Consider the following 55,894-nt stretch of genomic DNA (forward strand, 5'->3'; position numbering starts at 1 on the left):
GCCGCAAAAAAGATCGCAGCCTGCGGCATCTCCTACAGGTGTACACATGACCTTGTAGGAGCTGCCGCAGGCTGCGATCTTTTTTCTGAACGCCAGTTACTGTGGCGAGGGAGCTTGCTCCCGCTCGGCTGCGCAGCAGTCGCACAACCGTTAACCGCGCATTGCCGCAGACACGAGTCAGCAGGGTTTGGGGCCGCTTCGCACCCCAGCGGGAGCAAGCTCCCTCGCCACAAAAGCCCATTCAACTCACTTTGTCGCCTTCAACGCCTCAAGCTTGGCCATCACCCCCGCCGCCGTCTGCTCGCCCATCAACTGCTCACGCACCTTGCCCTTGTTGTCGATGATGTAAGTCACCGGCAAGGCCTCACTGCGCGGCAGGTCGAACAGATCCGCCGGATCCTGCGCCAGCACGGTGAACTTGATGCCCAGCTTCTCGCTGGCGCTCTTCAGGTCTTCACCCTGGACGTTGTCGAAGTTGACCCCGAACACGCCGATGTTCTTGCTCTTGAGTTCGTCAGCCAAATGATTGAGCTCAGGAATTTCCGTGCGGCACGGGCCACACCATTCGGCCCAGTAATTGATGACTACCCATTGTTTGTCCAGACGCTCGGACGCGACCTTCTGACCATTCTGGTCAATGCCGTAGTCGTTGCCGCAGCCCCCCAGCATCAACGCCCCGATTATCGTCAATGCCGCTGCCAATCGCCGTGTCATGTCATGTTCCCTGGTCAAAAATTGAAGGCGCCTGCGACCCATCGCCTCTGAAGGTTCTGGATTGCGCGCTGCACAGTTAGAATAGCCGCCACTTTACGCCAGAAGCGACCCGCCATGACCGATCTGACGCTTTATCACAATCCGCGCTGCTCGAAATCCCGCGGCGCGCTGGAACTTCTTGAGGCCCGCGGCCTGACCCCGAACGTGGTGCGTTACCTCGAAACGCCGCTGAATGCGGTACAAATCAAGGCACTGCTCGGCAAGCTCGGCATCACTCCACGGCAACTGCTGCGTACCGGAGAAGATGAATACAAAATGCTTCAGCTGGCTGACGAAAGCCTCAGCGACGCGCAATTGATCGACGCCATCGCCCAGCATCCAAAACTGATGGAACGGCCAATTCTTGAAGTCGGCGACAAAGCCGTTATCGGCCGCCCGCCGGAGCAGATTCTGGAGTTGCTGCCGTGAGCGCGCCGTACATTCTGGTTCTGTATTACAGCCGCAATGGTTCGACCAACGAGATGGCCCGGCAGATTGCCCGCGGCGTCGAACAGGCCGGCCTCGAAGCGCGCCTGCGTACCGTGCCGGCAATCTCCACCGAGTGTGAAGCAGTGGCCCCGGACATCCCGGAAGAAGGCGCGCTCTACGCTACCCTCGATGACCTGAAGAACTGCGCCGGCCTCGCCCTTGGCAGCCCGACGCGTTTCGGCAACATGGCCGCGCCGCTCAAGTATTTCCTAGACGGCACCAGCAACCTGTGGCTGACCGGCGCGCTGGTCGGCAAACCGGCCGGCGTGTTCACCTCCACTGCCAGCCTGCACGGCGGTCAGGAAACCACCCTGCTGTCGATGATGCTGCCGCTGTTGCACCACGGCATGCTGATCACCGGCCTGCCGTACAGCGAGTCGGCACTGCTGGAAACCCAGGGCGGCGGCACGCCGTATGGCGCCAGTCATCACGCCGGGGCCGATGGCAAGAAAGGTCTCGATCAGCACGAGATGGCACTGTGTCGCGCACTCGGCGCACGCCTGGCCATGACTGCGCAAAAACTGGAGGGCTGAGGGTGGCGAAGAAGCCGAAAGTCCTGCCCTCCGTCGAGTGGCTCGAACCCCGCGTCAAGGCGATGCGGGTCATCAGCCTGTTGTGCTTCTTCGGCCTCGCCGGGCTGCTCGCCGCTTACTACCTGCTGTTCGCCGACCTGCACGGCGCCCGACCGTGGGTGATCCTGCTGGTCGAGCTGATCCCGTGGCTGATCCTCGCGCCGGGGATGCTGATGGGCAACGCGCGTGCGCACTCGTGGATGTGCTTTGTGGTGAATCTGTATTTCATCAAGGGCGCACTGGCAGCGTATGACCCGAACCGGCAACTGTTTGGCGTGCTGGAGATGGCCGCGAGCCTGGCGCTGTTCTGCTCGGCGCTGCTGTATGTGCGGTGGCGGTATCAGTTGAATCGTAAGCTGGCGGGCGAAGGCGAGATTTCCGTCGCCTGAGCTGACGCCTTCGCGAGCAAGCTCGCTCCCACAGTTTTTGTGTCGATCACAGAATTGTGTTTCAACAAGAATCCTGTGGGAGCGGGCTTGCTCGCGAATGGAGCGCTGCGGTCTTAATGATTGACGGTGTACGCCAGCATCATCGAAATCTGGCTCATCGGCCGCCCGCCACTTTGCTCATGCCACTGGTTGAACGCATTCTGCACAATCGCCAGATCGCGCAGACTGGTCGGCACCTTGTCGACGATCTTCTGCGCATTCAGCGCGGCGACCACGTCATAGCTCGGCACGAAGGTGTCCTTGCCGACCATGCGCAGGAAGCGCGGCGCCGACAGCCCGCCCAACTGACTCCCATGCTTTTTCAGGTAGGTCCACAGACCGACGATATCGGTCACTGGCCAGTCGGCGATCAGCGCGCCGAAACTGCCCTTGTCCTTTTCCACATCGAGGATGAACTGCGCATTGCGCGGCACGCTCTTGAGCTTGCCCAGGTGGCGGATGATCCGCGCGTCCTGCATCAGGCGTTCGAGGTGTTCGGCGCTCATCAGCACGACTTTTTCCGGGTCGAACTTGAAGAACACTTCTTCGAAGGCCGGCCACTTGGCGTCCACCAGGCTGTGCTTGAGACCAGCGCGAAACACGCGCAGGGCCATGGTCGAGAGGTAACGATCGTCGCTGATCTTGCGCAGTTGTGCGGGAGTCTTAGGAACGGGCAGATGGGCTTCCAGTTCAGCCGCCGAACCGAAGCGGTTCAGACAGTATTCGTGCAGCCACTTGTAATCGCGCATGCCCTCTCCTATTGAATGAAACGAAAAACCAATGTGGGAGCGGGCTTGCTCGCGAAGACTGAGTGTCAGTCGATTCATGTATCGACTGATACACCGCCTTCGCGAGCAAGCCCGCTCCCACAGGGACAGTGTTTACAGATTGACGACGTTAACGAAGCGCGAAGCCGCGGTCTCGTCGATCTTCAGGCTGGTGAAGTCGAACAGGTTGCGGTCGGCCAGTTGCGACGGCACCACGTTCTGCAGACTGCGGAAGATGCTTTCAGTTCGACCTGGAGTCTTGCGCTCCCAGTCCTGAAGCATTTCCTTGACCACCTGACGCTGCAGGTTTTCCTGCGAACCGCAGAGGTTGCACGGGATGATCGGGAACTCCTTGAAGTCCGAGTAGGCCTGGATGTCTTTCTCGTTGCAGTAGGCCAGCGGACGGATCACCACGTTGCGCCCGTCGTCGGCGCGCAGCTTTGGCGGCATCGCCTTGAGGGTGCCGTTGAAGAACATGTTGAGGAAGAACGTCTCGACGATGTCGTCACGGTGGTGACCGAGAGCCATTTTGGTCGCGCCGATTTCGTCGGCAAAGGTGTACAGCGTGCCGCGACGCAGGCGTGAGCACAGCGAGCAAGTGGTCTTGCCTTCCGGCACCAGCTCCTTGACCACCGAATAGGTGTCCTTCTCGACGATGTGGTACTCGACGCCCAGTTCTTTCAGGTAGGCCGGCAATACGTGCTCGGGGAAGCCCGGCTGCTTCTGATCCATGTTCACCGCGACGATCTCGAACTTGATCGGTGCAACCTTCTGCAGGTGCAGCAGCACGTCGAGCATGGTGTAGCTGTCCTTGCCCCCGGACAGGCAGACCATGACCTTGTCGCCGTCTTCGATCATGTTGAAATCGGCGACCGCTTCGCCGGCCAGGCGGCGCAGGCGCTTTTGCAGTTTGTTCTGGTTGACCGTAAGAGTGCCCATGACGCGAAATCCGTGAGGTGTGACGAAAGGCGGGCATTTTACGCAAAAACCCGGGGAGCGCGAAGGGCCGTGGGTCTGTCCCTTTCAACCGATCCACTGTGGCGAGGGAGCTTGCTCCCGCTGGGGTGTGAAGCGCCCCCAAACCTGCAGCCGCTATTTTCCTGACGCACCGAACCGCAGGGATTGGCGACTGCTGCGCAGCCGAGCGGGAGCAAGCTCCCTCGCCACAGAGATGATCCGGCCTCAAATGCGCAAGACCCTGCCGCGATTACGCCCCGTGTTTACAGCGCAATTTGCTCTAAGCCCCCAGTCCCTGTGCGGTTAAGTCCTTTCTATACTGCGACATAAGGTCGCACACATCTGAAGACCTGAATTTGCTCGGCCACCTTGGCCCGTAGGCGCTCCGCTGGGGGGCGATGGCAATAACAAGAGGAGTGACTGGCATGATCCATCACGTAGTGGGACTTTTTACCCACCCCGATCAGGAATGGAAGGAAATCCGTGGCGACCAAGAGGAAAGCATCAGCCACATGTACCTGACGCACACGCTGATTCTGGCGGCGATTCCGGCCGTTTCGGCGTTTATCGGCACCACGCAAGTCGGCTGGGTGATCGGCAACCGCGCACCGGTGATGCTGACCTTTGAAAGCGCACTGTGGATGACCATCATGTCGTACCTGGCGATGCTCGGCGGGGTCGCGGTGATGGGCGCCTTCGTGCACTGGATGGCCCGCACTTATGACGCCAACCCGAGTCTGGCCCGTTGTGTGGCATTCGCCACCTACACCGCGACACCGTTGTTCGTCGGCGGGCTGGCGGCGCTGTATCCGCACATGTGGCTGGGGATGATCGTCGGCACGGCGGCCATCTGTTACACGGTGTACCTGCTGTATGTCGGGCTGCCGACGTTCATGAACATTCCGTCGGACGAAGGCTTCCTGTTTTCCAGCTCGGTGCTGGCGGTGGGTCTGGTGGTGCTGGTGGCCATCATGGCGTTCACCGTGATTGTCTGGGGCCTCGGCGTGGGGCCGGTGTATACCAACTGACATGTTTCACCCCCGAGAAAAACAAGATCTGCCAATACAGGCCGCCGCAAGGCGGCCTTCTCGTTTGGCGGATGACCATTCGGCAGGTCAGCGATTCGCAAGTCAGGAACGTTGCGGCATACTCGACGCCTCTGGAGATCCATCAAGCATGCCCGAGCAACTCAATACCCGCGTCGAAGACTGTTACCAACTCGCTGAAGCCTTTTTCAAACGTCATTTCCAACGCCCGGTCGTCAGCCTCAAGCTGCGCGGGCAAAAAGCCGGTGTCGCGCATCTGCACGAGAACCTGCTGCGCTTCAACCCGCAGCTGTACCGGGAAAACACCGAACACTTCCTCAAGCAGACCGTGGCCCACGAAGTCGCGCACCTGATCGCCCATCAACTGTTCGGCGACCGCATCCAGCCGCATGGCGAGGAGTGGCAACTGATCATGCGCGGGGTTTACGAGCTGCCGCCGGATCGTTGCCACACCTATGCCGTCAAACGCCGCAGCGTGACCCGCTATATCTACAAATGCCCGTGCGCCGACAGTGATTTTCCGTTTTCGGCGCAGCGTCATAGCCTGGTGCGCCAAGGGCGACGGTACTTGTGCCGGCGCTGCCGCAATACTTTGGTGTTCAGTGGTGAGATGCGGGTGGAATAGCCGGTTTTTGTGTTGCCTCCACTGGCCCCATCGCGAGCAGGCTCACTCCTACAGGTGAAACGCATTTCAATTGTAGGAGTGAGCCTGCTCGCGAAGAGGCCGGTACAGGCACTAAAGAATCACCTTGGCCGCACGCAATTGAGCAATCCGCTCAGCATCAAACCCCAACTCCCCCAACACCTGCTCCGTATGCTGCCCCAACCCCGCCCCTACATGTCGCGGCGCCGGCAGCGCCTCGGAAAACTTCAGCGGACAGGCAATCTGCGCCTGACTGGAACCGTCGTCGCGCGGCACCTGGGTCACCAGCCCGCGCGCCTGCAACTGCGGATGCTGCACCGCCTCGCTCAGGTTCAAGACCGGTTCGACACAGGCATCGACCCCGGCGAACAGCTCGCACAGCTCGGTGAAATCATGCTTCTCGAACTCGATTTTCAGCGCTTCCTTCAAGGCGCGCTGCTGTTCAGGCCTGGGTGACAAGCCCTGCGCCGCCAACTCCGACCGGCCCAACACCTGACACAGTTGCTGCATGAACCCCGGCTCCAGACTGCCCACCGACAACCAGCGCCCGTCGCGCGAACGGTAGTAGTCATAAAAGCTGCCGCCATTGAGCATCTGCTCTTCCCAATGCGGTTCCTCGCCACAGGCCAGATACCCGGCGCCAGCCATGGCGTTCAGGCTGAAGGCGCAATCGGTCATGCTCACGTCCAGATGCGTGCCCTGCCCGGTCTGCTGCCGGGCGATGACCGCCGCCAGCAGGCCGATCACCCCGTGCAACGATCCGCCCGCCACATCCGCCACCTGCATGCCCAGCGGCAACGGCCCGCTGTCGGCGCGACCGGTATAGCTGGAGAGCCCGGCCAGTGCCAGATAGTTGATGTCATGCCCGGCGCGATCCTTGTAAGGCCCAGTCTGGCCGTAGCCGGTGATCGACACGTAAATCAGCTTCGGATTGATCGCCTTCAGCGCCTCGTACCCCAGGCCCAGACGCTCCATCACACCGGGGCGAAACTGTTCCAGAACGATGTCGTAGTCGCCCAGCAACTGCCTGACCACCTCCAGCGCTTCCGGCTGTTTGAGATCCAGTGCCAGACTGCGCTTGTTGCGATTGAGGTAAGCGTGGCTGGCCGACACACCTTGATCGTGCGGCGGCAACACCCGCAGCAGGTCCATGCGCGTTGGCGATTCGATACGTAGCACTTCGGCGCCCATGTCCGCCAGCAGCAGCGAGGCGAACGGCCCTGGCAACAAGGTAGAGAAATCGAGAATCTTCAGTGAGGCCAGCGGTGCGGACATGGGCGATCTCCTTGGGCGATGCACTCAGCCTAGGCAGCGATGCCGCGCACGGCAATCACCGGATACATCAGCGGCAGTGACCGTAAAGCTCAAATCGCCGGCAATAAAAAACCTGCCGAAGCAGGTTTTTCAGAGCACCTGTGGCGAGGGAGCTTGCTCCCGCTGGGTCGCGAAGCGGCCCCCTCTTCAAAGAAGGGCCTGCTGCGCAGTCCAGCGGGAGCAAGCTCCCTCGCCACAAGGTATTACCAAATTGCAGTTACTTCACATTGCTCGGGGTTGGGCCTTCAGCCACACCCAGGTCATCTTCTTCACGCTCATCGGAGATACCGCGACCGCCAGAAGCCAGCTCGGATTGCAGCACGTCGGTGTCCAGCTCTTTCACCCACTTGGCAACCACGATGGTCGCGACGGCGTTGCCGACCAGGTTGGTCAGGGCGCGGGCTTCGGACATGAAGCGATCGATACCGAGGATCAGCGCCAGACCGGCCACCGGCAGGTGACCTACGGCCGACAGGGTGGCCGCCAGCACGATGAAGCCCGAACCAGTGACGCCGGCCGCGCCCTTGGAGGACAGCAGCAGCACCAGCAGCAGCGTGATCTGGTGAGTGATGTCCATGTGGGTGTCGGTCGCCTGAGCGATAAACACAGCCGCCATGGTCAGGTAGATCGAAGTACCGTCAAGGTTGAACGAGTAACCGGTCGGGATCACCAGACCCACAACGGATTTCTTCGCGCCCAGACGCTCCATCTTGATCAGCATGCGTGGCAGTGCCGATTCCGACGAGGACGTGCCCAGTACGATCAACAGCTCTTCACGGATGTAACGCACCAGTTTAAACACGCTGAAACCGTGAGCACGGCAGATCGCACCCAGCACCACCACCACGAACAGCACGCAGGTGATGTAGAAGCAGATCATCAACTGGCCCAGTTGCACCAGCGAGCCAACGCCGTAGGCACCGATGGTGAAGGCCATCGCGCCGAAAGCACCCAGCGGCGCCAGTTTCATGATCATGTTGATGATGTTGAACATCACGTGGGCGAAGCGATCGATCATGTCCAGCAGCGGACGACCGTACGAACCCAGGCGATGCAGGGCGTAGCCGAAGATCACCGAGAACATCAGCACTTGCAGGATGTCACCGGTGGCGAACGCGCCGACGATGGTGTTCGGAATTACATTGAGAAGGAAACCGACAATGCTCTGGTCTTTACTGGCCGTCACATACGTGGCGATTTTCGAGGCGTCCAGGGTGGTGACGTCGATGTGCATGCCGGCGCCCGGTTGCACAACGTTGACCACGATCAGACCGATCAGCAGGGCAATGGTGGAAACGATTTCGAAGTACAGCAGCGCGTAGCCGCCAGTCTTGCCCACCGATTTCATGTTCTGCATGCCGGCGATACCGCTGACAACGGTACAGAAAATGATCGGGGCGATGACCATTTTGATCAGTTTGATGAACCCGTCACCCAGTGGCTTGAGGGCCACACCGGTCTGTGGGTAGAAGTGACCGAGCAGGATGCCGATGGCGATGGCAACGATCACCTGGAAGTACAGGGATTTGTAGAGTGGCTGACGAGTCGTCATTGCAAATTTCCTCAAGAGTCCCACGGGGCAACATCCATCTGTTGTCCGCAAAACCTTAAATTGCGAACCCTCCTGCACTGGAGGGATTTGTTGTTGGAACGGCGCTTTTCCTGGTGGATAAACGCACGCTTCTATCGCTCTTATCGCAAACGCCGTGCCACTTTGGTGCAAATGGCTGCAAGCCTTTTGATATCAGGGAATGCGCAGTATTTTTTGTCACTGCCCGGTGACGCCAGTGTGGCGGATTTCCGCCAACTCGGCGGATCTCGTCCTACAATTTGGCGGAAATCCGCCTTGTTGCCTTGCGCATGCCCCGGCTACCATCCGGCGCCTGAGGAAGGATCTGCCGCTTATGCGCGAACGTACCATCGCCAGTCATTTCGCCCGTGCCGCCCTCGGCGGCGCACGCCGTTCGGGGTTCGACTATGCGCCGCTGCTGCAGCAACTGGGAATCAGCCCGGAGTTGCTCGATGAGCCACGGGCGCGCATCGCCCCGGAGCAATTCACCCAACTGATCCAGAGTCTGTGGCTGGCGCTGGATGACGAATACCTGGGCTTTGGCAACGCGCCGAGCAAACCCGGCAGTTTCGCGATGATGTGCCACGCGCTGATCCACTGCCGCAATCTGGAGAAGGCGCTGCAACGCGGTTTATTGTTTTATAGCCTATTCCCCGAAGCCCCGCGCCTGAGCCTGAGTCGCGAAGATGAATGGGTGCGCCTGAGCCTTGATGACTCGCAGTTATGGGACCCGGATCACTTTCTCAGCGAGAGCTTGCTGGTGATCTGGCATCGTCTCGGCAGTTGGCTGATCGGCCAGCGGATTCGTCTGGAGCAGGCCACCTTCAGTTACTCGAAACCGGCGCACGGTGCCGAATACGACCTGCTGTTCCCCTGCCCGCTGGTGTTTTGCGCCGAGCAGAGCAGCCTGCTGTTTCACAGCCGCTATCTGTCGATGCCGCTGTTGCAGGACGAACGCACCCTCAAGCACTTTCTCGAACGCTCGCCCGCCGACCTGCTGTCACGGCCGGACGACGGCGACAGCCTCAGCAGCCGCCTGCGCCGCTTGCTCAGCCGCGACAGCGCGCACTGGCCGGACCTGGAAGCGGTGGCCGCGCACCTGCACATCAGCCCACAAACCCTGCGTCGGCATTTGCGCGAAGAAGGCACCAGTTTTCAGGAATTGAAGGATCAGTTGCGCCGCGACATCGCGATTTATCACCTGGGACGGGCGGATCTGTCGTTGCAGCAGATTGCCGAGCAACTGGGGTTTTCCGAACCGTCGGCGTTTCACCGGGCGTTCAAGAAATGGACCGGGCTGACACCGGGGGCGTATCGGGCGCAGGAGCAGTAAGACCTGCGGTGAACTGACTGGCGCCATCGCGAGCAGGCTCACTCCTACATTTGAAATGCATTCCCCTTGTAGGAGTGAGCCTGCTCGCGATGACGTCAGAACAGCCAACACCTAAACCGCAGGAAACTGAATCCTGAACGCCGCCCCGCCCATCGGCGAGTCCCCGAGCATCAGCTTGGCGTTGTAGCTCTCGATGATGTCCTTGACCACCGCCAGGCCGATACCCTGCCCCGGATGCTGACGATCCAGACGCTCACCGCGCTCGAGAATCCGCGCGCGCTGATTCGGTGGCACGCCCGGACCGTCGTCTTCGATGCACAGCTCGATACCCGCGAGGGTCTCGCGCACGCTGATGCGCACTTCGCCCAGGCACAGGCGATAGGCGTTTTCCAGCAGGTTGCCCATCATCTCCAGCAGCGCGCCCTGCTCGATCGGCACATAGCATTGTTCCGGCAGATCGAAGGCCACTCGAACGTGTTTGTCGCGGTAAACCTTGTCCAGCGTGTCGCACAGGCTCTGGAGCACCGGTTGCAGCCGCACCTGATGGCGCACCAGACCGCTTTTGCGCAGGCTGGCCCGTTGCAGTTGATAGCTGATCTGCTGACTCATGCGTTCGATCTGGGTTTGCAGCACCCAGGCCTGATCGCGATCTTCCGGGCGTTGCGCCATGTCCTCACTGACCCCTTGCAGTACCGCCAACGGGGTTTTCAGGCTGTGCGCCAGATCATCGAGAGAATCCCGGTAACGGCTGCGCTGCTGGCGTTCGCTGTGCAGCAAACGGTTGAGCGAGCCGGTCAGGCGCAGCAGTTCGCGCGGGTGCTGTTCGGTGAGACTTTCGCGGGTGCCGCTTTCGATTTCGTCGAGCTCCTGACTCAGCCGGCGCAGCGCCTTGAGACCCCAGGTCAAGCCGATCCACAACAGCGCCAGCAGCACCAGCAAAGCGGCGCCGAAGCCCAGATAAAGATTTTCGCGCAGGCCTTCGAGGGTATTTTCGTATTCGCGCACCGGTTGCAGGGCGACGATACTGAACGCGGCACTTTTACCGCCGAGCAGTTTGACTTCGACGTCGTAGACGAAGAACTCCTGGCCGCTGGCTTCACGGATCCGCGCGAACTCGTTGCCTAGGCCGTCGTAACGCGGTTTGTAATTGATCTGCTCTTCCTGAGTGGCTTTCGATCGCCAGACCAACTTGCCGTCGCGGTCGTAGATATAGCCGAGCAAGCGGAAGTCGGTGAGGTTGAAGCGCTCATCCGGCAACTGCGAGGGCATCACCAAATGACCATTCTCCACCCGTGCGGCGGAGATCAGTGTGGTGACATCCGAGGCCAGGCGTTGCTCGATCGAATCCTGCAACGCGAGGCTGAACGCACCCTGCATCGCCGGCAGCAAGGCGAGCATGAACAACACCGCCAACGTGGTGGCGGCAAGCATCAAACGAACGCGAAGGGAACGGATCAAGTGCAGCGCTCATTGAACAGATAACCGAGACCACGCACGGTGTCGATCGGTTTGAACCCGCCCGGGCCTTCGAGCTTGCGGCGCAGGCGGCCGACCAGCACTTCGATGACGTTCGGATCACGCTCGTCGTCATCCGGATAGAGTTGTTCCATCAGGCGATCCTTGGGCACCACTTGCTGGTGGTGGCGCATCAGGTATTCGAGGATGCGGTATTCATAGGCGGTCAGCGCCAGCGGCTGTTCATCCAAAGACGCCTGCTTGCGATTGAGGTCCAGCAACAGCGGCCCGGCGACGATGGTCGACTGGGTGAAGCCACTGGAGCGGCGCAGCAAGGCATTCAGGCGCGCGTCGAGTTCCTCGAACTGGAACGGCTTGACCACGTAGTCGTCGGCCCCTGCGGCCAGGCCTTCGACCTTGTCCTGCCAGTTGCCGCGCGCGGTGAGGATCAGGATCGGAAAGGTCTTGCCGCTCGAGCGCAACTGCCGGATCAGGTCCAGACCGCCCATGCCCGGCAGGCCGAGGTCGATCACCGCCAGATCGAAGTTGAACTGTCCGGTCTGGTACAGCGCCTCTTCGGCATTGGCCACGGACTCGACCACGTGACCGCTCTCCGTCAGGCGGGTTTGCAGGTGATGGCGCAACAGCGCTTCATCTTCGACGACCAACAGTTTCATAACGCTCTCCCGGGTAAATCAAAAACTCCAACAACGCAGCTGTGGGAGCGGGCTTGCTCGCGAAAGCGGTGGATCAGTCAACCCGGATGTCAACTGACACATCGCCTTCGCGAGCAAGCCCGCTCCCACTCTGGATCTGGCGGCAACGCTTTAGAAAGCGTAGTTCGCCGACAGATAAGTCTGGGCGCTGCTGGTCAAGTCCAGCGAGCCTTGTTTGCTGCCACCGCTCTCTTTCATTTCAGTGCTGGCGTTGCTCATCAGGTAACGGTAACCGAGTTCCACCGAAACATTCTGCGCCACCTGTTGCAGTACACCGAACTGGCCACCGACGGCGTAACCGATGTCGCTGTCACGGCTGTAGCCTGGCGAGTCCTGAGTCAGCTTGGTCAAACCGGCCGTTGCACCGCCGAACAGTTTGGTGCTGCCGCCCACTGGATAGAACAGATCGTAGCTGCCCAGCAGGTTTTCCTGGCGCAGTTTAATGCCATTGTGCGAACCGGACACGTTGTCGTAAGTCGCGTAGTAACGACCTTGCGAGTTTTGCTGGCCGAGGCGCACGCCGTAAGTGTTGTTGCCGTCGATTGCGCCGCTGGCGTCCGGGTGGCCAAGGTTGTCGTTCAGCGCGTGGGACTTTTTGACCTTGTCACTGCTCTGGCCGAACGTCAGGCCGGCAAAGTTGCTGGTGTCATCGGCGTGTGCCGCAATGCTTGAGCCCAACAAGGTAAAAGCCAGCAGCAGTTTGTTTAGATGATTCATCGCGTTTCCTCTTTCACATTGCTGTTTGGGTATGGCGCAAGGTTACTGACCGGCCCCTGTACCGCCCCTGAACACTCTCTGAACCTGCGCTGAATCAAATCGACTAGGCTGTCCTGACCACTTTCGATAAGGAGACCGACCATGCGCCTGTTCCTCGCCCTCGCCTTGCTCGCTGCCAGCAGCCTGGCCAACGCCGCGATCAAGACTCAGGAGATTCCCTACCAGAGCGCCGACGGCACCAGGCTGATCGGCTACTACGCCTACGACGACGCGATCAAGGGCAAACGCCCGGGCGTGGTGGTGGTGCACGAATGGTGGGGGCTGAACGATTACGCCAAGCGTCGCGCCCGCGATCTCGCCGAACTGGGCTACAGCGCGCTGGCGATCGACATGTATGGCGAAGGCAAGAACACCGAACATCCCAAGGATGCGATGGCGTTCATGCAAGCCGCGACCAAGGATGCCGCGGCCTCCAGCAAGCGCTTCGAGGCCGGGCTGAACCTGCTGAAAAAGCAGCCGCAGACCGACGTCAATAAAATCGCCGCCATCGGTTACTGCTTCGGCGGTGGCGTGGTGCTCAACGCCGCGCGTCAGGGTGAGCCACTGGCGGGCGTGGTGAGTTTCCACGGTGCACTGGCGACCACCACCCCGGCGACGCCCGGCAGTGTGAAGGCGAAAATTCTGGTCGAGCATGGCGCGCTGGACAGCATGGTCACCGCCGACAACGTCACCGCGTTCAAGAGTGAAATGGACAAGGCCGGTGCCGACTACACATTCGTCAGCCTCGATGGCGCCAGGCACGGCTTCACCAATCCGGATGCCGATCGTTTGAGCCATGGTGATCACGGCGGTCCGGATATCGGTTACAACAAGGCGGCCGATGAAAAATCCTGGGCGGACATGAAGGCGTTCTTCCAGAAAATCTTTGGCTGACGATTGCCCCTGTGGCGAGGGAGCTTGCTCCCGCTCGGCGGCGAAGCCGTCGCAAAAACCTGCCGACGCGGTTTACCTGACAGACCTCGTCCACAGATTTTGGGGGGGCTTTGCCCCCAGCGGGAGCAAGCTCCCTCGCCACAAAAGTGTGCAGCCTCTACCCAGTCGTGGCTTCAACCGGCAAAATGCCCGCCATGAATTCCAGCCTGCCCCTCCCCGCCTGCTGCACCCCGCTCGACGCCCATTGGCCGTTGCCAAACGTGTTGCCCGAGACCGTACTGCTCAGCACCCGTTTCGACCCGAAGCAACTGCTGGGCGATGACTTCCAGCGCAGCGCCATCGAGCCGCCGCCGAGCATTCAGCGTTCTGTTGCCAAGCGTCAGGCCGAGTTTCTCGCCGGGCGGATTTGCGCCCGGGCCGCGCTGCAGCAACTGGAAGGCTCAAGCGTGATTCCGCCGATTGGCGAAGACCGTGCGCCGGTGTGGCCGGCGCACATTTGCGGCTCGATCACCCACAGCACCGGGCGTGCAGCGGCGATTGTCGCCAATAAACAGCACTGGCGCGGCTTGGGCATGGATCTGGAAAACCTGCTCGACAGCGACCGCGCCGAACGCCTGGCCGGGGAGATCCTGACGCCGCCGGAGCTGCAGCGCATGGCCGCCGGCTCGCAGGAGCAACTGGGGTTGTGCGTGACCCTGACGTTTTCGGTGAAAGAGAGCCTGTTCAAGGCGCTGTACCCGATTGTGCAGAAGCGCTTTTATTTCGAGCACGCCGAGGTGCTGGAGTGGACGGAGCAGGGTCAGATTCGGTTGCGTCTGCTGACTGACTTGTCTGGCGAATGGCGTCATGGCACCGAGCTGGAGGCGCAATTTGGGGTGCAGGATGGGCAGTTGTTGAGTCTGGTCAGCATTCCGGCCTGAGGATTTTTTGGCGACTGTTGCGCCGCTTTCGCGAGCAAGCCCGCTCCCACAGGGGATTGCATTTCAAGGGTGGGAGCGGGCTTGCTCGCGAAGGCGCCATTTCTGCTAACGCAAAACTCAGCGGCGCTCCTGATTCCTCGGCCAGCTCAGACTGAAGCAAGCCCCACCCAGACTCTTGCTCTTGTTGATCAGCGCCCGACCGTCATGCCAGTGAATGATCCGCCGCACAATCGACAACCCTAAGCCATGCCCGCCCGACGCCCGGGTGCGGCTGTCATCCAGACGCAGGAACGGCGTGAAAATGCGCTCCCACGCCGACTCCGGCACACCCGGCCCGTCATCCTCAACGTCCACCCGGCAGCGCAACTGCCCGACCTGATAACTCACCGTGACTTTCGAGCGCGCATGGCGCATCGCGTTGCTCACCAGGTTCTGCAACGCCCGATGCAGGAAGCGCGGCTCGGCCTCGACCCAGGCGCCGTCGTTATCCGCTGCCGACAGGCACAACCCGCGCTGCACCGTGACCTCGGCACGCAACGGCGCCAGTTCTTCGATCACCTGATTGATCAGCGCATCGAGATCGATGCGTTGAAAGGTCAGCGCTGGTGAACCCTGTTCCAGACGCGCGTAAGTGAGCATTTCGTCGACCAGCTTATCGAGATCCTCGATGTCGTGGTCCATGCCCTCACGGTACTTTTCCAACGCCTGCGGGGTGGTGGCCGAGCCGATCATCTCCAAACCGAAACGCAGGCGCGCCACCGGCGTGCGCAGTTCGTGGGACACCGCACGCACCAGCTCGCGCTGGATCGCCAGCAACTGCTGCAAGTGCTCGGCCATGCCGTTGAACGCCGCCGCCAGCCGCCCCACCGAGTCAGCACCGCGGGCCGGCACGCGGGTTTCCAGGCTGCCCTTGGCGATGCGTGTGGCTGCGGCTTCGAGACCGCGCAGACGCCGCTCGAGCTGACGCACCAACAGGTAGACGATCAGCCCGATCAGGCTCAGGCCGAGGGCCGCAATCAGCACCAGCCATTGCGGCGGGTACGGATTCATCTGATACAGCGGTCCGATCTCCAGCACCCACGGCGTACCGACCATGCCGGCAAACACCCGGATCGAATCCCCGCCCTTGCCCAGCGCCATCACCGTATCGCCCTCGGACACGCGACGGCTCTGGTCTTCATCCATGTCGGCTTCGTTGACCGTGACCAGTCGCAGATCAAAACCGAAGCCCTTCTCTTCCTTTAACTGCGCCAGTCGCCTGGGCTGTTCGCTCACCGGGAAGCGCACTAGCTCATCGGCCAGCAGATAAATAGTCGCGCGCGCCAGTTGCTCGCTGATCTGCTGCACGTCGCCGGTGAGCACCAGTTGCTCTTTATCGCTGACCATTTTGTAGACCCGCGCCGCATGCGGGCCGGTCTGCTCCACCAACGCCTGGCCGCGCTGCACCCGAGTGCGCTGGGACAAGTCCAGACCAGTCTCGGAGAACGTCTTCAGTGCCAGCGGAATTCCCAGCAGACGCTCCCAGACCAACAACGCCCGGTGGCGCTCGGTCTCATTCATCGGTTGCAGGTTGTCGGCCATCAGCGAGAACGTGCCGTGGGCCAGGCGCTCGCGGTATTGCTCGCTGCGCACCTGATTGAGCAGGTGCAGCGCCAGCACCCCGAGCACCGCCACCAGAATCAGCGCCGCGCACATGCCGCCATAGATGCGCAGGAAGATCGAGTTCACAGGGCCAGATCCACACAGGCTTCAGGGACGAACAGATAGCCTTTGCTGCGGATGGTCTTGATCAGGCGCGGGTGGTCAGGGTCGTCGCCGATTTTCGGGCGGATGCGCGAGATGCGTACATCGATCGAGCGGTCCTGGCCGTCGTAGCCGATGCCGCGCAGCGCGGTGAAGATCTCTTCGCGGGAGAGGATCCGCCCGGCATTCGACACCAGCAGCCAGAGCAAGTCGAATTCGGCGCTGGTCAGTTCGATACCGCTGTCGCCGAGCCAGGCTTCGCGCAGTGCGTTGTCCACCACCAGCGGGCCGAATTGCAGGCGACGGCTTTTTTCCGCGACCGGCTCGGCTGTGTCGCTGCGGCGCAGCAAGGCCTGGATCCGCGCCAGCAACAGCCGTGGACGCACTGGTTTGCACACATAATCGTCGGCGCCGAGGTCGAGGCCCTGGATCTGGTCGGCATCGTCGGTGCGCGCGGTGAGCATCAGGATCGGCCCGTCGTAACGGTCGCGCACCTTGCGGCAAATGCTCAGGCCGTCTTCACCGGGCAGCATCAGGTCGAGGATCACCAGATCCGGCTGCTCCTTGATGATCCGCGCCGCCGCCAGCGCGCCGTTGCCTTCGATCTCCACGCGCAATCCATTGGCTTGCAGGTATTCGCGGGTGAGTTCGGCCAGACGCTGGTCGTCCTCGACTATCAATACCTGCCAGGCTTCTTGCTCCACCGGTGACCTCTGCTTGCTGTTTTTATTAATAAGGAAGAATGCTCGGCCTGACTCGATTCCCCTGTGGGAGCGGGCTTGCTCGCGAAGACGGCGGCATGGTCAACATGAACATTGCCTGACCCACCGCTTTCGCGAGCAAGCCCGCTCCCACATTTCTCCGGTCTTTTTGTCATCTTTCAGGAGGATAAGAATGGGTAAGCACCGCTCGATTGTATAAACGGCGTACAGCCAGAACACAAGTCGCCAAATGCGTTCGGACACGGCGGTTTTTTGTGGTAGGGTTCGCGCCCTTAAAATTCCGCTGAGGCGTTTTTCCCGGGTGAAAAACAGTGACAAACGGTCTAGCTCAGCAGGTTCGCGGCCTACACGGGAATTCCTGGTTTCTTACACAATTTACGCACAGGTTTATCCACAGCTAGTACGTTGCAAGCCCTCTCGAAACGCATTATCTTGTAGCACGGCGCGAGGAGAGACCCTACATATAGGGTTTTCCGCTCAGGCGACCAACCACATTTCGGACCTGAAACTCAAGCGCTTTATTGCCAGTTTCCGGTTGAACCAAGCAAGTTTTTCAAAGCCCAAACCGCACTTGCGGATGGCGCCGTTTTTCAGGTCGGAAACGACCGGAACGGTACGGGTGTTGCAGTCATTACTGTCACCCGGGAAGGAATCCGGCTCGAGCCCTGGCTCGCAGCCAAAAACTTCGGCAAGGATGCGGCGTCATTAGCCTTTTTCCTACTGATCCGAAGTTGTTATGCCCGACGCCCGTCGGTTGTAGTGCTTCGGACCAGAACGGTGAGCACCATGATGGTGCCCAAACAAACATAGAGAATGTGGAGATCACCCCCCATGCAAACCGACACAACTCGCGAGAACCCGCAGGGCACCTTGCCGCAGGCCGCCGATTCGAATTCGGATCTGGCCGCCACCGCGCCTGGTCAACTGCGCGTGATCAAGCGTAATGGCACTGTCGTTCCTTACACCGATGACAAGATCACCGTCGCTATCACCAAAGCGTTTCTCGCAGTTGAGGGCGGCACCGCTGCCGCTTCGTCGCGAATCCACGACACCGTTGCGCGCCTGACCGAACAGGTCACCGCGACCTTCAAGCGTCGCATGCCGTCGGGCGGCACCATCCACATCGAAGAAATCCAGGACCAGGTCGAACTGGCCCTGATGCGTGCCGGCGAGCAGAAAGTCGCTCGTGACTACGTGATCTACCGTGACGGCCGCTCGAAAGAACGCGCTGCCCACGCTCCGGTAGAAGCGGCTGTCAACGCACACCCGTCGATCCGCATCACCCGCGCCGACGGCAGCCTCGCGCCGCTGGACATGGGCCGCCTGAACACCATCGTCACCGAAGCCTGCGAAGGCCTGGCTGAAGTCGATGGCGATCTGATCCAGCGCGAAACCCTGAAAAACCTGTACGACGGCGTGGCCCTGAACGACGTCAACACCGCACTGGTGATGACCGCGCGTACCCTGGTTGAACGTGAGCCGAACTACTCGTTCGTCACCGCTCGCCTGCTGATGGACACCCTACGCGCCGAAGGTCTGGGCTTCCTGGGTGTGGCCGAAAGCGCCACTCACCACGAAATGGCCGATCTGTACGCCAAGGCGCTGCCGGCTTACATCGCCAAAGGTATCGAGTTCGAACTGCTGAACCCTGTGCTGGCCACCTTCGACCTGGAAAAACTGGGCAAGGCGATCAACCACGAGCGCGATCAGCAATTCACCTACCTGGGCCTGCAGACCCTGTACGACCGTTACTTCATCCACAAGGATGGCGTGCGTTTCGAACTGCCGCAGATCTTCTTCATGCGCGTGGCCATGGGCCTGGCGATCGAAGAGAAGCAGAAAGAAGACCGTGCGATCGAGTTCTACAACCTGCTGTCCTCATTCGACTACATGGCTTCGACCCCGACTCTGTTCAACGCCGGTACCCTGCGTCCACAGCTGTCGAGCTGCTACCTGACCACCGTTCCGGACGACCTGTCGGGCATCTACCACGCGATCCACGACAACGCCATGCTGTCGAAATTCGCTGGCGGCCTGGGCAACGACTGGACCCCTGTGCGTGCCCTGGGTTCGTACATCAAAGGCACCAACGGCAAGTCGCAAGGCGTGGTTCCGTTCCTGAAAGTAGTGAACGACACCGCCGTAGCCGTTAACCAGGGTGGCAAGCGCAAAGGCGCTGTGTGTGCCTACCTGGAAACCTGGCACATGGACATCGAAGAGTTCATCGAACTGCGCAAGAACACCGGTGATGATCGTCGTCGTACCCACGACATGAACACCGCCAACTGGATCCCTGACCTGTTCATGAAGCGCGTCTTCGATGACGGCAAGTGGACCCTGTTCTCGCCATCCGAAGTTCCTGACCTGCACGACCTGACCGGTAAAGCCTTCGAAGAGCGCTACGAGTACTACGAAGCCCTGACCGAGTACCCGGGCAAGGTCAAGCTGTTCAAGACCATCCAGGCCAAAGACCTGTGGCGCAAAATGCTCTCCATGCTGTTCGAAACCGGCCACCCATGGCTGACTTTCAAAGACCCGTGCAACCTGCGTAGCCCGCAGCAGCACGTCGGCGTGGTTCACAGCTCGAACCTGTGCACCGAGATCACCTTGAACACCAACAAGGATGAGATCGCCGTTTGCAATCTGGGCTCGATCAACCTGCCGAACCACATCGTCGACGGCAAGCTGGACACCGCCAAGCTGCAACGCACCGTGAACACCGCCGTGCGCATGCTCGACAACGTGATCGACATCAACTACTACTCGGTGCCGCAAGCGAAGAACTCCAACTTCCGCCACCGTCCGGTCGGTCTGGGCATCATGGGCTTCCAGGACGCGCTGTACCTGCAGCACATCCCTTACGGTTCCGACGCTGCCGTCGAGTTCGCCGACAAGTCGATGGAAGCGGTCAGCTACTACGCGATCCAGGCGTCCTGCGACCTGGCCGATGAGCGTGGCGCGTACGAGACCTTCAACGGTTCGCTGTGGTCCAAAGGCATCCTGCCACTGGATTCGCAACAGATCCTGATCGAACAACGCGGTCAGAAGTACATCGACGTTGACCTGAACGAAACCCTGGACTGGGCACCGGTTCGCGCCCGTGTACAGAAAGGCATTCGTAACTCCAACATCATGGCCATCGCACCGACCGCGACCATCGCCAACATCACCGGCGTATCGCAGTCGATCGAACCGACCTACCAGAACCTGTATGTGAAATCGAACCTGTCGGGCGAATTCACCGTGATCAACCCGTACCTGGTTCGCGACCTCAAGGCTCGCGGTCTGTGGGACTCGGTCATGATCAACGACCTGAAGTACTACGACGGTTCGGTGCAGCAGATCGAGCGCATCCCGCAAGAACTCAAAGAGCTCTACGCGACCGCGTTCGAAGTGGACACCAAGTGGATCGTTGACGCCGCCAGCCGTCGTCAGAAGTGGATCGACCAGGCCCAGTCGCTGAACCTGTACATCGCCGGCGCCTCGGGCAAGAAACTCGACGTGACCTACCGCATGGCCTGGTACCGTGGTCTGAAAACCACTTACTACCTCCGTGCCCTGGCTGCGACCAGCACCGAGAAGTCGACCATCAACACCGGCAAGCTGAACGCTGTTTCCAGCGGCGGCAACCACGGCGACGATTCGGTTCTGGCAGCTCCGGCAGGTCCAGCTCCAGTGCCAAAGGCTTGCGCGATCGACGAGCCGGATTGCGAAGCTTGCCAATAAGCTGAGCCGGGTCAGGCGTCGCGAGACGCCTGATGCTTCCAGGCAAAAGAAAACCCCCGACAGACCTCTGGTTTGTCGGGGGTTTTCTTTTGCCTGCCATTTACGTGCAGGAACTGTCGAGTGAAACGAGGCTGCTGTAGTGATTATGTGAATCTGACTGAGATTGGTCGGCTCACAGGCCGCTATCGCTGGCAAGCCAGCTCCCACAAGGATCGGGTACACCGGCAAGAGATTGGTCGGCTGTCAGACCGCCTTCGCGAGCAAGCCCGCTCCCACAGGGATTGAGTACACCGGCAAGAGACTGGTCGGCTGTCAGACCGCCTTCGCGAGCAAGCCAGCTCCCACAAGGATTGAGTACACCGGCAAGAGATTGGTCGGCTGTCAGACCGCCTTCGCGAGCAAGCCAGCTCCCACAAGGATTGAGTACACCGGCAAGAGATTGGTCGGCTGTCAGGCCGCCTTCGCGAGCAAGCCAGCTCCCACAAGGATTGAGTACACCGGCAAGAGATTGGTCGGCTGTCAGGCCGCCATCGCCAGCAGGCTGGCTCCTACAATTCAGAAAGCGTACAGCCCATGCGGCAAAGCCGCCCCACTCAACAGGATGAGCGCAAGCTCGGCTGCAGCTTTTGATCTTCACGGCCCCGTCGGCAGGCTGAGTGGAGGGATTGATCCGGCGGCGGGAGCGAAGGAACCCGAGCCTCGGCGAGGGCCGAACGTTGGGGCTGAAGCGTTTTGGTTACTTTTGGGCATCTGCAAAAGTGACTCGCCGTAAGGGCGAAACCCTAAGTAGCCGTTACCGCAGCAACGGATAAGCCCACAAAACAATAGCCCACAAAAAAGCCCCTCAAAAAGAGGGGCTCCCTTGTACAACCAGAAACCGCAATCAGGTCATCTGAATGATGGTCTGCATGATGGTGCTCTGGGTCGAAATGGTCTTCGCGTTCGCCTGATAGTTGCTCTGGCCCTTGATCAGGTCCACCAGCTCGTTGGTCAGGTTAACGTTCGACTCTTCCAGCGAGTTAGACACCACCTCACCCAAGGTCCCGGTTTTCGGCGCGTCGTAGCCCGGAATACCGGAAGCGAAGGTTTCTTTCCAGCTGGTACCACCGATAGCCTGCAGGCCCTGTTCGTTGGTGAAGCTGGCCAGGGCAACCTGGCCGATGGCCTTGCTCTGGTTGTTGCTGAAATTGGCGAACAGGGTGCCGGTGCCGTCGATGGTCAGGTTGGTGATCTGGCCAGTGGCGTAACCATCCTGAGTCGGGATCGAACGGGCGGTATCGGCGTTGTACTGGGTGGTCTGAGCCATGGAGATGGTGATGCCTGCCGGGTTCGCGGCCGCACCATTAGGCTTGAACGTACCGTTGATCACATTACCCGGGACCCAGCCACTGAGCTTGAGGTCACTGCTGATCACCGGACCCGGCAGAGTGCTGACCTGAGTCAGCTTGCCAGCGGAGTCAAATGTCATGGTCGAAGGTGTCGGCGCGGTGACCTTCGGATCGCTACCGGTAGCGTCCGGGTTACGACCGTCTACCAGGGTGTAGACCTTCCAGGTGTTGGCACCGGTCTTGACCACGTACTGATCCATCGGGTGCATGTTGCCCTGACTGTCATAGATCGGCGTGCTGAACGACTTGGTGTAGGTCGCGAGGTTGTTCGGATCGAACTTGCCGGCGGGCACTGTGTCGTCGATCACTGGAGCGGTCGAGTTCAGGTTGATGGTCGAGGTCACCAGCGAGGTGGACTTCGGCGCCAGGTTGGAAGTGTCGATCTTCAGGTCAGTCAACACACCATTGACGATCTTGCCATTGGCATCCACACCGTAACCCTGCAGACGCGAGGTGTAGTCGGTGTTGGTGATGTAACCGGCATTGTCGACCTTGAACGTACCGGCACGGGTATAAGAGATCGAGCCGTTGTTGCTCATGGTGAAGAAGCCGGAACCGTTGATACCCATGTCCAGCACGTTACCGGTGTTGTTGATATCACCCTGGGTGAACTGCTGAGAAACGTTGGCCAGACGTACACCGTTACCGATTACCTTGCTGCCACTGCCCAGACGGGTCGACGAGTAGACGTCTTCGAATTCTGCACGGGACGATTTGAAACCGGCGGTCGCGACGTTGGCGATGTTGTTGCCGGTCACGTCCAGTTGTTTGTTGGCTGCATAGAGACCGCTAAGGCCGATATTGAAAGACATATTCCACTCCTTTGTGCCGGTTAGTCGGCTCTATATACCAATGGTTTGTACTTTGGACAGGGCGACGGTGCCCTTGCCGGACAGGTTGAGCATCAGCTCGCCACCGGTCTGGCTGATGGTCACGCTGTTGACCGTGGCTGGCAGGTAGGTCGCCAGGTCGGTCGCGGTGCCATTGATCGAGGCGTTGGCTTTGACGGTATAGGTACCGGTCTTGACCAGATTGCCGTCCTTGTCCTTGCCGTCCCAGGTGAAGCTTGCGCTGCCTGCGGCGCGACTGCCCAGATCGATGGTGCGAACCACCGTGCCGCTGCTGTCGGTAATGCTGACGGTGCCACCGGCAATCGACGACGGCACGGTGACCGAACCGGTCATGCCTTTGCTCGGGTCGTCCAATTGCACGGTGTTGGTCTGCACGATCACGTTGCGGCCAACCAGCGACGACGCCTGCAGGGCTTGCGAGGAGCTATAGTTGCCGGCCAGCGAACTGACGGTGCTGTTGAGGGTGGTGATGCCCTCAAGGCTGCTGAACTGCGCCAACTGTGCTACGAAGGCACTGTTGTCCTGCGGATCGAGCGGGTTCTGGTTTTTCAGCTGGGTGACCAGCAGTTGCAGAAACGCATCCTTGCCCAGTGCCTGGCCGCCGGTGGTGCTGTTGGTGGCCGAAGCAATGCCGCCGGTGGTCGAACTGCTCGTTTTCTTCGAGGAGTTCGCCAGGATGTCATTCATGCTCAGGCTGCTGGTGGTATCGGAAACACTCATGGCAGTCGCCCCTTATCACTGACCGAGGGTCAGTACCTTCTGCATCATGGTTTTGGCGGTGTTCATCATTTCGGCGTTGGTCTGGAACGAACGGCTCGCGGAAATCATGTCAGCCATTTCTTCCACCACGTTGACGTTCGGGTAGTAGACGTAGCCTTTGGCGTCAGCGGCCGGATGGTTCGGCTCGTAACGCGCTTCGAGGTTGCTCTGGTCTTCGACCACGCCGAGTACCTGCACGCCCTGCCCTGCGGCGTCCTGGCTCTGGAACAGCGAGTTGCTGCCAGTGTTCTGGCCGCCCTGGAACATGGTGGCGAACACCGGGTGACGGGCGCGGTAGGTCTGGTCGATGCTCGACGAGACTGTTTCGGCGTTGGCGATGTTCGAAGCCACGGTGTTCAGACGCGTGGTTTGTGCGCTCATGCCGCTGCCGGCAATGTTGAAAACGCTGGACAGGGACATGGATTACTCTCCGCGCAGGGCTGACACCAGCCCTTTGAATTTGCTGTTGAGCAGGGTGAAGCTGGCCTGGAAGCCGACCGCGTTTTCCGCGTAGTTCGACTGCTCAAGCTGAGCGTCCACGGTGTTCTGGTCGATCGAAGGCTGCATCGGCGTGCGATACATCAGCGACTCGTCGCCATTGCCCAGGCCTTCAGCTTCGATGTGACGGCTGTTGGTCATGTTCAGGGCGATGGTGCCGTTGGCGTTCTTCTGGGTCTGTGCTTCAAGCACTTTGGAGAAGTCCAGATCCCGAGCCTTGTAGTTCGGGGTATCGGCGTTGGCGATGTTGTTGGCCAACACTTCGGCACGCTGGGCGCGGAAGCCCAATGCCTTTTCGTGAATGCCGAGCGCTTTATCGAAGCTGATGCTCATGTCGGGAACCTTCGGGTGACCGGTTTTTCGTAACTGAGCTTTAGCAAGCGCCGTGCCAAACAGAACAACCCCCGTAAACCGGGGCTTTGCGAGGAGTCGGCAAAGCGGCAATGCCAGAAAAGCGGCAAACGGTTTCCGCCAGATGCCGCTTTTCTGCCGCTTGCCCCCTCCCACCGACACCGGACAAGCCCGCTCCCACAGGGGATTTGTGGTGTGTGAGGGAGATAATTCAGGCACAAAAAAACGGCAGGCCTTTGCGGGCCTGCCGTTTTTTCGTATTGCCGATGCAATCACTTCGCCTGGTAAATGATCCCCGGGCTGCACTGGACCATCTGGTAATGATCCGGCAAACCGTTCAGCGCTTCGGACGCGCCAAGGAACAGGTACCCACCCGGCTTCAGCGTGCTGTGAATGCGCAACAGGATGTCTTTCTTCACCTCGGCGGAGAAGTAGATCAGCACGTTGCGGCAGAACACGATGTCGAACTTGCCCAGACTCGCGTAACTGTCGAGCAGGTTGAACGAACGGAATTCCACCCGGTTCTTGATCGGCGCCTTGATCACCCAACGCCCCGGCCCTTTCGGATCGAAGTAGCGCTGCAGACGATCGGCGGACAAACCGCGGCCGATCGCCAGGCTGTCGTACTCGCCGGTCTTGCAGTTGGTCAGCATGCTGCCGGACAAGTCCGTGGCAACAATCTGCACGCCCATCTTCAACTGACCGAGGTTGCTGCGCTCGAACTCATCGATCGACATCGACAGCGAATACGGTTCCTGACCCGACGAGCACGCCGCCGACCAGATCCGCAGACGCTGGTTGGGACTGGCCTTGATCGCCTCGGGCAGCACCTTGTTCTTCAAGACTTCAAACGGATAGGTGTCCCGAAACCAAAGGGTTTCGTTGGTCGTCATGGCATCGACCACCTGCTCGCGCAAACCGCTGCGCGGCTGGGTCTGGATGCGCTGTACCAGCTCACCCAGGGACTTGATGCCTTGCTGCTCCATCAGTTTGTTGAGACGGCTCGAGACCAGGTACTGCTTGTTTTCACCGAGCAAAATGCCACAGGCTTTTTCCAGGAAGACCCGGAATTGTTCGAAATCCAAATTACCCGTAGACAATGATGCCGCCTCTTAAATCGTGTTGACCGCCAGGGACAAAAGGCCCCTAGCTGATATCTGCTGCTTTGATCCGGTCGACTACCCGGGATGCCAGGTCATCAGGACGGAATTTGGCCAGGAAGTCATCGGCACCGACTTTCTTGACCATCGCCTGATTGAATACCCCCGACAACGAAGTATGCAGGATGATATGAAGCTTTTGCATGCGCGGGTCGCTGCGGATCTCCGCCGTCAGGGTGTACCCGTCCATCTCCGGCATCTCGATGTCGGAAATCATCATCAGGAACTCTTCTTCCGGCTTCTTGCCCTCTTCGACCAGCTTGCGCAGGTAATCCAGCGCCTGCTTGCCGTCGTTCAGCGCCACCACTTCGACCCCGATCGTCTGCAGGCAACGCGTGACCTGCTTGCGCGCCACCGACGAGTCATCGACCGTCAGCACCCGCAGCGACAACGCCTTGCTCTGGGTTTCGACATCGACCACACCGACCGAAATCGCCTCAGGCGTCGGCGCCACTTCCGCCAGCACCTTCTCGACATCGATGATTTCGACTAACTGATTGTCGACCCGAGTCACAGCCGTCAGGTAGTGATCGCGCCCGGTGCCCTTGGGCGGTGGATGGATCTCTTCCCAGTTCATGTTGACGATGCGCTCCACCGAGCGGACCAGGAAACCCTGGGTCTTGGTGTTGTACTCCGTGATGATCACGAACGGACTGTTCTTGTCTTTCAACGCCCCGGAACCGGTCGCCATTGCCAGATCAAGGATCGGAATGGTCGCCCCCCGGATATTCGCCACCCCGCACACGACAGGACTGGACTTGGGCATCAACGTCAACGACGGGCATTGCAGCACTTCCCGCACCTTGAACACGTTGATTCCGTAGAGCTGTTGGCCGTCGAGACGGAACAACAACAGCTCCAGGCGATTCTGCCCCACCAGTTGCGTGCGCTGGTTTACCGAATCCATTACACCAGCCATGCCCAGACTCCTACACCAACGCCAAGTGTTGTTGCGACGCACATTCATTGCTAAACGGCACGGCGCTTGCTTTTTAACTCGTATGAACGCTCAAACGACATTTTTTCGACGCCTGACCTCCCGCACCCGCAAAGCGCTGTGCGCGGTGTCTGCCGTCTGCTTCTTCTTCGCTGGCAGCCCTGCCGGTGCTGATACGGTTACCTTGCCTGACATGCTTATCGGCGTCACTCAGGGCTTTCTTGAGTTCACCGTAGAAGACTATCTGGCTACCAGTCAAACGGAAGGCCGCTACGAAATCGAGGTCAACCAGCTCGACCCGCGCATGCGCATGCCTATGTGCGACAAGGAATTGACAGCGTCGCTGGAGAGCCCGGCGCGGCCGCTGGGCCGGGTTACGGTCAAGGTCCGGTGCGAGGGAAGCTCGCCGTGGACGGTGTTCGTGCCCGCTCAAGTCCGCCTGTTTCGCGAGATTGTCACCACCACCCGTCCGCTCAAGCGCGCCGGGATTATCGGGCCGCAGGATGTGACCTTGCGCGAGCGCGACGTCAGTGTGATCAATCAAGGTTTCCTGACCTCGGTAGACGAGGCGATCGGGCAGAAATTAACCCGACCAACGGTCGCCGATCAGGTCATTACTCTGGTGCATCTGGAACAGGCAGAAGTGGTGCGCAAAGGTGATCAAGTGGTCATCACCGCCCGCAGTGGCACGCTCGCCGTGCGCATGCCCGGTGAAGCCCTGGCCAACGGCGGTCTGAAAGAACAGATTCGGGTGAAAAACCTCAATTCCAACCGGGTGATCAAGGCGCAAGTCGTTGCGCCGGGCCAGGTGGAAGTGGCCATGTAAAACGCTCTCGCAGAAAACTGGCGCCAGCCCCGACGCTTCCCTAAACTGTGCCGCAGCAGGACACGCTTCGGCACATGCAGCTCATTGCAAAGTGAGCCTAAAGTTTTCCAGGGAATGGCCGAAAACATGGCAAGCGTCCAAATTCCCAGAGGTTTTTAACATGGTCATCGATTTCAGCCGTCTGAACAGCTCCTCGTCACTTACGGGCAGTACACGTACCAGCAACGCCAAGGAAACCGCCGAATCCGGCACCTCCGCGCCGCTGAATACCCAGGCCGAAACGGCCAGTACCGCAAAAAGCGGGGAATCGGTACACCTCAGCAATGAGGCTCAACAGTTGCAGAAGGTCACTGACAAGCTGCGCGATCAGCCTGCCGTCGACAAAGCCCGCGTGGCCGAGTTGAAAGCAGCGATTGCCGATGGCAGCTATAAAGTCGACAGCAACCGTGTAGCCAGCAAACTGCTCAACTTCGAAGCCCAGCGCTAGGCTTTTGCCGGCGCCAGGCTTTTGGACGCTTAGAACCCAAGGCCAGCCATGCACGACACTAATTTATTGCAACTGATCATCGACGACTTTGCTCCAGCTCAACAATTGCTGGAGTTGCTGCAAACCGAGTCCCTCGCTTTGCACGGTCGTGACATGCCATTGCTCGAAGACATTCTGGCGCGCAAACAGGCATTGATCATTCTGCTTGAACAGCATGGCCGCAAGCGCAGCGAAATCCTTGCCAGCCTCAACCTGCCGCTCGACCGTCAGGGCCTGGAGCAACTGGCCAGCCAGTCGAGCATTGGCGATCAGTTGCTGTCCCAGAGCGATGTACTGACCGACCTGATTGCCCAGTGCCAGGCCGCCAATGTGAAAAACGGCCAGTCGATCCAGATTCAGCAGGCCGCCACGGCCAATCAACTGAAAATCCTCACCGGGGGCGAGCCGCCAGCGCTGTATGACGCTTCTGGCACATTTGCCAAACCGACCAAGCCGCGCACCCTCAGCCAGGCGTGAGCCATTCGATGTGCCTGCACTATCAACCCGCGAAACATGCTGGCAAAATGCTGGCTAGTTATAGTCAAATTTTGTCTGGAGATTGAGAAAACGTGCCAAACGCCCTAAGCGCGGATGACAGTCCGCAGCCCCCAAAGGTGCTGACCACGCCCCTGGAAATCTCCAGCAACCTGCGCCAGCTGCAAGAAAGCCACGACCCGCTGATCATCACGTTCCACGAGCGCAGTCAGCGCTTCCAGAGTTACCTGATCAAGGTTGACCGGGAAACGGCAACGATTGCCCTGGATGAAATGATCCCGCGCGATGGCGAGCGTTTTCTGCTGGCGGGCGAACCGTTCAAGGTCGAAGGCTTCCACGATGGCGTGCGCATCGCTTGGGAATGCACCGGTACGCTGAACATTGAAGAGTCCGAGGGCGATCGCTTCTACACCGGCGAGCTGCCGACCGAAGTGGTTTACCACCAGCGCCGCAACGCCTTTCGCGCAGCTCTGAAGCTGACCGATCTGGTCAGCGTCGAGCTCGGCGGCGAAAAGCTCAAGGCGCCAATCAACGGCAAACTGCTGGATATTTCCGCCACCGGCTGCAAGCTGCGCTTTGAAGGCGACATCACCGACCGCCTGCAACTGGGTCAGGTCTACGACCGCATGATCGCCACCCCGCTGTTCGGCAATCAACCTATCTCGGTCGAGCTGCGTTATCTGCACTTCGAAGAAAAGCTCAACATCACCTTCGCCGGCCTGCGCTTTCACAACATCAGTGGCCAGGCGGCGCGCAATGTCGAGCGCTTCGTTTATCAGCTGCAGCGTGAAGCACGCCGGTTCGATAAAGACGATATGTGATTCGTACGAGCAAATAGAAAGGGCAGTCCCTGGCGGGACTGCCCTTTTTTATGCCAGAAATCCTCTGCCAGCACCGGACACCTGTGGCGAGGGAGCTTGCTCCCGCTGGGGCGCGAGCGCCCCCACCCTTTATGTGGCAAGCGGGGCCTGCTGCGCAGTCCAGCGGGAGCAAGCTCCCTCGCCACAGTTACAGTGTCTGTCTCTGAGCAGCCTTACTCTCACCCGATTCAGGGTCTGGCCCCACTGATATCCGGTGCTGGTTTATCATCCTCATCAGCCGGATCAGTTTCCACCGCCGCTTCAGGCTGCACTTCGGGTTCTGGCTCCGGTTCCGGTTCTGGCGTAACCGTGGTCTGCATCTGCTCCTGCACCACCTGCTCATCCACCCGCGGGTCGAGGGCGGCCACCAGCGGCGAGCTGGACATGCTGTCCGGCATCGCCACGTGGTGCAGCGGCGCGTCGTCGACCTGATGCAGATTGGTCACCGCTTTCGGCCGGATGCGCCACACCAGCACCAACGCAAAAAAGCTGAAAAACGCATACAGGCTCTGGCTGCCGAACAGCTTCATCAGCACCCCGGCCAGCAGCGGGCCGATGCTCGCGCCGACACCGTAGGTCACCAGCAGCATCGCCGTCAGCGACACCCGGCGATCACCCTCGACGTGGTCATTGGAGAACGCCACCGCCAGCGGGTACAGGCAGAACTGCACCAGTGAACACATGAACCCGACGACAAACAGAACCTCCAGGGGCACCTGCGGCAGGATCGCCAACGGCAACGCCGCCACCGCCAGGAACCCGGCAAAGCAGCGAATCAGCAGTGCCCGGTCATAACGATCGGACAGCCAGCCCAACGGCCACTGCACCAGCAGTCCGGCAAAAATGCAGCTACCCATGAACAGACCGACCTGCTCGGTCGACAGCCCCTGCTGCGACGCATACAGCGGCGCCAGACCGTAGAACGAGCCGATGATCAAGCCGGCGCCCAGCACCGTGCTCAACGACTGCGGCACCCGCTTGATAAAGAAGCGCGGTTCCATCGGTGCCGGATGCAGTGGCGCCGGGTGAATCCGGCGGGTCAGCGCCACCGGCACCAGACACAGGGCAAAACACAGCGCGACCAGCATCAGCAGCTCCAGACCGAGGCCCGGGTGCATGACCAGAATCAGTTGACCGAGCACCAGCCCCAGATACGAAGCGATCATGTAGCCACTGAACACCAGACCGCGCTGGTTGGCGTCGGCCTGCTCGTTGAGCCAGCTCTCGATCACCATGTATTGGCACATCATGCCCAGACCGACGATGGTCCGCAGCACCAGCCACGCCGGCAGCCAGTCGACCAGGCCATGCCCGAGCACCGCCGCGCCGACGATCCCGGCACACGCCGAATACGCCCGAATGTGTCCGACCCGGGCGATCAAGCGGTGACCGATCTTGCCGCCCAGCACCAGGCCGAAATAGTTGGCCGCCATCAGCGCACCGACCCACAGCCCGTCGACATTGTCAGCGGCCAGGCGCAATGCCAGGTAAGTAGATAGAAGGCCCGAGCCGATCAACATCATCAGCGAGGCGAAATACAGCGCTCGAAAGGATTTCCAGATTTGGCGCATCGGCGTTCCGAGCGGCTCCTTGCAGTGAGTATCGGGCTATCCAGACGATAGCCCGACGGCGACAGTTAGTCAGGCCTGGGCTGCTAGAACACGCCGTTCCCAGGGAGTGATTTCATCAAAGAAGCTGGTCAACTCCATGGTCTTCGAAGCGATGTAGCCTTCGATGAACTCCTGTCCGAACAGTTCCCTGGCCAATTGGCTACGTTTCAGACGTTCGAGTGCGGCATGCAAGGTACACGGCAGCGAAAGATTGTCCGGCACTTCGAATTCGCCCTGAATCGCCGCAGTCGGTTCCAGCTCATGCTCGATCCCATGCAAGCCGGCGGCCAGACTCGCGGCAATCGCCAGATACGGGTTGGCGTCGGCGCCCGGCAAGCGGTTTTCCACGCGACGAGCCACCGGCGAACTGGCCGGAATCCGCAGCCCTGCGGCGCGGTTGTCGTGCGACCAGCAGGCATTGTTCGGCGACGCATACGGGTGGCACAAACGCTGATAGGAGTTCACGTTCGGCGCAAACAGCGCAGTGAAATCGGCCATGCCCGCCTGCTGCCCGCCGATGAAATGGCGGAACATCGCGGTCGGCTGGCCGTCCTCGTCGCTGAACACATTCTTGCCGGTGGCGATCTCGACCAGGCTCTGGTGAATGTGCATCGAACTGCCCGGCGTGTGCGCCAGCGGCTTGGCCATGCACACCACGCTCAGACCATGCTTGAGCGCGACTTCCTTGAGCAGGTGTTTGAACAGGAAGGTCTGGTCGGCCAGCAACAGCGGATCATCGTGCAGCAGATTGATCTCGAACTGGCTGACGCCCATTTCATGCATGAAGGTATCGCGCGGCAGGCCGAGGGCGGCCATGCATTTATAGACTTCACTGAAGAACGGCCGCAGACCGTTATTGGAACTGACGCTGAAGGCCGACTGCCCATCCTCGCGACGTCCGTCGAGGCCGACTGGCGGACGGAACGGCTGGGTCGGATCAGTGTTCGGCGCGAAGACGAAGAATTCCAGCTCGGTCGCCACTACCGGCGCCAGACCGCGTGCGGCGTACCGGGCAATGACTTTCTTCAATTGACCGCGGGTCGACAGGTTGGAGCTTTCGCCGCTCAGTTCGTCGGCATCGCAGATGGCCAGGGCACGTGGCTCGTCGCTCCATGGCAGGGGATGGATCATGCTCGGCTCGGCCACCAGCGCCAGATCGCCGTCATCACTACCGTAAAACCGCGCCGGCGGATAACCGCCCATGATGCATTGCAGCAGCACACCCCGCGCCATCTGCAAACGCCGTCCTTCGAGAAAACCCTCGGCGGTCATCACCTTGCCGCGCGGCACGCCGTTCAAATCCGGCGTGACACATTCAATCTCATCAATGCCGGTCAGTCGCTGCGCGAGTGAACCCTGGCCATCGGTTGTCATGACGCAATCCTTGTTATTGTGCGAGCCGCGAACGGCGACCCGTACAAAATAGGCTCCGGCTGTTCGGAATATCAAGCAGCGTCAAACAAAAAAGGCCACCATCGAATTGCTGTGTAGGAGCTGCCGCAGGCTGCGATCTTTTGATCTTAAAAAAAAGTCAAAAGATCGCAGCCTGCGGCAGCTCCTACATTGGGCAGTGTCGGGTCACGGCAGGTAGAGGCTGAACACCCCGCCACCCAACGGCCCGCCATTGCGAATTTCGGTGTGCCCGACCACGCCATTGCGCTGATGCAAAGCAGCAATGCGATTGGCGAAATACAGGCCCAGGCCGGTGCTGCCGCTGCCGTGATTGATGCCCTGCACATAATCGGCTTGACGTTCGAGCATCTCGGCCGGGTAACCGTCGCCGTCATCGTTGATGCTCAGTACCAGTTGCCCGGCCTCGTCGCTGACGGTAATCAGCAGCGACTCGCGGGCATAACGAATGGCGTTGTTGATGCAGTTGCCCAATACCGAGGCAACCAATTCGCGATCGAAGAAACCCAGCGGGCTCAGCGGATCGACTTCGTAGGTAGCAATGATCCCGCGACTGGCGAACACCTCTTGATGCGCGGCCAGTTGCGCCTCGATGAAATCATCCAGCTCGTGATACGCCGGTTGCAGCGGCAACTGGTTGACGCCGAGTTTGTACAGCCCGAGCAACTGCACCAGCATGCCGTTGAGGTGGGCGAACTCGAAGTCGATCACGCCCTGCTCCGCTCCTGCGCGCTGCCCCTCGGGCAAGCGCGCCAGCCACTGGCTGTGGGCCTGCATCAGCATCGCCAGCGAGTTCTTCATGTCGTGAACGGTGGAGGCAATCACCGTGGAGAAATCCAGAGCCTGCTCGTCTTGGTTCATTCGCCAAACGCCTTGCTTTTCAGCTTCTGATAACGCGCAAAACGCGCGTCGGTGTCGGGCATCAGGCCGACCATTTTCAGGCAGGCCCGACATTCTTCCAGCTCCGCCGACGGCACACTGGTGTCGGTGCCGTGCAGCAGCGACTGGGCCATGTTCAGCGCGATACTGATGTTTTTCGGTTGCATCTTCAGCGCCTTGCGGAAGACTTCGCGGGCCTCCACCAGGTTGCCGGTCTTGTACACACGCACACCCTGCCGGTTGAGGTCGGCCGCGGCGTTGCTCGAACTGAGGATAGTCGGGTCGTCAGTAAGCTTGGCGATGTCTTTCATCACCGCCGGATCGTCACCGTAGATCTCCGCACAGCTCTTGAGCATCGACGTGCCCGCCTCGGCCTGACCGAGCATCTGCAATTGCTTGGCGACCAGCAGCGCCGCCTCGGGACTCATGAACTGCTCCATGCCGTCGAGGCGCATCAGCGCTTGTTCGGTGAGCTTGTCGGCGGTCTCGGCATCGTTGAGCAGCAGACTGGTGGCCTTCATCAGGCGCGCACGAATCTGCAGGCCGGGGTCAGACGGATTCTCTTTGGCGACGGCGCTGAGCGTGGTGTTGATCTCCAGCCGGGTGCGCGTATCGAGCCCGCGCTCACTGCCCTTGCTGATCAAGGCATGGGCCAGGCCGAGGTTGCTTTCCGGGTCCTTGAAACGCGACTGCGCGCCCTGCACCACCGCCTGACGATAGGCCCGGGACGCGGTGTCGAAATCCTCGTTGGTCATCGCCAGTTTGCCGAGCAACGCCTGCCGGCGCACCGCCAGCGGCGACAAACGAATCGCCTCCTCCAGCACCCGCTGCGCGCCCTTGGTGTCGCCCTCGGCGACCAGCACATCGGCCATGCCGTCGTACAACGCCGGCATCATCGGGAACACTTTCAGCGCTTTTTCGTAGACATCTTTGGCCTGCGCCACTTGCCCACGCTTGAACAGCAACTTGCCCAGCCCGGCAAACGCCCACGGCAACGGCCGATCAGCAATGATGCTGTCGTAGAGGCGTTCAAGGGCTTCGTTCTGATTCATATCGCGCAGCGCATCGGCGCGATAACGCAGGCACAGCGGCGAATAACGGATGTCCTGCTTGCACAGCGCAATACAGGCATTGAGCACCTCGACCGGTTTACCGCGATCAAGGGCTTGCAGAATCGGTTTGAGCAACGTCTTGCGCTGCTCCAGACGCTCCAGGCGCTGCGCCAGGCCGGAGCGGTTGAACGGCTTGGTCAGGTACGCATCCGGCTCGTGCTCCAAGGCACTGAGCACCATTGCCTGACTGGTCTCGGCCGTGACCATGACAAACACCGCTTCATGGCTGATGAGCTTTTCCGACATCAGGTCTTCCAGCACCTGCTGGCCGTTCTTCTTGCCGTCGCCGAGGTGGAAATCCTGCAGGATGAAATCGTAGGACTTCTGCGCACACATCTTCAGCGCCTGCTCGCCGGTATCGGCGGTATCCACATCCTTGACCCCCAGTTCGCGCAGCATCGAGCGTACGGAACTGCGGAAATCCGAGAAATCATCGACGATCAGAAAACTCTTTTGGTGATACGACAGCATCGAGGATTTCCAGGCAATTGAAGTGAGGGCAATTTCAGGCGCGCAGATGATAGCTGCCGGCCAAATGCTATCAAGCGATTTCACGCGACTTTTAAGTCACCGAGTGGGTTATCGGCCACAAGTGACGTTCTCTGAAGCGGACACTTCAATATTCCTCGCGCAGCGATTAACCTGCGCACCGACTCACCTTTCCCCCTACAAGGTTTATCTCGTGTACATCAAAGGACGTTGCATCGTGTCCGCCTGTGCGCTGCTGTTTTTCCAGCAGGCGATGGCGGGCGGAATGGATTGTGCGAAAGCGGCGAATGCCGTGGAGAAGGCTGTTTGTGCGGATAGAGGGTTGTATGCGCTGGATGCGCAGATGGGTGCGGCTTATCGGGAGCTGATGAAAATCTCCGGTAATGAGCAATCTGAACTCAAGCGCACACAACGGTTGTGGCTCAAGACACGTAATCAGTGCGAAGCGGGTATTGCTTGCCTTGAACAAAGTTATCGTGACCGGCTGAAATTATTACGGGCGCAGCAGATGGATGCCGTTGCGCACAGACCGACCGGAATCGACAAACAGGTTCTGGAAGATCTGCAACGCAGCATTCAGGCGGCCAGCGAGGGCGGCAATCGCGAGGTGGCGGTTGAACGAGTGCTGGCTTCACTGGCTTTCAACTCTGAAGAGGCATCGTTTTCAGGCGACTCCGACAAAGAAAACCCCAGCGAGCAAACGCACTTTCCAGCTTCGATTCCCAAAGGCGTTACACCGGATGAATGGAAGGCATTGACCGCCACCGAAATCGATGCGGCAGCAGAAACCGGTCAAACCTCCTACTCGTTGCTGGACATGGACGGCGACGGGCAACGAGACCTGATTGTCCAGACTTACGCCGGTGGCACCGGCATGTTTACCTACGTGGAAACCTGGCGCCGAGACGGTGACCATTTTGTCAAAAGGTCTCCTGAGCCTGAAAGCGCGCTGTTCTATACCAATGATCGCGGAGCCAACCAATCGGCGTACTGGATCAAGGCTCGGGGCAATATTTACCTCGCCTACCGCAACGGTGCCTACGGCGTTGATCACATCTACTTGCTCAATCCGTTGAAGATCAACCGTGAAGTGCCCACCGTGACGGTGCGATATGGCTACTACTTGAACGTGCCCACCACCCAACACAAGGATGACGGCACCAGCACCTTTGAGTTGGAGCCTGATCTGCGGCTAACGCTCAATCAGGCAATCACCAAGGCGAACGAAGCACGCCCCCCTAAACCGGACACTCAACGCACGCCTCTTTGCCCGATTCCTGCAACAGGCGCAGGCGAGAGCGATTACTACAGCTACGGCCCGGTGCATTACTCGGTGGAAGATGTTTTCGACCTGCCGGTGATTATCGGTAACGAATGCTACATCGGAAAACTGGTTGACTGGTTTGGCAGCTACGACGAGAAGCACGGCTTGTTTGCACAACTGGCACTGCGCAAACCGGACGTTGATGCAGATGGGCGCAGTTACGAGGTCAACGGGCGCCGGCATGTGATCGAAGTCAGCACCTCAATTGGCAAGGCCGACGGCGGAGCACTGAACTGAGCCACTTATTACGAGCATGAAAAAGCCCCGACAGATCATCCTGTGCGGGGCTTTTTTGCGAACCTTGGCGAGGCTCTGAATGATGGTGTCCCAGGGCAGGTTCGAACTGCCAACCTTCCCCTTAGGAGGGGGATGCTCTATCCAATTGAGCTACTGAGACACTGAGTTGTCGCGGCCGGAGACGGCGCGACGGACGGCGTGCATGTTAACGGCCAGCCCCTGATTTGTCATGTCGTCCGTGGGCTTTTTAAGTGTAGGCAGGCGCCTTGCAATGCTGCGGGAACACTTACCGTGCAATTTGCACTGCCGCAAAAAGCCATCATTGCAGATTGCAACCCGCACCCGGTGAAAAACCATTCCAAATCCTTGTTTTTAAAGGACTTCACTGCGGTTAGACTGTTGGCACGCCGGCTGCTTTGTCTGTTCTCATAACAGCTCAACCGGAGTCCGCCCCATGAACAGTACTCTCCTGCTCGCAAACGCAATCGCACTGGCGGTTTTGGTTGGCTTTCATTTTGTTCCAGAGAGTGCTGAACCGGTGGCTCAGCGTATGCCGCATTATTTGCAGGTGCAGAAAGCGCCACAGTGGGCGGTGCTGAGTGACCAGAGCGACTTCGCGGCACAGGCGGTCAATGAGCCTGAGCAAGCATTGCCGACGCGCGACACCGAACGTCTGGTTTTTTGAAATATCTTCAGGAGTACAGCATGTCCAGATCAGCCGCAGGATTTCTGATCCTCGCCTTATTGAGTGGCGTTGTGCATTTTTCGCTGTTCGAGGAAACCTCAGTCACCCTGCCCCTGATTGGCTGCGGCGTGTTTGCGGTGTTGTTTGTGCTGGCCCTGGTGGCCGGGCGCAGGATCAAGTTTGATCCGGTGTTGCGTTAAGCCGGATCAAGTCCAGCAGTTGCTTGACGGCATCCGTCAGGTCGCCGGAATTGTCGATCAGATGCACAGGCAAGTCAGTTGCCCTTCTGTCCTTGAACAACGTATTACGTGCCAGCCTTGCATCGATCTGCTCAGGCGTCTCCCGACCACGCCTGAGCAGGCGTTCACGCAAGACCTCGTCCTTGACCGTCAGCAGCACTGGCAGCAGCGTCGGATAGCGCTCCAGCGCCTGACGCAGGTTGGCGCGCGAACCGTTCACCAGCACATGCCGTCCGGCACTTAACCACTCGTCGATTTCTGACGGGATGCCGTAAGCCAGCCCATTGGCGTGCCATGCCAGCGCGAAATCCCCGGCTTGCTGGCGTCGCTCGAACTCTTCAGGCGATACGCCGATGGCATCTTCACCGACCGATTCCGCCGAGCGGGTGATCACTCGGCGGATGATTTCGCAGTTCATCACCCGCAGTGGCTCACGCGCAGCCTCGATCAGGCTGTCCTTGCCTGAGCCAGAGGGTCCCATCAGATAAATAAGCCTGCCATCCATCCTGAAAACGCCCTCCAACGGGTGGTTGCCCTAGTAAATCGGCAAATTGCCACTATCCTGTACACATAAGGAACAAGGATCGAAAGCCGCATAGCATGCACGTTCTGAGGTCTTCGGACATCAATGGATGTGCATCAGGACGCGGCCAGTGATGCGGGTCGAGGCAAAGTTTTCCAACCAGTCCGCATTTCTGATAATTGGTGCTGGCATTACGCCTTTACCCAGCTCAATATTTGTCACAGAATTGACGCCAATGATCTGGCAATTTTGAGGCATGATGCGGGCCTCTTAACAATTCAGGTTGAACCATTTGGCGCGGATGCTTGTCCTACCACACATCCTGCGGCCAATCCCGAGAACCGCTCCCCTGAACTAACCGGTTAAATATATGCGCCCATTGAAACAGGCAATTTATTCCAGCCGTACGGCTGACAAGTTCGTCGTACGTCTGCCAGACGGAATGCGTGAACGCATTGCCGAGGTGGCTCGCAATCATCATCGCAGCATGAACTCCGAGATCATTGCGCGCCTTGAGCAGAGTCTTATTCAGGAAGGTGCACTGGGCGAAGAGTTGAGCATGCGCCTGGACAGCCCGGAGCTTTCATTGCACGAGCGTGAGCTGCTGCAACGCTTCCGCCAGCTGTCTCATCGTCAACAGAACGCTCTGGTGTCGCTGATCGCTCACGATGCCGAGATGGCCGCAGACGCGTCCTGAGTTACATCGAACATCTCAAGCCAGCTTAAGTGCTGGCTTTTTTTTGCCCGGATTTTAATCACGACAATCCGAGGCAGACTTTGTGGTGAGGGGATTTATCCCCGACGGACTGCGCAGCAGGCCCTCTTCCGGGGTCGCTGCGCAACCCATCGGGGATAAATCCCCTCACTACAGATAACTACACAGGCACAAAAAAGCCCGCCAATTGGCGGGCTTTTGCGTTGCATAGAATCAGAGCAGGAAGATCGTCGCCAACCCCAGAAAGATGAAGAAGCCACCACTGTCGGTCATGGCCGTGATCATCACGCTGGCGCCCATCGCCGGGTCGCGGCCCATCTTGGCCAGCGTCATTGGGATCAACACCCCCATCAGCGCCGCGAGCAGCAGGTTGAGGGTCATCGCCGCCGTCATCACCACGCCCAGCGACCAACTGCCGTAAAGCAGGTAGGCGACCACACCGATCACCCCGCCCCAGACCAGACCGTTGATCAACGCTACCGCCAGCTCCTTGCGCATCAGACGCGAGGTGTTGCCGGTGCTGACCTGGTCAAGCGCCATGGCACGCACGATCATGGTGATCGTCTGGTTACCGGAGTTGCCGCCGATACCCGCCACAATCGGCATCAGCGCCGCCAGCGCCACCAGTTTCTCGATCGAGCCTTCGAACAGACCGATCACCCGCGACGCGACAAAGGCAGTGATCAGGTTGATCGCCAGCCACGCCCAACGGTTGCGCAGGGATTTCCAGACGGAGGCGAAGATGTCTTCCTCTTCGCGCAGACCGGCCATGTTGAGGACTTCGCTTTCGCTCTCCTCACGAATCAGGTCGACCATTTCATCGATGGTCAGACGGCCGATCAGCTTGCCGTTCTTGTCGACCACCGGGGCCGAGATCAAGTCGTAACGCTCGAACGCCTGAGCCGCGTCATAGGCGTCTTCGTCCGGGTGAAAACTCACCGGATCGCTGGCCATGACTTCAGAAACCTGTTTCTCCGGGTCGTTGACCAGCAAACGCTTGATTGGAAGCACGCCCTTGAGCACGCCGTCGTAATCGACCACGAACAGTTTGTCGGTATGGCCCGGCAGCTCTTTGAGCCGACGCAGGTAACGCAGAACGACTTCGAGGCTGACATCCTCACGGATGGTCACCATCTCGAAGTCCATCAGCGCACCGACCTGCTCCTCGTCATAGGACAGGGCCGAACGCACGCGCTCGCGTTGCTGCTGGTCGAGCGTCTCCATCAGCTCATGGACGACGTCTCGCGGCAGCTCGGAGGCCAAGTCAGCAAGTTCATCGGCGTCCATGTCCTTGGCCGCAGCCAGGAGCTCGTGATCGTCCATGTCGGCGATCAGCGTTTCACGAACGGAATCGGATACTTCGAGAAGAATGTCGCCGTCTCGATCAGCCTTGACCAGTTGCCAGAGCGTCAGACGGTCGTCCAGCGGCAAGGCTTCAAGGATGTAGGCAACGTCGGCGGAGTGCAGATCATCGAGTTTGCGTTGCAGCTCGACGAGGTTCTGCCGGTGAACCAGGTTCTCGACCCGGTCGTGGTGCGCGCCTTCCTGGCGATGAGTCAGGTCTTCGACGACCTTCTGGCGCTGCAGCAGCTCAACGACCTGAGCCAGGCGATCCTGCAGGCTTTCCTGTGTTTTCTTTACTTCGATTTCGGACATAGGCGAACTCCACTCCCAGCAGCGGGGCACGCCGGAAGGATCAATCAGTCAATTCATGATTGGTGAAACGGGCTACTGAATAACTACTGGGTAAGTCCATGGAGGTTTTCCATAAGCCCCGGCGGGGCTGACGGGCGCAATGATACACCGCCTGACGGTTTTAAACGTTAAAAAATCTCGGCCGAAACAAGCGCTTGCGAAACAAACCTGAGCGCTGTCCTGATCCTTGCAAATGCGACGACTCATTCTGAAAAGAAAACACACCGGCGCTCAAAAATGTAGCGGCTACCCTTGAGCGTAGACCGTCAAGGAGGACGTCGAATGCGCTCTGCAACATCCAGTTTTTTACTCATCACCCTACTCTGCCTGCCGCCCGCCGGGGCCACCACCAGCCTTCACCGCTGCGAGGCAGCCGACGGCGGCATCACCTTCACCAGTCTGAGTTGCGCGAACGACGAGCAGCGCTCGGCACAGCACGTTCACCCCTACTCGCCCGGATCCGTCGTACCGATCATGCCGGAACACAACCATGAGGAAATATCCGGTATGACAATCAGGGGACGTGAACCGGGCATCGTTGGCCGCCTGGAGGATAAATGTGGAAACCTGATCGATGCCAGGCAGCGCCGCGCAGCGATCATCAATCAACGAGTGATTGCCGGCATGAGCCAACAGGATGTCGAAAGCGCGCTCGGCAAACCGGACAAAGTGAACATTCGAACATCGACGACGAGCTATCGCTATGAGCTGAAACGAGGCCGCAGTGCTCAAGTCGATTTTGATGAGAGGGGATGCGTGAAAGGAAAAGCCAAATCGCAGACAACAAAAAGCCCGCGTTAAACGCGGGCTTCTTGAATATGGTGCACTCGACAGGATTCGAACCTGTGACCGCTCGGTTCGTAGCCGAGTACTCTATCCAGCTGAGCTACGAGTGCATTTTGTGTTTTTAGACCAGATCACAACTGGTTGAAGCCGAGTTGCCTGTATTGCTACAAACGACTCTTAAATGGTGCACTCGACAGGATTCGAACCTGTGACCGCTCGGTTCGTAGCCGAGTACTCTATCCAGCTGAGCTACGAGTGCATGTGTGTTTTTAAACCAGACCACAACTGGCTGAAGCCGAGTTCTTTATATCGCTATAAACAACTCTTAAATGGTGCACTCGACAGGATTCGAACCTGTGACCGCTCGGTTCGTAGCCGAGTACTCTATCCAGCTGAGCTACGAGTGCATTTGTTGCGCCGCATTATAGCCCGTCTAATCTCTATTCCAACCACTTTTTCTAATAAATTCAAGATCTTACAGAAAAAGCCAGATTACAACGTACTAAGCAAATAATGGCGGAGAACGGGGGATTCGAACCCCCGACACCCTTTTGAGGTGTACTCCCTTAGCAGGGGAGCGCCTTCGGCCACTCGGCCAGCTCTCCGCAACACGGGGCGTATATTAACCACCTTCTTCCCCGTTTGCAAACATAAAAATCGATAAAAATTAATGGCTTGGTTCTTCGTCCTTCTCTTTCTTTATACGCAGGTAAATTTCCTCACGGTGCACGGCAACCTCTTTCGGGGCGTTGACGCCGATGCGCACTTGATTTCCTTTGACGCCGAGCACGGTCACGGTGATTTCGCCATCACCGATAATCAGGCTTTCTGCGCACCGACGAGTCAGAATCAGCATACCTTTCTCCTCACGCATTTCATTTCAGGGACAACAATCTGCAAAAAAAGGCACCCGACCTACAACCGGAGCGATCGTAGCCCTACATGCCTGAGTATTGACCAGCGCGAGCAAAAGAACAGTTCAGGGCTCGCGCCATTCAAAAAATAAAGGGCGCGGTCAGACCGCGCCCTTCAGGTGACCGGATTACTCGCCCTGACGGGCCGGAGCGTCCAGTTCGAAAGCCGTGTGCAGGGCGCGCACGGCCAGTTCCAGGTACTTCTCTTCGATCACCACGGAAACCTTGATTTCCGACGTCGAGATCATCTGGATGTTGATGCTTTCCTTGGCCAGGGATTCGAACATGCGGCTGGCCACGCCTGCGTGGGAACGCATGCCGACGCCGACGATCGAGACCTTGGCAATCTTGGTGTCACCCACCACTTCCCGGGCACCGATCTCGCGAGCGGTGTTTTCCAGCACGGTCTGTGCGGCCTGGTAGTCGTTGCGGTGCACGGTGAAGGTGAAGTCGGTGGTGTTATCGTGCGCAACGTTCTGCACGATCATGTCGACTTCGATGTTCGCGGCACTGATCGGGCCGAGAATCTTGAACGCCACACCCGGGGTGTCTGGCACGCCACGGATGGTCAGCTTGGCTTCATCGCGGTTGAAAGCGATGCCGGAAATGATCGGCTGTTCCATGGTTTCCTCTTCATCAATAGTAATGAGGGTGCCCGGACCCTCCTTGAAGCTGTGCAGTACGCGCAGCGGAACGTTGTACTTGCCGGCGAATTCCACCGCACGGATCTGCAGCACCTTGGAACCGAGGCTGGCCATTTCCAGCATCTCTTCGAAGGTGATCTTGTCCAGACGCTGAGCGACCGGCACCACACGCGGGTCAGTGGTGTAGACACCATCGACGTCGGTGTAGATCTGGCACTCGTCAGCCTTCAATGCAGCCGCCAGTGCCACGCCCGTGGTGTCGGAGCCGCCACGGCCGAGGGTGGTGATGTTGCCGTGCTCGTCGACGCCCTGGAAACCGGCGACAACCACCACGCGACCTGCTTTCAGATCACCGCGAATCTTCTGGTCATCAATCTGCAAGATACGCGCTTTATTGTGCGCACTGTCCGTCAGGATCCGCACCTGATTACCGGTGTACGACACTGCCGGCACACCACGCTTGATCAGCGCCATTGCCAACAGGGCAATCGTCACCTGCTCACCGGTGGAAACGATCACGTCCAGTTCACGCGGAACCGGTTGCACGTCGCCACTGATTTGCTTGGCCAGATCGATCAGACGGTTGGTTTCGCCGCTCATTGCAGACAGCACAACCACCAGGTCATCGCCGGCATCGCGGAATTTCTTAACCTTGTCGGCGACCTGCTCGATTCTCTCGACAGTACCGACCGAGGTGCCTCCAAATTTCTGTACGATCAAAGCCATTTCAAAGCCGCCTCTGCCCATGAAGGGCGCCCAATAATCACTCGAACAGCCGCCGGGCCCGCCACTAGACTGCGGGCCCGGCGGGCCGTCTTATAAACCCTGCTCGACGAATGGAACGGTCAGCGCCAGTGCGCCATCCAGTGCGCCGGCGTCAACACCGCCGCCCTGCGCCATGTCCGGACGACCACCGCCCTTCCCGCCCACTGCCGCAGCAGCCTGTTTCATCAAATCACCGGCTTTGAGTTGGCCAGTCAGGTCTTTGGTTACGCCTGCAACCAGTACGACCTTTTCCTCATGGACACTGCCGAGCAGGATCACTGCGCGACCGAGTTTGTTTTTCAGCTGATCGACCAGCGCCAGCAGCGCCTTGCCGTCCTGACCATCCAGACGTGCAGCCAGAACCTTCACGCCTTTGACGTCGACTGCCGAGTTCGACAGATCGTCGCCCGCGGCGCTGGCAGCCTTGGCCTGCAACTGCTCGAGTTGCTTTTCCAGCGCGCGGTTGCGCTCCAGCACGGCCGACAGCTTGTCGATCAGACTGTCGCGGCTGCCCTTGACCAGGTTGGCCGCTTCCTTGAGTTGTTCTTCAGCAGCGTTCAAGTAGGCCAGTGCCGCAGCACCGGTGACTGCCTCGATACGACGCACACCCGATGCCACACCGCCTTCGCTGATGATTTTCAGCAGGCCGATGTCGCCGGTACGGTTGGCGTGGATACCGCCACACAGCTCGACGGAGAAATCGCCGCCCATGCTCAGCACGCGCACGTTGTCGCCGTACTTCTCGCCGAACAGCGCCATCGCGCCTTTCTGCTTGGCGGTTTCGATGTCGGTTTCTTCGGTTTCAACTGCGGAGTTCTTGCGGATCTCGGCGTTGACGATGTCTTCCAGCGCTTTGATCTGCTCCGGCTTGATCGCTTCAAAGTGGCTGAAGTCGAAGCGCAGACGCTGGCTATCCACCAACGAACCCTTCTGCTGAACGTGCTCGCCCAGTACCTGACGCAGCGCAGCGTGCAGCAAGTGGGTGGCCGAGTGGTTCAGCGAGGTCGCGTGACGCACCTCGGCATCGACGTGGGTTTCCACTGGCGCGCCGATGGTCAGGCTGCCGGAATCCAGCACGCCGTGGTGCAGGAAGGCACCGCCGGTCTTGGTGGTGTCACGGACGTCGAAACGCGCGTTGCCCGCCTGGAGGAAACCGCAGTCGCCGATCTGGCCGCCGGATTCAGCGTAAAACGGCGTCTGGTTCAGCACGATCACCGCCTCTTCGCCTTCACTCAAGACGTCGACCGACTGACCGTCTTTATAGATAGCGACGATTTTTGCCGAACCGCTGGTGTCTTTGTAACCGGTGAACTCGGTGGCCACATCAACCTTGACCAGGGTGTTGTAGTCCAGACCGAACGAGCTGGCCGAACGCGCACGAACACGCTGAGCTTCCATTTCACGCTCGAAGCCGACTTCGTCGACGGTCAGGCCGCGCTCGCGAGCGATGTCGGCCGTCAGGTCCATCGGGAAACCGTAGGTGTCGTAGAGTTTGAACACCACGTCGCCCGGCACCACGGTGCCTTTGAGTTCCAGCAGATCCTGTTCGAGAATCTTCAAGCCGTGCTCCAGAGTCTTGGAGAACTGCTCTTCTTCGGCCTTCAGTACGCGTTCGATGTTGCTCTGCTGCTTCTGCAGCTCCGGGAAGGCTTCGCCCATCTCGGCGACCAGCGCAGCGACGATCTTGTAGAAGAAGCTGCCGGTAGCGCCCAGCTTGTTGCCGTGACGGCAGGCGCGACGAATGATCCGGCGCAGCACGTAGCCGCGACCTTCGTTGGACGGCAGCACGCCGTCGGCGATCAGGAAACCGCACGAACGGATGTGGTCGGACACCACTTTGAGCGACGACTGATCGCCATTTTCGCAGCCGATGGCTTCGGCCGAGGCCTTCAGCAGGTTCTTGAACAGGTCAATGTCGTAGTTGGAATTGACGTGCTGCATCACCGCACTGATCCGCTCCAGGCCCATGCCGGTGTCGACCGACGGCGCTGGCAACGGATGCAACACGCCATCGGCGGTGCGGTTGAACTGCATGAACACGTTGTTCCAGATCTCGATGTAACGGTCGCCATCTTCTTCCGGCGAACCCGGTGGGCCGCCCCAGATGTGGTCGCCGTGATCGTAAAAAATCTCGGTGCATGGGCCGCACGGGCCGGTATCGCCCATGGTCCAGAAGTTGTCGGAGGCGTAAGGCGCGCCTTTGTTGTCGCCGATGCGGATCATGCGCTCGACCGGCACGCCGATCTGCTTGGTCCAGATGTCATACGCTTCGTCATCGGAGGCGTAGACGGTGACCCAGAGTTTTTCCTTCGGCAGTTTCAGGACGCCGGTCAGGAAGGTCCAGGCGAAGGTAATCGCGTCGTGCTTGAAATAGTCACCGAAGCTGAAGTTACCGAGCATTTCGAAGAAGGTGTGGTGACGAGCGGTATAACCGACGTTTTCCAGGTCGCTGTTCTTGCCACCGGCACGCACGCACTTCTGGCTGCTGGTTGCGCGGGTGTACGCGCGCTTTTCCTGGCCCAGGAAGCAGTCCTTGAACTGGTTCATCCCCGCGTTGGTGAACAGCAGGGTTGGGTCGTTGCCCGGAATCAAAGAGCTGGAGGCTACACGGGTGTGGCCTTGCTCTTCGAAGAAGCGAAGGAAGGCTTCACGGATTTCTGCGCTTTTCATTAGGTTCTTCCACGGAGGCTGCGGCCAAAGGCCTGTACGAAACGTCAACAGACGAAACGACGGCAAAGGGCCGCATTATATCGGCCCTTCGCGCGGGGTACAGCGTGTTTATACGATAGTAACGGTCAATTGGACGGCTAACCCTGTCACTTGCGCGAAAACTCGACGAATGTCGCGATCACTTGCTCGATTTGCGAGCGACTGACGTCCATGTGCGTGACCATGCGCAAGCGCGCCGCGGCGCTCAACTTGATCCCGCGCTCGGCGGCAAACGCCTTGAGCGCTTCGGCCTTGTCGCCGATTTGCACGTACACCATGTTGGTCTGCACCGGTTCGACGCTGAAGCCTGCACCCCGCAGGCCTTCAGCCAGAAACTGCGCGTTGGCGTGGTCATCGGCCAGGCGCTCGACGTGGTGATCCAGCGCATACAGCCCCGCTGCCGCGAGCAACCCGGCCTGACGCATGCCGCCGCCGACCATTTTGCGCAGACGACGGGCCTTTCCGATCAGTTGCTCAGAGCCGCATAGCACCGAACCAACCGGTGCGCCGAGGCCTTTGGACAGACACACCGATACCGAATCGAAATGTTGCGTGATCTCGCGGGCATCCACCCCAAGCTTGACCGCCGCGTTGTACAGCCGCGCGCCGTCCAGATGCAGTTGCAAGTCTTTATCCTGAGTGAAGCGGCGGGCGCGGGCCAGATACTCCAGCGGAAGCACTTTGCCCTGCATGGTGTTTTCCAGCGCCAGCAAACGCGTCCGGGCAAAGTGAAAATCATCCGGTTTGATTGCGGCGGCGACCTGATCGAGATTCAGCGAACCGTCGGCTTGGACTTCCAGCGGCTGCGGCTGGATCGAACCGAGCACCGCCGCGCCACCGCCCTCGTACTTATAGGTGTGCGCCTGCTGGCCGACGATGTATTCGTCGCCACGTTCGCAATGCGCCATCAGCCCGAGCAAGTTGCTCATGGTGCCGGTCGGCACGAACAGCGCGGCGGCGAAACCCAGCCTTTTCGCCAATTCGGCTTCCAGACGATTGACCGTCGGATCTTCGCCGTACACGTCGTCACCGGTAGCCGCCGCAGTCATCGCGTCAAGCATGGCAGGAGTCGGTTGGGTGACGGTGTCGCTGCGAAGATCGATAACGCTCATGAACCTGGCCTCTGGTCAGCAGGGGAAATCCCTTTTCGAAGGTGAATTACTGCGGTCATGGCGCCGATTAATCAACCCTTGAATGAGAAAAAGCACATTACTCCTTGAAAGGACGCAACCCAATGTGGGAGCGGGCTTGCTCGCGAAGGCGGTGTGTCAGCCGGCAAACTAATTGGCTGACGCACCGCCTTCGTCGGAACGCCGCCCGGAGCAAGCTCGCTCCCACATGGTTCTGTGCAAGGCCGGAAAATATGTGATAAAAACGCTGCGCCGCCCGAGAAAGGGCGGCAAAAACGTTCTCAGGGCGGGGTGCAATTCCCCACCGGCGGTAATTGCGCGCAATGCGCATAGCCCGCGAGCGCTTGGCGACGAACACGGCTTTTGCTGTGATCGGCGGCAAGGTCAGCAGACCCGGTGTGATTCCGGGGCCGACGGTCATAGTCCGGATGAAGAGAGAACGGGATTGACGCCAAAGGGCCGCCCGCGCGCTTGTGTGCTCGTGCGTACCCTTGAATCCCTTTCGATTCATAACGCCCTGTTTTTCACACAAACAGGAGTCTGAACATGCAACCCACCGCTATCGACAGCAAAACCAAACACCCCCACGGCGAGCGCGTTGCGTTCATCCAGGCCTGCTGGCACAAGGAAATCGTCGACCAGAGCCGTAAGGGCTTCGTCGCCGAAATGCTCGCTCAGGGTTATCAGGAATCGGACATCGATTTCTTCGAAGTCGGCGGCGCCTTTGAAATGCCTCTGCACGCCAAGCTACTGGCCAAGACCGGGCGTTATGCCGGCATTGTCGCGGCCGCTCTGGTGGTGGACGGCGGCATCTATCGTCACGAGTTCGTCGCCCAGTCAGTGGTCAGCGGCCTGATGCAGGTGCAACTGGAAACCGAAGTACCGGTGTTCTCGGTGTCCCTGACCCCGCACCACTTCCATGCCGGTGAAGAGCATCAGAAATTCTTCTTCGAGCACTTTGTACACAAGGGTCAGGAAGCGGCGCGGACTTGCGCGGATACGCTGCAGAAGGTTCGTGCGCTGCGTCGCAGTGAGCCGCGTGCAGTCGCCGTGTAAACACGGAACCAAAACTGTAGGAGTGAGCCTGCTCGCGATAGCGGAGTGTCAGTCGACCACTGTAGTGACTGATACATTGCAATCGCGAGCAGGCTCACTCCTACAGGGGTTTTGCGTAGGATCAGGCGAGATTTTCGTCGGTGGTCGGGACGATCAGAATGCCCGCGCGCAGGCCGTTCTTGACCTTGGGATTTGGGAAGATGATTCGTGCGCCCTCTTCCTCAATAATCCAGCGGGTATTGGCCAGATCTTCGGCCAGCACATAACCCACATCCAATTCAGAAAAGTTCTCGATGTCCGCCGGCAGGTTCAGGCGGAACGCATCGCTGTGCTTGATGATTTCCCGCGCCACGCTGAACAGCTGCAAACCATCCAGTCCTTCTGCAGCCAGATCCGGCTCAGTGCCTTCGATGATCTGCTTCAGACGGGTTTCCAATAGCGAGACATTGACACCGTCGTTCTGCCCGAACGGCCGTGCCTTGCCCAGCTCCAGGGTAAAAGCCTCGGCGCCGAGCTTGTCGTAGGTGTAGGAGCTGAACACGATCGACGGCTTGTTCTGCAGCAGCACCGCTTCCATCCCGGCGGCGCGCAGACGCGCCAGTTCGCGGCGCGAATGCTGGCGACCTTCTTTCCACGGATACAGGGCGAACTGCTCGATCTTCGAACCACGAATCGCGGTGTGCAGGTCGTAGTGCAGACGCTGACGGTCCGGCAGGCTGAAGAAACTCGCCGCCAGGCGTTCCAGCTCGCAAGCGCGAATGGCTTCGGAACCGCTGGTTTGTTCATGACGGCCGTTGAACAGCCGGTTGACGTCCTGCTCGACGAAACGCTCGCCTTTGCGAATCGCTTCCGGGTTGCCGAACAGGAACAGAATGCGTGCACGCGGTTTCAGATCGCCGCGAGCGATGTCATGCAGCAGCCGATCGAGCAACTCGATCGGCGCTGTTTCATTGCCGTGGATGCCTGCCGACAGCAGCAGGTCCAGGCCATTGTCGCGCGCTTCGGGCGGCCGGACTTCCAGCGCACCCTCGCTCAACCAGCGCATGCGCACGCCTTCGACAGTCAGTTGAGTCTTCTCCGCCGGTTCGCGGCCGGCGAGGGTCAGTTCAAGCAGTTTGCCGAGGGCGAGCATAGAGCGGTTTCCTTAGTGATCGTGGTTGCAATCCGGGCCGTGCACGTGGTCTTCGTCGTCGCCGACTTCAGCCGGTTCCATTTCCAGTTGCAGACTTACCAGATTAGTCGCCAATGGGCGCAGCAGCAGGTTGGCGTACTCGGCGTCACCTTCTTCGACGTCCACGCCGATCAGCAGCTGGCCACGGCCGTCCTGCTGGATCCACAGCTCTTTGCCTTGCCACATCACCGCGACGCGGGTGCACGAGGTTTGCAGTTGCGTGCCGTCGGTGTCTTCAAGGATCAGCTGCAGGGAATCGCTCATGTTTTTACTCTCTTGGGGAGACAAGCCGCGCGTCGCGTTCAGGCGACGCGCCGGCCATCAATTGATCTGGAATGGATAAACCGCGCCCAGTTTAAGGATTTGCGTCAGTTCATCCAGTGCCGTCCGGCATTCAAGCAGCAACTGCGGGTCCGCCAGATCGGTTTCGCTCAGGCGGTCGCGGTAGTGCTTTTCAACCCATGCGGTCAACGAACCGTACAACGGGGCCGTCATGATAACCCCTGGGTTGACGGCCGCCAGCTCGGTTTCGTTGAGCGCGACGCGCAGGCGCAGGCACGCCGGGCCACCGCCGTTCTGCATGCTTTGCTTGAGGTCGAAGACTTTGACTTCGCGGATCAGCCCGCCGGAGCTGGTCAGCCCTTGCAGGTAGTTCCAAACACGCTCGTTGCCACGGCATTCTTCCGGCACGATCAGCAGCATCGAGCCGTCCGGACGCGACAGCAACTGGCTGTTGAACAGATAGGAACGCACGGCGTCATCCACGGTGACCGCCGAACGCGGCACGCAGACCGACTGGAACTTGCCGCCGACCTTGGCCAGTTTGCCCTGCAACTCGGCCAGCATCTGCTCGGTGTCGAGGAACGCGTCCTCGTGATAGAACAGCACCTCGCCGTTACCCACCGCGATCACGTCGTTGTGGAATACGCCCTGATCGATCACCGCCGGGTTCTGCTGCGCATAAACCACGCCCTCGTCACGCAGACCGTGCAGACGCGCCACCGCTTGCGACGCTTCCAGGGTCTGGCGCGCCGGGTACTTCTGTGGCGCCGGGTAGCGGGTGTCGAACGCACTGCGACCGAACACGAAGAACTCGACACCGGCCTCGCCGTACTCACGGCAGAAACGCGTGTGGTTGGCCGCGCCTTCGTCACCGAACTGCGCCACTGCCGGCAACGCGGCGTGGTGGGCGAAGTGCTGCTGATCGGCGAACATCGCGCCGAGCACGCGGCTGGTGGTCGGGTGTTCGATGCTGCGGTGGTATTTGCAGTTGAGGTTGGCGGCGGTGAAATGCACGCGACCGTCAGCGGTGTCGGCACTCGGGCTGACGGTGGCGGCGTTGGCCACCCACATGCTCGACGCCGAGCAACTGGCGACCAGCAGCGGCATGGCTTCTTTCGCTGCACGCTCGATCACTTGCGCGTCGGTGCCGCTGAAACCCAGACGGCGCAACGCGGCCACGTCCGGACGCTCCTGCGGCGCCAGCACGCCTTGCTGAAAGCCCATTTCCATCAGCGCTTTCATTTTCGCCAGACCTTGCAGCGCCGCTTCCTTCGGGTTCGAGGATTGCTGGCTGTTGCTCTGGGACGCGACGTTGCCGTAGGACAGACCGCCGTAGTTATGGGTCGGCCCCACTAGACCGTCAAAATTGACTTCATAGGATTTCATCAGCGAGGCTCCACGAGAATCTGTTGTTATAGGCTTCAAGTAACAATTCAGTCAGACCGCGTCGCGGCTATCGCGAGCAGGCTCACTCCTACAGGTTTGGCGGTGTTCACACATGCTGTGTTCGACACAAATCCTGTAGGAGTGAGCCTGCTCGCGATGGCCGTTACGCCATCTTCACGCCAGGCGTCAGGGCCGCCGGCAACACCAGGCTCGGGGTTTCCAGCGACGCCACCGGGTACGCGCAATAATCCGCCGCGTAATAGGCGCTGGCGCGATGGTTGCCCGAAGCCCCGACGCCGCCGAACGGCGCGCTGCTCGCCGCACCGGTCAGCTGTTTGTTCCAGTTGACGATACCGGCGCGGCTTTCCAGCCAGAACTGCTGATAACGATCTTCGGAATCCGACAGCAAACCAGCCGCCAGGCCATAAGCGGTGTCATTGGCCTCGCTGATCGCCGCAGCGAAATCGGCGTAGCGAATCACCTGCAGCAACGGGCCGAACAGTTCTTCGTCCGGGCGCTCGGCGACGGCGGTCACATCCAGAATGCCCGGGGTCAGCAAGGCCGACTGCGCCTGTGGCTGAGTCATCGCCAGCAGCGACACCGCGCCATTGGCCAGCAGGTGTTGCTGGGCATCCATCAGCGCTTTGGCCGCGCCGAGGGAAATCACCGAGCCCATGAACGGCGCGGGCTGCTGATCGAACGCACCGACTTCGATGGTCGCGCTGACTTCCACCAGACGCTTGAGCAGGCTGTCGCCCCACGCGCCTTGCGGCACCAGCAGACGACGCGCACACGTGCAGCGCTGACCGGCGGAGATGAACGCCGACTGAATGATCGTGTACACCGCCGCATCCAGATCAGCGACCTGATCGACCACCAGCGGGTTGTTGCCGCCCATTTCCAAAGCCAGAATCTTGTCCGGACGCCCGGCGAACTGCTGGTGCAGGTGATTGCCAGTACGGCTGGAGCCGGTGAAGAACAGACCGTCGATGCCCGGGTTCGCCGCCAGCGCAATGCCGGTTTCACGCGCACCTTGCAGCAGGTTCAACACGCCGGCCGGCAGACCGGCTTCGATCCAGCACTTGACCGTCAGCTCGGCGACTTTCGGCGTCAGTTCGCTCGGTTTGAACAGCACGCTGTTACCCGCCAGCAGCGCCGGCACGATGTGGCCGTTCGGCAAATGACCCGGGAAGTTGTAAGGGCCGAACACCGCCACCACACCGTGTGGCTTGTGGCGCAGCACGGCGGTGGCGTCGCCCAGCGGGCCGCTCTTCTCGCCGGTACGTTCGCGGTAGCTCTGCACCGAGATCGCGATCTTGTTGACCATGCTGGTAACTTCGGTCGCGGCTTCCCACAACGGTTTGCCGGTTTCCTCACCGATGGTGCGGGCCAGTTCGTCGCTGTGGTTTTTCAGGGCGGCGGCGAAGGCTTCGAGCACGCTGATGCGCTCGTCCAGCGAACGCCGCGCCCAGCCCGGAAAGGCCTGACGCGCAGCCTGCACGGCCGACTCGACCTGAGCGGCGGTAGCGCCCTCCCCCGACCACAGCACTTGCTGAGTCACCGGGTTCAGCGACTGGAATGCTTCGCCCTGACCGGCCAGCCATTCACCTGCGATGTATAGCGAATTCATTATTTCGACTCCCGAGCAGCAGACAACGCCACGGCGCGCACTTGATCGCCGGCGTTGAGTTGAAGACGTTTGGCGGTCAGCGGATCGACCACCAGCGTGCCGGCAGCCAGGCGGGCCGGCGCAGCGGTGATGCGGCAGTCTTCGCGCTTGCGGTTATGGATGATGAACGGCGTGGCGTCATCGCCCGGTGTACCGATCGCCAGCACCAGCGCTTCGCTGTCGCGCACCGCGCGGATCTTGCTGGTTTCGCACTCGATGGCCGGGCCGGCATCGAAGATATCGACGTAGCCCTGATAGCTGAAACCTTCGCTCTTGAGCATCGCCAGCGCCGGCTCGGTGTCCGGATGCACCTGACCGATGACGTTGCGCGCATCCGGCGACAGGAAGCAGGTGTACAGCGGGAATTTCGGCATCAGTTCGGCGATGAACGCCTTGTTGCCGACGCCGGTCAGGTAATCGGCCTGGCTGAATTCCATCTTGAAAAAGTGCCGACCGAGGCTTTCCCAAAACGGCGAACGACCGGCCTCATCGGAAACACCACGCATCTCGGCGATGATCTTGTTGCCGAACAGTTCCGGAAACTCGGCGATGAACAGCATGCGCGCCTTGGACAGCATGCGGCCGTTCAGACCGGTGCGGTAATCGGCGTGCAGGAACAGCGAGCACAGCTCGGAGTTGCCGGTCAGGTCGTTGGCGAGGAACAGCGTCGGGATCTCGCGATAGATGTTCAGCTCTTGCGAGGCGCTGACGGTCAGGCCGACGCGGAAGTTGTACCACGGCTCACGCAGACCGACCGCGCCGGCGATGGCAGAAATCCCCACCACGCGACCGTTGTCGTCTTCGAGCACGAACAGGTAGTCCGCATCGCCACGGCCGGCTTCGCCGCGAAAGGTCTTCTCGGCCCAGCCGACCCGATGGGTCAGGCGCTCTTCGTTGGCCGGCAAGGTGGTCAGGCCGGTGCCGGTGCTGCGGGCCAGGTCGATCAGCGCGGATAAATCGCTGCTGCGTACGGGACGAACAATCATGCTATCTCCTCAAACGGGCCGCCTTCGCCACCCGTGAAACTCGCTAAGGCGTTAAACCGCCACCAGGCGCACGCTGGCACCTTCACCGACGCCCAGGGCTTCGGCTGCTTCCAGATCCAGGGTCACCGGTTTGCCCGGCGCGTAATCGAGTTCCAGCAACACCGCGCGGTAATCCTGCAACTGCGCGTTGGCCACCAGATACTGGCGCCCGGCGCCTTTGACTGGCTCGCCGATCTTCACCGGCACTACACGGCTCTGGGCGATCGAACGGATCCCCGAAACACGTGCATGCAGGGTCGGGCCACCGTCGAAAATGTCGATGTAGTGATCGGTCTCGAAGCCTTCGCGCATCAGGATGTCGAAGGTGATCTGCGCACGCGGGTGCACCTGGCCCATCGCCTCTTGAGCGGAATCCGGCAGCAGCGGCACGTAGATCGGGTAATGCGGCATCAGTTCGGCGAGGAACGTCCGGCTCTTCAGGCCACACAGGCGCTCGGCCTCGGCGTAGTTGAGGTCGAAGAAGTTGCGCCCGATTGCATCCCAGAACGGCGAATCGCCGTTCTCGTCGCTGTAACCGACGATCTCGGTCACCACCGAATCAGCAAAACGCTCCGGGTGGCTGGCGACGAACAGCAGACGACCACGGGAGTTGAGTTCAGACCACGGCGAACCCACCAGCTCGCGCTGCACGTAGAAACTGGTCAGCAAACTGTTGCCGGTCAGGTCGTGGCATTGCGAGAGCACGTGGATCTTGTTGTGGATCTTCAGCTCGCGGGAGGCGTGGACGAAGGTCTCGTTGCGGAAGCTGTAGAACGGCTCGGAGTAACCGGCCGAAGCGACGATGGCCGAGCAGCCGACCAGTTTGCCGGTGGCGGTGTCTTCGAGGACGAAGAAGTAGCTCTCTTCACCGTTGAAGCTCACTTCGGCAGCGAACGAGGCTTCGCTCGCCGCGATCTTGTCGCTCAGACGTTCCACGTCATCCGGCAAGGAAGTGACACCAATCGGACTGTCCGCAGCCAGACGCTGTACCTCGCCCAGATCAGCCATTTGCGCAGGGCGCATCACCAGCATGGTGTCACTCCTTTCTCTTATAAAAATCACAGAAAAAACACCGGACATTGTAGGAGTGAGCCTGCTCGCGATTGCGGTCTGTCAGAAACCAATAAGTCGACTGACATACCGCAATCGCGAGCAGGCTCACTCCTACAGTGGATCGGGTCCGGCATAAAATTTTGATCGACGCCCGAATCCTCAGGCGTCGAAGGGTCTATCAGGCTTGCGTCAGTGCTGCTGCCGCGCGTTCGAAGCGGTCGAGACCGGCATCGATGTCGGCGTCTTCCACCACCAGGCTCGGGGCGAAACGGATCACGTCCGGGCCGGCCTGCAGAATCATCAGGCCTTCTTTCTCAGCGGCGTTGAAGATGTCCTTGGCCTTGCCTTTCCAGGCGTCGCTCAGCACACAACCGATCAACAGACCGAGGCCACGCACCTGAGTGAACAGGCCGTATTTCTCGCCGATCTGCTGCAGGCGGGTCTTGAATTTGTCGTGCTTGGCGTTGACGCCGCTCAGCACCTCAGGGGTGTTGATCACGTCGATCACCGCTTCGGCGACGGCGCACGCCAGCGGGTTGCCGCCGTATGTAGTGCCGTGGGTACCGACGACCAGATGTTTGGCCAGCGCTTCGGTGGTCAGCATCGCGGCGATCGGGAAACCACCGCCCAGGCTCTTGGCGCTGGTCAGGATGTCCGGGGTCACGCCGTAATGTTGGTAGGCGAACAGGTGGCCAGTACGGCCCATGCCGGTCTGCACTTCGTCGAACACCAGCAGCGCGTTGTTCGCGTCGCACAGTTCACGGGCACCTTGCAGGTAAGCCAGTTCGGCCGGCAGTACGCCGCCCTCGCCCTGGATCGGTTCGAGCACGACCGCGCAGGTCTTGTCGGACACTGCCGCTTTCAGCGCGGCAAGGTCGTTGTAAGGGACGTGGGTGATGCCGGTGATTTTCGGGCCGAAACCGTCGGAGTA

General features: G+C 59.9%; 52 protein-coding genes, 5 tRNA genes and 1 riboswitch (1 of these 58 running past the window's edge). Of the genes, 19 read left to right on the plus strand and 38 right to left on the minus strand.

Annotation, left to right across the window (positions count from 1 at the left end):
* Positions 1-246: 246 nt before the first annotated feature.
* Entirely contained in the window at positions 247-714 is a 468-nt protein-coding gene (locus AC1RBR_RS19885) for a TlpA disulfide reductase family protein (protein ID WP_492566243.1), read from the minus strand.
* Between the two features lie 114 nt (positions 715-828).
* On the opposite strand from AC1RBR_RS19885, the gene arsC reads away from it, so the two are divergent.
* Genes arsC through AC1RBR_RS19900 form a run of 3 tightly spaced genes read left to right on the plus strand, consistent with a single transcriptional unit; the run spans position 829 to position 2,203 of the window.
* Complete coding sequence (gene arsC / locus AC1RBR_RS19890) at positions 829-1,182, plus strand: arsenate reductase (glutaredoxin) (RefSeq protein ID WP_253151918.1); 354 nt, start codon at positions 829-831, stop codon at positions 1,180-1,182.
* The gene (gene wrbA / locus AC1RBR_RS19895) at positions 1,179-1,775 is read left to right on the plus strand and encodes an NAD(P)H:quinone oxidoreductase (RefSeq protein ID WP_492566245.1); all 597 of its coding nucleotides are present in this window, start codon (positions 1,179-1,181) and stop codon (positions 1,773-1,775) included. Before arsC ends, wrbA begins: the two co-directional genes overlap by 4 nt.
* Positions 1,776-1,777: 2 nt before the next feature.
* Entirely contained in the window at positions 1,778-2,203 is a 426-nt protein-coding gene (locus AC1RBR_RS19900) for a DUF2069 domain-containing protein (protein WP_095137155.1), read from the plus strand.
* 113 nt (positions 2,204-2,316) lie between these two features.
* Here the strand turns inward: AC1RBR_RS19900 and AC1RBR_RS19905 are convergent, their stop codons facing one another.
* Both AC1RBR_RS19905 and ttcA read right to left on the minus strand, forming a co-directional pair.
* On the minus strand, positions 2,317-2,991 hold the full coding sequence (locus AC1RBR_RS19905) for a DNA-3-methyladenine glycosylase I (RefSeq protein WP_115984165.1): 675 nt from the start codon (positions 2,989-2,991) through the stop codon (positions 2,317-2,319).
* Between the two features lie 132 nt (positions 2,992-3,123).
* Positions 3,124-3,948, minus strand: a complete 825-nt coding sequence (ttcA, locus tag AC1RBR_RS19910; RefSeq protein WP_007968702.1) for a tRNA 2-thiocytidine(32) synthetase TtcA — start codon at positions 3,946-3,948, stop codon at positions 3,124-3,126.
* Between the two features lie 443 nt (positions 3,949-4,391).
* On the opposite strand from ttcA, the gene AC1RBR_RS19915 reads away from it, so the two are divergent.
* Both AC1RBR_RS19915 and AC1RBR_RS19920 read left to right on the plus strand, forming a co-directional pair.
* Positions 4,392-4,994, plus strand: coding sequence for a Yip1 family protein (locus tag AC1RBR_RS19915; protein WP_016773629.1), 603 nt, complete (start codon positions 4,392-4,394; stop codon positions 4,992-4,994).
* Positions 4,995-5,142: 148 nt separating this feature from the next.
* The gene (locus tag AC1RBR_RS19920; RefSeq protein WP_041067555.1) at positions 5,143-5,637 is read left to right on the plus strand and encodes a SprT family zinc-dependent metalloprotease; all 495 of its coding nucleotides are present in this window, start codon (positions 5,143-5,145) and stop codon (positions 5,635-5,637) included.
* Positions 5,638-5,748: 111 nt separating this feature from the next.
* Here the strand turns inward: AC1RBR_RS19920 and AC1RBR_RS19925 are convergent, their stop codons facing one another.
* The gene (locus AC1RBR_RS19925) at positions 5,749-6,930 is read right to left on the minus strand and encodes a CaiB/BaiF CoA transferase family protein (protein ID WP_492566248.1); all 1,182 of its coding nucleotides are present in this window, start codon (positions 6,928-6,930) and stop codon (positions 5,749-5,751) included.
* Between the two features lie 256 nt (positions 6,931-7,186).
* Entirely contained in the window at positions 7,187-8,521 is a 1,335-nt protein-coding gene (locus AC1RBR_RS19930) for a dicarboxylate/amino acid:cation symporter (protein ID WP_481395587.1), read from the minus strand.
* A 352-nt stretch (positions 8,522-8,873) separates the two neighbouring features.
* On the opposite strand from AC1RBR_RS19930, the gene AC1RBR_RS19935 reads away from it, so the two are divergent.
* A complete protein-coding gene (locus tag AC1RBR_RS19935; protein ID WP_166497749.1) occupies positions 8,874-9,872 on the plus strand; it encodes an AraC family transcriptional regulator in 999 nt (332 codons plus the stop codon).
* Between the two features lie 111 nt (positions 9,873-9,983).
* Here AC1RBR_RS19935 and AC1RBR_RS19940 read toward each other — a convergent pair whose 3' ends face one another.
* From AC1RBR_RS19940 to AC1RBR_RS19950, 3 genes are all read right to left on the minus strand, one after another.
* Entirely contained in the window at positions 9,984-11,330 is a 1,347-nt protein-coding gene (locus AC1RBR_RS19940; protein WP_095137150.1) for an ATP-binding protein, read from the minus strand.
* A complete protein-coding gene (locus AC1RBR_RS19945) occupies positions 11,327-12,004 on the minus strand; it encodes a response regulator transcription factor (RefSeq protein WP_095137149.1) in 678 nt (225 codons plus the stop codon). The genes AC1RBR_RS19940 and AC1RBR_RS19945 overlap by 4 nt, the downstream gene beginning before the upstream one ends.
* 150 nt (positions 12,005-12,154) lie before the next feature.
* A complete protein-coding gene (locus AC1RBR_RS19950) occupies positions 12,155-12,760 on the minus strand; it encodes a hypothetical protein (protein WP_095137148.1) in 606 nt (201 codons plus the stop codon).
* 141 nt (positions 12,761-12,901) lie between these two features.
* On the opposite strand from AC1RBR_RS19950, the gene AC1RBR_RS19955 reads away from it, so the two are divergent.
* A complete protein-coding gene (locus tag AC1RBR_RS19955; protein WP_492566251.1) occupies positions 12,902-13,693 on the plus strand; it encodes a dienelactone hydrolase family protein in 792 nt (263 codons plus the stop codon).
* A gap of 194 nt (positions 13,694-13,887) precedes the next feature.
* The gene (locus AC1RBR_RS19960; RefSeq protein WP_492566253.1) at positions 13,888-14,613 is read left to right on the plus strand and encodes a 4'-phosphopantetheinyl transferase family protein; all 726 of its coding nucleotides are present in this window, start codon (positions 13,888-13,890) and stop codon (positions 14,611-14,613) included.
* Positions 14,614-14,730: 117 nt separating this feature from the next.
* Here AC1RBR_RS19960 and AC1RBR_RS19965 read toward each other — a convergent pair whose 3' ends face one another.
* Both AC1RBR_RS19965 and AC1RBR_RS19970 read right to left on the minus strand, forming a co-directional pair.
* Positions 14,731-16,341, minus strand: coding sequence for an ATP-binding protein (locus AC1RBR_RS19965; RefSeq protein WP_492566255.1), 1,611 nt, complete (start codon positions 16,339-16,341; stop codon positions 14,731-14,733).
* Complete coding sequence (locus AC1RBR_RS19970) at positions 16,338-17,060, minus strand: response regulator (protein ID WP_115984172.1); 723 nt, start codon at positions 17,058-17,060, stop codon at positions 16,338-16,340. The genes AC1RBR_RS19965 and AC1RBR_RS19970 overlap by 4 nt, the downstream gene beginning before the upstream one ends.
* 849 nt (positions 17,061-17,909) lie before the next feature.
* Here AC1RBR_RS19970 and AC1RBR_RS19975 point away from each other — a divergent pair.
* Complete coding sequence (locus tag AC1RBR_RS19975; protein WP_047599692.1) at positions 17,910-20,804, plus strand: ribonucleoside-diphosphate reductase subunit alpha; 2,895 nt, start codon at positions 17,910-17,912, stop codon at positions 20,802-20,804.
* 883 nt (positions 20,805-21,687) lie between these two features.
* Here the strand turns inward: AC1RBR_RS19975 and flgE are convergent.
* The 6 genes from flgE to AC1RBR_RS20005 form a co-directional block, all read right to left on the minus strand.
* Positions 21,688-23,004 (minus strand): flagellar hook protein FlgE, encoded by a 1,317-nt coding sequence (gene flgE, locus AC1RBR_RS19980; RefSeq protein WP_253151010.1) that lies wholly within the window; start codon positions 23,002-23,004, stop codon positions 21,688-21,690.
* Between the two features lie 30 nt (positions 23,005-23,034).
* Positions 23,035-23,763: a flagellar hook assembly protein FlgD gene (gene flgD, locus AC1RBR_RS19985; RefSeq protein WP_166497744.1), complete on the minus strand. Its 729-nt coding sequence runs from the start codon at positions 23,761-23,763 to the stop codon at positions 23,035-23,037.
* Positions 23,764-23,778: 15 nt separating this feature from the next.
* Positions 23,779-24,222, minus strand: coding sequence for a flagellar basal body rod protein FlgC (flgC, locus tag AC1RBR_RS19990; protein WP_007963049.1), 444 nt, complete (start codon positions 24,220-24,222; stop codon positions 23,779-23,781).
* Positions 24,223-24,225: 3 nt separating this feature from the next.
* Positions 24,226-24,633: a flagellar basal body rod protein FlgB gene (gene flgB, locus AC1RBR_RS19995; protein ID WP_007917581.1), complete on the minus strand. Its 408-nt coding sequence runs from the start codon at positions 24,631-24,633 to the stop codon at positions 24,226-24,228.
* A gap of 290 nt (positions 24,634-24,923) precedes the next feature.
* A complete protein-coding gene (gene cheR, locus AC1RBR_RS20000; RefSeq protein WP_007963053.1) occupies positions 24,924-25,751 on the minus strand; it encodes a protein-glutamate O-methyltransferase CheR in 828 nt (275 codons plus the stop codon).
* A gap of 46 nt (positions 25,752-25,797) precedes the next feature.
* Positions 25,798-26,730: a chemotaxis protein CheV gene (locus AC1RBR_RS20005; protein ID WP_095137138.1), complete on the minus strand. Its 933-nt coding sequence runs from the start codon at positions 26,728-26,730 to the stop codon at positions 25,798-25,800.
* 82 nt (positions 26,731-26,812) lie between these two features.
* Between AC1RBR_RS20005 and flgA the strand changes: the two genes are divergently transcribed.
* The 4 genes from flgA (at position 26,813) to AC1RBR_RS20025 (ending at position 29,416) form a co-directional block, all read left to right on the plus strand.
* On the plus strand, positions 26,813-27,574 hold the full coding sequence (flgA, locus tag AC1RBR_RS20010; RefSeq protein WP_115984176.1) for a flagellar basal body P-ring formation chaperone FlgA: 762 nt from the start codon (positions 26,813-26,815) through the stop codon (positions 27,572-27,574).
* Between the two features lie 160 nt (positions 27,575-27,734).
* Entirely contained in the window at positions 27,735-28,061 is a 327-nt protein-coding gene (flgM, locus tag AC1RBR_RS20015) for a flagellar biosynthesis anti-sigma factor FlgM (protein WP_007917589.1), read from the plus strand.
* A 48-nt stretch (positions 28,062-28,109) separates the two neighbouring features.
* The gene (locus tag AC1RBR_RS20020) at positions 28,110-28,577 is read left to right on the plus strand and encodes a flagella synthesis protein FlgN (RefSeq protein ID WP_492566258.1); all 468 of its coding nucleotides are present in this window, start codon (positions 28,110-28,112) and stop codon (positions 28,575-28,577) included.
* A gap of 92 nt (positions 28,578-28,669) precedes the next feature.
* On the plus strand, positions 28,670-29,416 hold the full coding sequence (locus tag AC1RBR_RS20025; RefSeq protein WP_095137136.1) for a flagellar brake protein: 747 nt from the start codon (positions 28,670-28,672) through the stop codon (positions 29,414-29,416).
* Between the two features lie 227 nt (positions 29,417-29,643).
* Here the strand turns inward: AC1RBR_RS20025 and AC1RBR_RS20030 are convergent, their stop codons facing one another.
* From AC1RBR_RS20030 to AC1RBR_RS20045, 4 genes are all read right to left on the minus strand, one after another.
* Positions 29,644-31,026, minus strand: a complete 1,383-nt coding sequence (locus AC1RBR_RS20030) for an MFS transporter (protein ID WP_492566260.1) — start codon at positions 31,024-31,026, stop codon at positions 29,644-29,646.
* Between the two features lie 69 nt (positions 31,027-31,095).
* On the minus strand, positions 31,096-32,337 hold the full coding sequence (locus AC1RBR_RS20035; RefSeq protein WP_492567261.1) for a glutamine synthetase family protein: 1,242 nt from the start codon (positions 32,335-32,337) through the stop codon (positions 31,096-31,098).
* 306 nt (positions 32,338-32,643) lie between these two features.
* Positions 32,644-33,336: a sensor histidine kinase gene (locus AC1RBR_RS20040; RefSeq protein ID WP_095137133.1), complete on the minus strand. Its 693-nt coding sequence runs from the start codon at positions 33,334-33,336 to the stop codon at positions 32,644-32,646.
* Complete coding sequence (locus tag AC1RBR_RS20045; protein ID WP_492566262.1) at positions 33,333-34,937, minus strand: response regulator; 1,605 nt, start codon at positions 34,935-34,937, stop codon at positions 33,333-33,335. The genes AC1RBR_RS20040 and AC1RBR_RS20045 overlap by 4 nt, the downstream gene beginning before the upstream one ends.
* A 211-nt stretch (positions 34,938-35,148) precedes the next feature.
* Between AC1RBR_RS20045 and AC1RBR_RS20050 the strand changes: the two genes are divergently transcribed.
* Positions 35,149-36,516 (plus strand): lysozyme inhibitor LprI family protein, encoded by a 1,368-nt coding sequence (locus AC1RBR_RS20050; RefSeq protein WP_492566264.1) that lies wholly within the window; start codon positions 35,149-35,151, stop codon positions 36,514-36,516.
* A gap of 83 nt (positions 36,517-36,599) precedes the next feature.
* On the opposite strand, the gene AC1RBR_RS20055 is transcribed toward AC1RBR_RS20050, so the two are convergent.
* Positions 36,600-36,676 (minus strand) — tRNA-Arg (locus AC1RBR_RS20055).
* A 294-nt stretch (positions 36,677-36,970) separates the two neighbouring features.
* Between AC1RBR_RS20055 and AC1RBR_RS20060 the strand changes: the two genes are divergently transcribed.
* Together AC1RBR_RS20060 and AC1RBR_RS20065 are read left to right on the plus strand one after the other, a co-directional pair.
* Positions 36,971-37,201 carry a hypothetical protein gene (locus AC1RBR_RS20060; protein WP_003227247.1) on the plus strand — a complete coding sequence of 77 codons (231 nt, stop codon included), beginning with the start codon at positions 36,971-36,973 and terminating at the stop codon, positions 37,199-37,201.
* Positions 37,202-37,221: 20 nt separating this feature from the next.
* Positions 37,222-37,401, plus strand: coding sequence for a PA3371 family protein (locus AC1RBR_RS20065; protein WP_027612267.1), 180 nt, complete (start codon positions 37,222-37,224; stop codon positions 37,399-37,401).
* On the opposite strand, the gene phnN is transcribed toward AC1RBR_RS20065, so the two are convergent.
* Entirely contained in the window at positions 37,376-37,945 is a 570-nt protein-coding gene (phnN, locus tag AC1RBR_RS20070) for a phosphonate metabolism protein/1,5-bisphosphokinase (PRPP-forming) PhnN (protein ID WP_492566266.1), read from the minus strand. The two genes, AC1RBR_RS20065 and phnN, sit on opposite strands and share 26 nt — an antisense overlap.
* Positions 37,946-38,333: 388 nt before the next feature.
* On the opposite strand from phnN, the gene AC1RBR_RS20075 reads away from it, so the two are divergent.
* On the plus strand, positions 38,334-38,660 hold the full coding sequence (locus AC1RBR_RS20075) for an Arc family DNA-binding protein (protein ID WP_003178899.1): 327 nt from the start codon (positions 38,334-38,336) through the stop codon (positions 38,658-38,660).
* A gap of 231 nt (positions 38,661-38,891) precedes the next feature.
* Here the strand turns inward: AC1RBR_RS20075 and mgtE are convergent, their stop codons facing one another.
* Positions 38,892-40,334 carry a magnesium transporter gene (mgtE, locus tag AC1RBR_RS20080; protein ID WP_027612263.1) on the minus strand — a complete coding sequence of 481 codons (1,443 nt, stop codon included), beginning with the start codon at positions 40,332-40,334 and terminating at the stop codon, positions 38,892-38,894.
* A 321-nt stretch (positions 40,335-40,655) separates the two neighbouring features.
* On the opposite strand from mgtE, the gene AC1RBR_RS20085 reads away from it, so the two are divergent.
* Positions 40,656-41,174: a cell envelope protein SmpA gene (locus tag AC1RBR_RS20085; RefSeq protein WP_492566268.1), complete on the plus strand. Its 519-nt coding sequence runs from the start codon at positions 40,656-40,658 to the stop codon at positions 41,172-41,174.
* A gap of 18 nt (positions 41,175-41,192) precedes the next feature.
* Here AC1RBR_RS20085 and AC1RBR_RS20090 read toward each other — a convergent pair.
* The 8 genes from AC1RBR_RS20090 to ltaE form a co-directional block, all read right to left on the minus strand.
* A tRNA-Arg gene (locus tag AC1RBR_RS20090) sits at positions 41,193-41,269 on the minus strand.
* Positions 41,270-41,341: 72 nt separating this feature from the next.
* A tRNA-Arg gene (locus AC1RBR_RS20095) sits at positions 41,342-41,418 on the minus strand.
* A gap of 71 nt (positions 41,419-41,489) precedes the next feature.
* Positions 41,490-41,566: transfer RNA gene (locus AC1RBR_RS20100), tRNA-Arg, on the minus strand.
* A 107-nt stretch (positions 41,567-41,673) separates the two neighbouring features.
* Positions 41,674-41,764: transfer RNA gene (locus AC1RBR_RS20105), tRNA-Ser, on the minus strand.
* A 62-nt stretch (positions 41,765-41,826) separates the two neighbouring features.
* Positions 41,827-42,015 (minus strand): carbon storage regulator CsrA, encoded by a 189-nt coding sequence (csrA, locus tag AC1RBR_RS20110; protein WP_002554426.1) that lies wholly within the window; start codon positions 42,013-42,015, stop codon positions 41,827-41,829.
* 186 nt (positions 42,016-42,201) lie between these two features.
* On the minus strand, positions 42,202-43,443 hold the full coding sequence (locus AC1RBR_RS20115; RefSeq protein ID WP_025112914.1) for an aspartate kinase: 1,242 nt from the start codon (positions 43,441-43,443) through the stop codon (positions 42,202-42,204).
* Between the two features lie 90 nt (positions 43,444-43,533).
* Positions 43,534-46,152 (minus strand): alanine--tRNA ligase, encoded by a 2,619-nt coding sequence (gene alaS, locus AC1RBR_RS20120; RefSeq protein WP_492566269.1) that lies wholly within the window; start codon positions 46,150-46,152, stop codon positions 43,534-43,536.
* A 146-nt stretch (positions 46,153-46,298) separates the two neighbouring features.
* Complete coding sequence (ltaE, locus tag AC1RBR_RS20125) at positions 46,299-47,303, minus strand: low-specificity L-threonine aldolase (protein ID WP_492566270.1); 1,005 nt, start codon at positions 47,301-47,303, stop codon at positions 46,299-46,301.
* A gap of 291 nt (positions 47,304-47,594) precedes the next feature.
* Positions 47,595-47,766: riboswitch (FMN riboswitch) on the plus strand.
* A gap of 101 nt (positions 47,767-47,867) precedes the next feature.
* On the opposite strand from ltaE, the gene AC1RBR_RS20130 reads away from it, so the two are divergent.
* On the plus strand, positions 47,868-48,377 hold the full coding sequence (locus AC1RBR_RS20130) for a 6,7-dimethyl-8-ribityllumazine synthase (protein ID WP_047599675.1): 510 nt from the start codon (positions 47,868-47,870) through the stop codon (positions 48,375-48,377).
* Between the two features lie 121 nt (positions 48,378-48,498).
* Here AC1RBR_RS20130 and astE read toward each other — a convergent pair whose 3' ends face one another.
* The 7 genes from astE to AC1RBR_RS20165 all read right to left on the minus strand — a co-directional run.
* Positions 48,499-49,509 carry a succinylglutamate desuccinylase gene (gene astE, locus AC1RBR_RS20135; protein ID WP_492566272.1) on the minus strand — a complete coding sequence of 337 codons (1,011 nt, stop codon included), beginning with the start codon at positions 49,507-49,509 and terminating at the stop codon, positions 48,499-48,501.
* 12 nt (positions 49,510-49,521) lie between these two features.
* Positions 49,522-49,812, minus strand: coding sequence for a topoisomerase II (locus AC1RBR_RS20140; RefSeq protein WP_095137121.1), 291 nt, complete (start codon positions 49,810-49,812; stop codon positions 49,522-49,524).
* A gap of 57 nt (positions 49,813-49,869) precedes the next feature.
* Positions 49,870-51,216, minus strand: coding sequence for an N-succinylarginine dihydrolase (gene astB / locus AC1RBR_RS20145; protein ID WP_115984193.1), 1,347 nt, complete (start codon positions 51,214-51,216; stop codon positions 49,870-49,872).
* Positions 51,217-51,379: 163 nt separating this feature from the next.
* Positions 51,380-52,849: a succinylglutamate-semialdehyde dehydrogenase gene (gene astD / locus AC1RBR_RS20150; protein WP_178083276.1), complete on the minus strand. Its 1,470-nt coding sequence runs from the start codon at positions 52,847-52,849 to the stop codon at positions 51,380-51,382.
* Positions 52,846-53,871: an arginine N-succinyltransferase gene (astA, locus tag AC1RBR_RS20155; RefSeq protein ID WP_027612638.1), complete on the minus strand. Its 1,026-nt coding sequence runs from the start codon at positions 53,869-53,871 to the stop codon at positions 52,846-52,848. The genes astD and astA overlap by 4 nt, the downstream gene beginning before the upstream one ends.
* Before the next feature lie 51 nt (positions 53,872-53,922).
* Positions 53,923-54,942 (minus strand): arginine/ornithine succinyltransferase subunit alpha, encoded by a 1,020-nt coding sequence (gene aruF / locus AC1RBR_RS20160; RefSeq protein WP_007951057.1) that lies wholly within the window; start codon positions 54,940-54,942, stop codon positions 53,923-53,925.
* Between the two features lie 199 nt (positions 54,943-55,141).
* Positions 55,142-55,894: the 3' portion of an aspartate aminotransferase family protein gene (locus AC1RBR_RS20165; protein WP_115984195.1), read on the minus strand. 468 nt of this gene lie beyond the right edge of the window; only the last 753 of its 1,221 coding nucleotides appear in the window; its start codon lies beyond the right edge, outside the window; it ends in the stop codon at positions 55,142-55,144.

This window comes from Pseudomonas sp. GW823-FHT01D03 (assembly GCF_058798255.1).

What these genes read in the sequence shown, in the direction of transcription:
- astA (WP_027612638.1), bottom strand. Translation starts at nt 53,871, where the DNA reads ATGATTGTTCGTCCCGTACGCAGCAGCGATTTATCCGCGCTGATCGAC.
- AC1RBR_RS19935 (WP_166497749.1), top strand. Translation starts at nt 8,874, where the DNA reads ATGCGCGAACGTACCATCGCCAGTCATTTCGCCCGTGCCGCCCTCGGC.
- AC1RBR_RS19925 (WP_492566248.1), bottom strand. Translation starts at nt 6,930, where the DNA reads ATGTCCGCACCGCTGGCCTCACTGAAGATTCTCGATTTCTCTACCTTG.
- AC1RBR_RS19945 (WP_095137149.1), bottom strand. Translation starts at nt 12,004, where the DNA reads ATGAAACTGTTGGTCGTCGAAGATGAAGCGCTGTTGCGCCATCACCTG.
- AC1RBR_RS20130 (WP_047599675.1), top strand. Translation starts at nt 47,868, where the DNA reads ATGCAACCCACCGCTATCGACAGCAAAACCAAACACCCCCACGGCGAG.
- AC1RBR_RS20085 (WP_492566268.1), top strand. Translation starts at nt 40,656, where the DNA reads ATGCGCTCTGCAACATCCAGTTTTTTACTCATCACCCTACTCTGCCTG.
- aruF (WP_007951057.1), bottom strand. Translation starts at nt 54,942, where the DNA reads ATGCTGGTGATGCGCCCTGCGCAAATGGCTGATCTGGGCGAGGTACAG.
- AC1RBR_RS19955 (WP_492566251.1), top strand. Translation starts at nt 12,902, where the DNA reads ATGCGCCTGTTCCTCGCCCTCGCCTTGCTCGCTGCCAGCAGCCTGGCC.
- AC1RBR_RS20035 (WP_492567261.1), bottom strand. Translation starts at nt 32,337, where the DNA reads ATGACCGCCGAGGGTTTTCTCGAAGGACGGCGTTTGCAGATGGCGCGG.
- flgM (WP_007917589.1), top strand. Translation starts at nt 27,735, where the DNA reads ATGGTCATCGATTTCAGCCGTCTGAACAGCTCCTCGTCACTTACGGGC.
- csrA (WP_002554426.1), bottom strand. Translation starts at nt 42,015, where the DNA reads ATGCTGATTCTGACTCGTCGGTGCGCAGAAAGCCTGATTATCGGTGAT.
- flgB (WP_007917581.1), bottom strand. Translation starts at nt 24,633, where the DNA reads ATGAGCATCAGCTTCGATAAAGCGCTCGGCATTCACGAAAAGGCATTG.
- ttcA (WP_007968702.1), bottom strand. Translation starts at nt 3,948, where the DNA reads ATGGGCACTCTTACGGTCAACCAGAACAAACTGCAAAAGCGCCTGCGC.
- flgC (WP_007963049.1), bottom strand. Translation starts at nt 24,222, where the DNA reads ATGTCCCTGTCCAGCGTTTTCAACATTGCCGGCAGCGGCATGAGCGCA.
- AC1RBR_RS19885 (WP_492566243.1), bottom strand. Translation starts at nt 714, where the DNA reads ATGACACGGCGATTGGCAGCGGCATTGACGATAATCGGGGCGTTGATG.
- AC1RBR_RS19920 (WP_041067555.1), top strand. Translation starts at nt 5,143, where the DNA reads ATGCCCGAGCAACTCAATACCCGCGTCGAAGACTGTTACCAACTCGCT.
- AC1RBR_RS20065 (WP_027612267.1), top strand. Translation starts at nt 37,222, where the DNA reads ATGTCCAGATCAGCCGCAGGATTTCTGATCCTCGCCTTATTGAGTGGC.
- AC1RBR_RS20030 (WP_492566260.1), bottom strand. Translation starts at nt 31,026, where the DNA reads ATGCGCCAAATCTGGAAATCCTTTCGAGCGCTGTATTTCGCCTCGCTG.
- AC1RBR_RS20020 (WP_492566258.1), top strand. Translation starts at nt 28,110, where the DNA reads ATGCACGACACTAATTTATTGCAACTGATCATCGACGACTTTGCTCCA.
- flgE (WP_253151010.1), bottom strand. Translation starts at nt 23,004, where the DNA reads ATGTCTTTCAATATCGGCCTTAGCGGTCTCTATGCAGCCAACAAACAA.
- AC1RBR_RS20005 (WP_095137138.1), bottom strand. Translation starts at nt 26,730, where the DNA reads ATGGCTGGTGTAATGGATTCGGTAAACCAGCGCACGCAACTGGTGGGG.
- AC1RBR_RS19905 (WP_115984165.1), bottom strand. Translation starts at nt 2,991, where the DNA reads ATGCGCGATTACAAGTGGCTGCACGAATACTGTCTGAACCGCTTCGGT.
- AC1RBR_RS20060 (WP_003227247.1), top strand. Translation starts at nt 36,971, where the DNA reads ATGAACAGTACTCTCCTGCTCGCAAACGCAATCGCACTGGCGGTTTTG.
- astB (WP_115984193.1), bottom strand. Translation starts at nt 51,216, where the DNA reads ATGAAATCCTATGAAGTCAATTTTGACGGTCTAGTGGGGCCGACCCAT.
- flgA (WP_115984176.1), top strand. Translation starts at nt 26,813, where the DNA reads ATGAACGCTCAAACGACATTTTTTCGACGCCTGACCTCCCGCACCCGC.
- AC1RBR_RS19915 (WP_016773629.1), top strand. Translation starts at nt 4,392, where the DNA reads ATGATCCATCACGTAGTGGGACTTTTTACCCACCCCGATCAGGAATGG.
- AC1RBR_RS19950 (WP_095137148.1), bottom strand. Translation starts at nt 12,760, where the DNA reads ATGAATCATCTAAACAAACTGCTGCTGGCTTTTACCTTGTTGGGCTCA.
- AC1RBR_RS20075 (WP_003178899.1), top strand. Translation starts at nt 38,334, where the DNA reads ATGCGCCCATTGAAACAGGCAATTTATTCCAGCCGTACGGCTGACAAG.
- astE (WP_492566272.1), bottom strand. Translation starts at nt 49,509, where the DNA reads ATGCTCGCCCTCGGCAAACTGCTTGAACTGACCCTCGCCGGCCGCGAA.
- AC1RBR_RS20115 (WP_025112914.1), bottom strand. Translation starts at nt 43,443, where the DNA reads ATGGCTTTGATCGTACAGAAATTTGGAGGCACCTCGGTCGGTACTGTC.
- flgD (WP_166497744.1), bottom strand. Translation starts at nt 23,763, where the DNA reads ATGAGTGTTTCCGATACCACCAGCAGCCTGAGCATGAATGACATCCTG.
- alaS (WP_492566269.1), bottom strand. Translation starts at nt 46,152, where the DNA reads ATGAAAAGCGCAGAAATCCGTGAAGCCTTCCTTCGCTTCTTCGAAGAG.
- AC1RBR_RS20140 (WP_095137121.1), bottom strand. Translation starts at nt 49,812, where the DNA reads ATGAGCGATTCCCTGCAGCTGATCCTTGAAGACACCGACGGCACGCAA.
- arsC (WP_253151918.1), top strand. Translation starts at nt 829, where the DNA reads ATGACCGATCTGACGCTTTATCACAATCCGCGCTGCTCGAAATCCCGC.
- AC1RBR_RS19960 (WP_492566253.1), top strand. Translation starts at nt 13,888, where the DNA reads ATGAATTCCAGCCTGCCCCTCCCCGCCTGCTGCACCCCGCTCGACGCC.
- mgtE (WP_027612263.1), bottom strand. Translation starts at nt 40,334, where the DNA reads ATGTCCGAAATCGAAGTAAAGAAAACACAGGAAAGCCTGCAGGATCGC.
- ltaE (WP_492566270.1), bottom strand. Translation starts at nt 47,303, where the DNA reads ATGAGCGTTATCGATCTTCGCAGCGACACCGTCACCCAACCGACTCCT.
- AC1RBR_RS19930 (WP_481395587.1), bottom strand. Translation starts at nt 8,521, where the DNA reads ATGACGACTCGTCAGCCACTCTACAAATCCCTGTACTTCCAGGTGATC.
- phnN (WP_492566266.1), bottom strand. Translation starts at nt 37,945, where the DNA reads ATGGATGGCAGGCTTATTTATCTGATGGGACCCTCTGGCTCAGGCAAG.
- AC1RBR_RS19975 (WP_047599692.1), top strand. Translation starts at nt 17,910, where the DNA reads ATGCAAACCGACACAACTCGCGAGAACCCGCAGGGCACCTTGCCGCAG.
- AC1RBR_RS20040 (WP_095137133.1), bottom strand. Translation starts at nt 33,336, where the DNA reads ATGAACCAAGACGAGCAGGCTCTGGATTTCTCCACGGTGATTGCCTCC.
- AC1RBR_RS20045 (WP_492566262.1), bottom strand. Translation starts at nt 34,937, where the DNA reads ATGCTGTCGTATCACCAAAAGAGTTTTCTGATCGTCGATGATTTCTCG.